Here is a 54,642-nt window from a genome sequence, read left to right as displayed (position 1 = left end):
AACCGCAACGCCCGGACATCGTCCGGGCGTTTTTGCATCTTCTCGAGACGCGGGCCCGCGGTGCCGAGGCGCTCTACATCCTCGGCGACCTGTTCGAAGCCTGGATCGGCGACGATGCCATGGGGCCTTTCGAAAAGGAGATCGCCACTGCCCTGCGTGCCTTGGCCGACAGCGGCACAGCCATCTATCTGATGCACGGCAATCGTGACTTTCTCATCGGCAAGGCTTTCTGCCGCCAGGCAGGATGCCGCCTGCTGCCGGATCGCCATATCGCCGACTTCCACGGCCAGCGCGTGCTGCTGATGCACGGCGATACCCTCTGCACCCGTGACGAGGGCTACCAGAAGCTGCGCCGCATCCTGCGCCATCCCCTCACCCTCTTCGTCCTGCGTCATCTGCCGCTCGCCACCCGCCAGAAGCTGGCGCGCAAGCTGCGCAACGAGAGTCGCCAGCAGACCCGCGCCAAGGCCATGGACATCACCGATGTCACCGAGGCCGAGGTCGAACGGGAAATGCAGGCGGTCCAGGTGACGACGCTGATCCACGGGCACACCCACAGACCCGCCACCCATGACGTGCAGGTGAACGGTAAACCGGCGCAGCGCATCGTGCTGGGTGACTGGGACAGCAGTGGCTGGGTGCTGGAAGCCAGCTCTTCTGGCCTGATCCAACGCAATTTCGAACTCGACGAACGGTAATCAGACGTCCAGACGAGTCTGAGTCTATCTATCTAACTTACTGTTAAGAAAAGTTTTTTTAGGTTTTCGAAAACCTTGCCCCAGAGCCTCTGCGACCGATCGTCACATGCCAATTACAGAAATCCGTTGGTTCGACCGATGATTGGGTATGTAAGGAGATATATCCATCTCTCGGAGACCGCCTATGCAACTCGACACCCTGTTTGCCCAACTGCACAACCTGCCCAGCGTTCCCGAAGTGGCGCAGATCCTGATCCAGCAGTTCGACGATCCCAATACCAGCATCGAAACCCTGTCGCGCACCGTCGCGCGTGACCCCGTCATCGCCGCCAAGGTGCTGCGCCTGGCCAACTCGGCGCGCTTTCGCGGTGCCCGTGAATCCACCAGTATCGACGACGCTGCCATGCGCCTGGGCTTCAACACCCTGCGCACCCTGGTGCTGGCCTCGGCCTTCGCCGGCGGCTTCCAGGCGGCCCCTGGCTTCGATCTGCAAGCCTTCTGGTACAACAGCTTCCTGGTCGCCAGCCTGTGCAAACCGCTGGCCAAGCAGGCCGGACTGGACCAGGAGACCGCCTTCACCTGCGGCATGCTGCACGACATCGGCGAACTGCTGATCCAGAGCGGCACTCCGGAACTGGCCCCGAGCCTGGCCGGACCGGGCACCGCCAGCAGCCACCGCGCCGCCGATGAAACCCTGCAACTGGGCTTCGGCTATCCGGAAGTGGGCGCTGAGCTCGCGCGCCGCTGGCAGCTACCGCAGGTGCTGCGCGATGCCATCGCCTTCCAGGCTCGCCCGCTGCAGGCACCCGAGGGCAACGGTTACGCCCTGATCGTGGCCCAGGCAGTCGCCGTGGCCGAGGTGCTGCACGAGAACGCCGGCGACAGCAAGATCATGGACCTGAGCGGTCCCCTGTTCGCCGACATCGATCTCGAACAACTGACCCTGGTACTGCCCAACGCCCGCGATACCGCTGCCACCTTCAGCCAGGCTGCCTGAAGCGGACCCTGGCCAAACGGCAGACAAGAAAAAACCCCTGGAGCCAAGCCCTCAGGGGTTTTCGTAATCTGGCGGTGAGGGAGGGATTCGAACCCTCGACTCGTTTAGCAGTCAGCAGAACCCAGTTATGACGGGCCTTACAGCCCGATACAGCAAGCGGTAGTGTACAAGTCCTGTGTACCTATGACCATTCGGGCTTGAGGTGGATTACGTCATGCGAGCGAGTCCAGTCACCAACGTCCATTTCGTGCCCGACATACACGACGCTGCTGGCAGACTTGAGATTGGTCAGGGCGTCTAGCAGGGAATCTCTTGGGTGCACGGCCAGCACAACGTCATGTCGTGCGTAAGGATCAAGCGTCTGCTGAGAGTGAAGAGATACCGCCACACCTTCCACAGAGACTGGCTGATTGGCCTGCAGTTTTCTTAGCATCTGTCCGCCCAGGACGGGCTCAAGGTAAGGACAGGTGTGCTTGTTGTTCACGTAAATCCAGAGTTGCTGATTACTCTGCTGAGCAAACCCTAACGCAGCGACGTAGGTTGCCTTTACTTCCTCTTCGTCCGCGTACTCCGGTACAAAAGCATAGACATCCATGGTGTTCCCTCACGTAGTTGGTGAGCTTTAACCCTAGCACCTGCCCAGCGTAACGGTGGCACTAGCGGACCTAAATCCGTTCTGGATTTGCGAGAGCACCCTTGAACGCATAAGGAGTACTGCAGCCCCCATGGCCGGGTGCCGGGGTGTGCCCAGGCGGCAGGAAAATCCCAGGTCCGGGTACTCGTATCAAACCGCTCGACCTCGACTTATCAAATCATTGACAAGCGTCAGCGTTGCGATAAATCATGCCGGCATCACGTCCTGCCGAGCATCCCCAGCATGAAAGTCGTCGCGTACTACCGAGTCTCCACCGAGCGCCAGGGAGAGTCCGGCCTTGGTCTGGATGCCCAGCGGGAGTACATCCGCATAGCTGCAGAGCAGAATGACTGGGAAGTGCTGGCGGCCTTTGAGGACCACGCCTCGGGCACCATCGCACCGGAGCAACGCCCGCAATGTGCGGCTGCCCTGGAGCACTGCAGGAAGCACGGAGCGACGCTCGTCGTGGCGAAGCTCGACCGCATCAGCCGGGACGTGGAGCACATCGCGGGACTCATCAAGCGCGTGCAGTTCAAGGTGGCGACCATGCCCTCTGCGGACAACTTCCAGCTCCACCTGTACGCCGCCCTGGCCCAGCAGGAACGGGAGTTCATCAGCCAGCGCACTAAGGCCGCCCTGGCGTCACTCAAGGCCCGCGCAGAGGCAGGGGATGCACAGGCACAGGCCAAGGTAGAACGTCGCACAGCGGGCCGGCTAGCGGCCAATGCGGCAGGCACAGGAGCGGCAGTGCAGGCAGTGAAGGCCAAGGCCGACGTGTACGCGACCAGCATGGCGAGCGCGATCAAGGCCGCGATGTTCGATGGCGTCCGCACGCTGCAGGGGCTGGCTGATCACCTCAACCGGCACGGGCACCAGACACCTAGGGGCGCCAGCTTTACCGCCACCGCAGCCAGTCGCCTGCTGCAACGCCTCGGCATCCCCTTCCCTTAGTAGAGGGGCCCTGGCGCAGGGGTGCGGAGAGCCCGCCAGCGTGGCGGTAGCGATTGCCCCGGCATGGGTATCCCTAGGCTTAGAACGTCGCTCAGGAGGGCACGCAGGGAGGCCAGCGGGCGCCTGTAGGGCAGGGGCATTCAAGGCCCGAAGACGCTCACGGCCTGTACGCCGCAAGTAGCGGCAGGGCGAGCCGGGTCCAGCAGCGAGCGCCCAGGTAGCAGCGGATCAGCAGGCCGGGCTGGAGCCCAGGGATGCCCGTAGCGCAACGATCACCGAGTCTAGGCTGACGTACTCAGGAAGCACGAACGTTGCACGGCAGGGCAGGCTGGCGCCTCCTGGCAAGCCGGGGCATCAGCAGCGCACATGCCCGAGCCCTGTCTTCATTTCCGCCCTTTTCCAACAGCCCAGCAACAGCGCGCAGGCTCAGCCGCTTCCGGTGATTGAGGGCGCATAGATAACAGAAACATTTCCGGGCCGGCAGTACGGCAGGCTTAGCCACATCCGGTAATCAAGGGCCTATCAGAGAGAGAAACATTCGGAGTGATCGTCCTAGGACAATCGCGGGGTGTGTCCGTAACCGAGGGGGTCTAGATACAGGAAGCACTTTGGTCCGTCCGAAAGCGTTCGAGCTTAAGACCGACGGGGCAGGCTAAGTCAGCTAGTTCGCCGATGATCGCCGCTTTTAGTAGGTGAGGGCCATTAGATAAGAGAAACGTTTTTGGCCGGGAGAATCTATCTAAGCCCGAATGCCCGAGCGAATCCATCCTCTCCAGTAACAAGAACAAGAATCCCACAGGATCAGAAGCAAACGATCAGCAGCACAGAAAGCTACTGACCAGATACCACAGCAACACAGCTACACAGCTACACACGACAGCAAGCAACACGAGAGCTACACAGCAGGACAGCAAGCAACGCAGCAGCGAAGCACAGCAGGACCAACGTAGCACGACAGCAACAGCCGACAGCGATGCAGCAGGACAACAGCAAAGCACGGCAGAACCTAGAAGGACTGGAGACTAATCCCAGCGATACAGCATGACAGCAGCAATCCCTTTAGCTCTCGACGAACTACGCGAGAGATTCTATGTAGATGAATCATCCCCTTCGGGCTTGCGTTACAGGACGAACAAGAACCAGACCAAAGCAGGAGCGCCAGCAGGCAGCGTAACGCAACGGGGTTACTGGCGGATCATTTGGAGCGGTAGGCAGTACGCAGTGCATCGCATCGTCTACGCATTGACGCATGGTGCAGACATCCCAGCAGGAATGCTGATTGACCACATCAACGGGGATTGCTCGGACAACAGCCCCAGCAATCTCAGGCTAGCGACCAACGCGCAGAACACTCACAACAGCAAGCCCCACCGCATCAAGCACTCAGGTTTACCCAAGGGCGTTTACCGCAACGGCAGCGGGTACCAAGCTCGCATCGTGCTGGGCGGGAAGCTCTTTACGAAGACCTATCGGACTATCGAAGGTGCCCAGGACTGGATAGAACAAGTCCGCCCGCAGTTGCATAAAGAGTTCGCCCGAGCGGCGTAGCCCAGCAAGCCAGCAGCAGTCCCTCCGCAGCACCAGCCGCATCCCCGCAGCGCCATCCCGCAACACCAGCACTACAGACCCGCCTACACGCACCCAACGCGAAGCCATCCAGCCTCGTGGACGCTTCCGGCTGCCCGTCATTTGGCGGCAGCCAACCCTAACAGGAGACAGACCATGACCAACCGCGCCAGCCACATTGACGCCAACCATCCCGACCGCTTCACGCCTGCCGACATCAGCAAGCACGAACATCGTTGCATGCTGGGGCGCCTAGCCAAGCACGACCGCGAACTAACGGCGATCCGCAAGCTCTTGCTGGGAGTCATCCAACAGCAGCCCCTGGCTATCGAGGCTCGCGAACTCCGCGCCAGCGGTCACACCTTCGGCAGCATCGCTGCACGCACTGGCCTTACCCGGAACGTCGTAGCCGACATCATCGGCCAGGACGGTGCCGCATGAATGCCCATGCTCCATTGCCCCAGGACTTGCCGCGTCAGTTCCGCGTGGACATCAGCAACGCAGCAGAGCGCCAGCAAGTTATCCAGAACGCCGAGCACTTGAGCCCCGAGGTAGTTGCCTTGTTCCATCGTCTAGAAGCACAGACCAACGACCTCATAAGCCAGGCCCCGCTCGCCAAGCGTGCAGCCCGCCAGGCTAAAGCCGTAACCGTGAAGGGGACCAGCACCCGAGGCCGTAAGCCTGCTGTGCTAGGGAACCCATTGTACGGGTACGTCACAATCCACGACCGTGGTGTGCCCTGGCTGGACGACATCGTAACGGGTGCAGCTCGGGCAGCGTACAGCGGGGACAAGAGCGCCAGCCCAGCTAGTCTCTTCCGCATCCTCGTATCCTGTGAAGTCATCAGCGCCAGGACGATCAGCGAAGAGATAGGCGTAGCCGAGAGACAGGCTCAGCGATACCTGCTCGCCCTGACCATGGCGATGCCGTACCTCGTTAAGTCCTGCCCCTGGCTGACCGAGCGAAAGCCTGCCCAGGCCACCCCGGACTTCGACGACATGCCCGTACCGGACCTCGTAGAACTGGCAGCCCTTCGGCACGCCATAGGCGAGGACGCTTTCCTAACCTGACCCAGGGCGACGTAGTCGTACCTCCTACTAATGGGACGGTAAATCCCGAGGCTCTATCCCGCAGGTCTTACCGTATGGCTGCTAGCGGGAGGGCCGGCAGGGATGCCCAGGAATCCAGACAGATCAGAAATGAGCGTTCAAGTCTCCTGCAACCTGCAGCCCGCCTAGTGCCTGGAATCCGCCTAGGTTATCTAAGGGGACATCTCGGCCTTCGACCAGGCAGCCACAGGCCACCGCGCCTCGTAGCAGAACGATCACCTAGAGGGAGTGCCCGTAGCAGGCCCCCACGTAGATCGCCGCAGCAGCAGCCCCGCAGGCCGTGTAGTCCCAGCCCCGAGGGCGGGAGGTACAGGACCAGCAGCCCAGGGAGGCCATAGCCAGGAGGCAGCCAGGAAGGCAGCAACCAGGGTACTCAAGGGGCGATACCGCGTGCCCTGTGCGAGCGCGCCCTTGAAGCCCTAGCGCCTCACCAGCGCCCCAGTAGGGCCATACAGCGGCAGGGCCGGGGCGGTAGCCGATCAGCGAGCCCCAGGGATCAGCAGCCCAGGCGCCGACGGATACCACTGGAGTTCCTCAAGCATCCGGCTCAGCGGCATCCCGCCGTACTCTCGGCTGACAGAGCCATCGCTGTGCCCGGTGATCGCGTCGTGTACGTCCTCGGGAATGCCTACCTGACGGCTCAGGGTCTTGAAGGTGTGCCGGAAGCCATGAAGCGGACTAGCTGGGCTGCCCAACGCCACTACATTCCGCAGGTACTTCGTCCACGCCTTGGCGATGTTGGTGCTGTAGAAGCCCCGATGGTTTGGCTGTAGCGATGGGAACAGTTGCCCACCTGCTGGTAAGGTGCCGTGGTAATCCATGAAGCCCAGCGCCAGCAGATCAGGATGCAGCGGGACACGTCGGCGACTGCTCTGGGTTTTTACAGTTCGTCCATCGTCGTCATCCGGCGTGTCGAGGATGGACAGGAACGTAATGCCGTCGTCCGTCTGCACGTCGCTGGCGCGGAGCTGACATAGCTCCTCTCGTCTGGCCCCGGTGTAGTAAAGCAGGACCGGCAGCCAGTACAGCGCCTGACCGAAGTCGCTCCGCACAGGCCGCCAACCCTCCTCCGTGAACAATGCACTTCGGAAAATCGTGCCCAGCTCGGCAGTGTTGTAGTCCTTGCGGCGACGGGAAGCCTTACTCTTGGCGGCAGTAACGCCCGCTGCTCTGGCGACACCCGAGGTATCCACAGGGTTTTCATGTATCCAGCCCATGCGGACGGCGAAGCCCAGCACCGCCCCGAGGACACGCAGTCGATTGCGGATCGTGGCAGGTGACAGCGTAGGCAGTCCCTCTGATTGCGCCCTGGCAATCAGCTCGTTGGCTGAGAGCTTGGACGCCCCTGGCATCTTGACTGGGAAGGTAGCCAGCTTTACCCGGTACTCCTGCACCGTGCTCCGCGTTATCGCCGTGACAGGTAGATCGCCGAACATCTGAACAAACCTCGTCACCGTCCCTTCGAAGTCCGCCAGCGATGTCCGAGTGCTGCGGTTGTCGCCATTAAGTAGACGGTCGCTCTTGTACGCTTCGAACACCTCGGTAAGCGTCTTGGGCTTCACCTCAGTTCGCAGGCGCTCCAAGCTCAAAGGCTCAAGCTCCAGAACATCGGGCTTCGAAGTCCAGTCTCCATCGTCCCGCAGCTTGGCGATGTCGGATAGCCGCAGCAGATGACTGTGAAACGCCTCGGCCAGCTCCGCATAGTTATCGGTGCCTTCGGCTGGCGCGGCAACGTTCACGGACCGCAGCGCCTGCAGCAGGTAAGGCCGCATCACCGAAAGCCAGTCCGTCTCGTTATCCTCGGCTACTGCCTGGCGGATCGTCAGGTACTCCCGATGCTCTTCCCAGCCATGCGGTGTCTCGACCACCGTAGCGTCACTGGCAGGCGGCAGCCAAGCTCGGAAGTTGCCGGATTGTTCCAGCTCCTCTAGCTCCTGGCGGAACCATCGTGCGGCAAGCTGCTGCATGTCGCGCTTTGTCAGAACCTGCACGCCAGCGAGCTTTGCACGGGCAAGGGAGAATGCCTCTTCGGAGCGCGTCCACTCAACAGCATGGCGGGCTTTAGCTTCTAGCTGATCGCGGGTCTTTAGAGAGCGCTTGTACTCTCGCCCCAGGACAGGGCGAAGCTCATCGGGGACACGGCGCCGAATGTAGTACACGCCGGTGGATGGATGCAGAAAAGGCTGAGCCATGAAAGCGCGAAACCGTGGGACTTTCGAGGCAGCGATTTTACGATGTCGGGAGGCCATGTGTACCGCCGTTGTGTACCAGAACGAACGGGTTACGGCTGGCTCCAGAAACGAAAAACCCCCGCAGCTCAGGGCTAACGGGGGTTCTCTTAATCTGGCGGTGAGGGAGGGATTCGAACCCTCGATAAGATTTCTCCTATACACACTTTCCAGGCGTGCTCCTTCAACCGCTCGGACACCTCACCAGATTTGCTCGGCGTCTGCGTCTGCATCACCGAGGCGCGCAACTATAGGCAAAGGTGATTTCGATGGCAAGCTTTTTCTTCAATCGATTCATACATTTGCACGAAGGAGCCAAGAGAGCCGCTGCCAGGCGGCGTTCACGGGATGACCGGGCAGTCGCTGACGAGGCCGTCACGACCGCCCATACCTCCGACAAACGGTAGCGTCGTACAGAATTTCGCAATCTACTGAAAGCTAAGGGGAATTTAGCCAGGGCGACATTTCTGATAACCGCTTGGTCGGCAGTCGCCACAAAACTGAAATTTATGTTCTATAGCTACTGGATAGTGCTCAAGCCTGCGGGTATCAGTAGCTGCATGCCGTTCTTGCGCAAGCGCTTCCCGTCCAAGACGTAAAGGCTTCAAACAGCTAACAATAAAGGCCCAGAGTCATGTTCAAGAATCCCGTCCCCAAGTGGCGCCAGGCAAGCTTCGTGCTCATCGTCACCACCGTCGTGCTGGTCATCCCCAACCTGTCCCGTTTTTTTGGCTAGAGCCAATAATCAGCAGGCGGTGCCGGCAAGGCGCCTACCAGGTCGCGCAGCCCCTCCCCCCAGCCTCGGCGCAGGCTCTGGAAGTAGTCGTCCTGCTCATCGATCCGGTGGCTCTTGACCTGGTCGAGGCGATCACGCGGATATACCACCAGGTCCAGCGGCAAGCCCACCGAGAGATTGCTGCGGATCGTCGAGTCGAAGGACAGCAAGGCGCAGCGCAGCGCCTCTTCGAGCGGCGTGTCGAAGCTCAGCGCCCGATCCAGGATGGGCTTGCCGTACTTGCTCTCGCCGATCTGGAAATAGGGCGTGTCCTCGGTGGCACTGATGAAGTTGCCATGGGGATAGATGTTGAACAGCTCAGGCTCGGTGTCCTTGATCTGGCCACCCAGCAGGAAGGAGCAGCTCAGGTCGAGGCCGTGGCCGCTGGGCGCATCCTGGGCATCGCGCTGGATGATCTCGCGCAGGGTCTGCCCCAGCAGGATGGCGGCATGATTGAGCGTGGGCACGTCGTGCAGGTTGGGGTGCTCGCTGTCCAGGCGCTGGCGCAGCAGGCTGATGACCGCCTGGGAGGTCGCCAGGTTGCCTGCCGACTGGATGGCGATGAGGCGTTCACCGGGTACGCGGAACAGATGCAGCTTGCGAAAGGTGGCGATGTTGTCGACCCCGGCATTGGTACGGGAATCAGCGACGAACACCAGGCCGTCGTGCAGCTTCATGGCGACGCAGTAGGTCATGCGAACCTCGGGTAGAAAAGACGGATTGCCGTAGCACTGACGGCGGCGAGATGCACCGCCAGACGACGAGGCCGCACAGTGGCGGCCTCGTTTCCTCGGGTGACTGTCGCAGATTATTGTTGCTGTTGCTGCACCTGCTGCAAGGGCTCCACCAGCACCTTGGCTTCCATTTGCTCCACGCCCCCGCCACGGCGCATGCCGCGCACTGGGCAGGCATCAAGGTAATCCAGGCCGATGGCCAGGCGCAGGTGCCGCTCCGGACGGGCCAGGCGGTTGGTGACGTCGTAGCTGTACCAGGCGCCATCGTGCCAAGCCTCGGCCCAGGCATGGCTGGACAGGTGTTCGCTGTCGTCGGTGCAGAGGTAGCCCGAGACATAGCGCGCCGGAATGCCCAGGCTGCGCGCGCAGGCCAGGAAGGCATGGGCATGGTCCTGGCACACCCCGGCGCCCTTGGCGAAGGCCTGGGCGGCGTTGCCGTCCACCTCGGTGGAACCGGGGATATAGGCCATCCGCTCGTGCAGTCGCTCCATGAGTTGGATGAGGGTGGCGCGATCGCGATGGCCATCGCAGACCTCGCGGGCGAAATCCGCCAGGGCCGCGTCGGCCTCGGTCAGGCGGGTCTGGCGCAGGAAGGGAAAGGGCGAAGCCTGGCAGGGCTCGGACTCGAAGTCCTCGTCGATCTCCACCTGGCCGCTGGCGGTGATGGTGATGGCGTCGTGCGGGGTATCCAGGGTCAGGACATGCAGGATGTTGCCGAAGGGATCGCGCTGGGCACGGGCCGGTCGCGGCAGCGCCAGCTCCCAGTCCAGGACCTTCTGGCGGGCGTCGCCCTGGGGTGTGAGGCGCAGGTACTGGATGCTGGCGCGGACCTGGTCGGCGTAGCGATAGAGCGTTTCGTGATGGATCGCGAGTCTCATACGGTCTCCAGGTATGCGGTATTGATGGCGCTGCCGAGCTGGCGGATATGGACGATGAAATCGCCGATCCAGGGATGCAGGCCTTCGCCCAGCACCTCGTCGATGCTGGTGTAGCGCAGTCGGGCCTCGAGGCCGGCTGCCAGGCGCTTGGCCTCGCGGCCGTTCTCGCCCGGCAGGCTGGCAAGCACCCGGTGCAGTTCGATCACGCAGGACAGCAGCGAGCGCGGCAGGTCTTCCTTCAGCAGCAGCAGCTCGGCGCCGTTGCGCACGTTGAGAGCATCGCGATAGAGCTCGGTGTAGGCCTCGAAGGCACTCAGGGCGCGCAACAGGGCGCTCCACTGATAGAAGCCACGGGCGGAGGAGTCGCTGATGGCTTCGGCTTCTTCCTCACCCAGCACCTGGTAGCGGGCATCGAGCATGCGCAGGGTGTTGTCGGCCCGCTCGACGAAGGTCCCCAGGCGGATGAAACGATAGGCATCGTTCCTCATGATGGTGCCGACGGTGGCACCGCGGAACAGGTGGGATCTTTCCTTGACCCATTCACAGAACCGGCTGATGCCGAAGCGGATCAGCCCGGTGACGGCGATCTCGCGCATCTCCAGCCAGGTGGCGTTGACGTTCTCCCACATGTCGGCGGTGATGCGTCCGCGCACCGCGTGGGCATTGCTGCGCGCCGCCTGCAGGCAGCAATAGATGCTGCCGGGGTTGCGCTCGTCGAGGGCGAAGAAGTGCAGCAGGCGCTCGGGATGCAAGGCGTCGTGCTTGTCACGGTAGTCATCCAGGGTGCCGGTGATGAGCAGCGGCATGGCCAGTTCGTCCAGGCCTCCGCCCTGCCCGCTCTGCGGCATCATGGACAGGGAATAGCTGACGTCCAGCATCCGCGCGAGATTCTCGGCGCGCTCCAGGTTGCGGGACATCCAATACAGATCGGCAGCGGTACGACTCAACATGGTGGGGTCGCCTTTCAAAAGTCCTTGCGGGGCCGCCGAAGCGGCCTGATGTTCACGGCGTCCGGTCCTAGTCCTGGACCACCCAGGTGTCCTTGGTGCCACCGCCTTGCGACGAATTCACCACCAGGGAGCCTTCGCGCAACGCGACCCGGGTGAGGCCGCCGGGCACCAGGCGCGTCTTGCGACCGGACAGCACGAAGGGCCGCAGATCGATATGGCGCGGCGCGATGCCGTTCTCGACGAAGGTCGGGCAGGTGGACAACGACAGGGTCGGCTGGGCGATATAGGCGCTGGGGTTGGCCTTGAGCCGCGCGCGGAAGACTTCGATCTCGGCGCTGGTGGCGGCAGGGCCGACCAGCATGCCGTAGCCGCCGGAACCATGGACTTCCTTGACCACCAGCTCGGGCAGGTTGGCCAGGACGTGGGACAGCTCCTGCGGCTTGCGGCATTGCCAGGTCGGCACGTTGTAGAGGATCGGCTCCTCGCTGAGGTAGAAACGGATCATCTCCGGGACATAGGGGTAGATGGACTTGTCGTCGGCCACCCCGGTGCCTATGGCGTTGGCCAGGATGACGTTGCCCGCGCGATAGGCGGCCAGCAGTCCGGGGACGCCAAGCATGGAGTCCGGATTGAAGGCCAGGGGATCGAGGAAGGCGTCGTCCAATCGGCGATAGATGACGTCGACCTTCTGGAAACCGGAGGTGGTGCGCATGAACACCTGTTCGTCGCGCACCAGCAGGTCAGCGCCTTCGACCAGTTCCACACCCATCTCCCGGGCCAGGAAGGCGTGCTCGAAGTAGGCGCTGTTGAAGCGTCCCGGGGTGAGCACCGCTACCGTGGGGTTGTTGACCGGGGTGGAGCTGCGCAGGGTGTCGAGCAGCAGGTTCGGATAGTGGTCGATGGGCGCGATGCGCTCGAGGGTGAACAGCTCGGGAAACAACCGCATCATCATCTTGCGGTTCTCGAGCATGTAGGACACCCCGCTCGGGGTACGTAGGTTGTCTTCCAGCACGTAGTAGGCGCCATCGCCGTCACGCACCAGGTCGACCCCGGCGATGTGGGCATAGATGCCGTTGGGCAGGTCCAGCCCCTGCATCGCCAACTGGTACTGGTCGTTGGCCAGCACCTGCTCGGCGGGGATGACCCCGGCCTTGATGATGCGCTGATCGTGGTAGAGATCGTGAAGAAACATGTTCAGCGCCTGGACGCGCTGGATGCAGCCACGTTCGATGATCTGCCATTCACTGGCGGGGATGGCCCGTGGCAAGGCGTCGAAAGGAATCAGGCGCTCCGTGCCTTGCTCGTCACCATAGAGGGTGAAGGTGATGCCGGCACGGTGGAACAGCAGGTCGGCTTCACGGCGGCGTTGAGCCAGGAGTTCAGGGGGGGTTTCACTCAGCCATTTGGCATAGCGACCATAATGCGGCCGACACTGCGCCTGGACGTCATACATCTCGTTATACAGTGGGCGGCTCATGCCGATCTCCTTATCACTTGCAAGTGCAGCGTCGCAAGCCGCGTGCCAGGGCGCAAGCCGTCAAACCCCAGTCTTTAAAAGGCAAATGGGCAGGCAATGCACCAAAATCAGGCGCGCGGAGCGGTTCGTGCACCTTAACCTTTCTGCGTTGTGTCTAAGACGGTGCGCGCAGGGGAAAGTGCGACGATAACTGTGAGGAGAAGGTGCAAAAAGAAACCGGCCATGCCCTCTGGCATGCCGGTTCTTGATAACACAGGTCAGGCGTGGGTTCGGGCGATCTCCTGGGTGACGCCCCAGCCGTCCAACTGGCCGCCGAGTGGAACCACTACCGCCTCCAGATCGCTCTCGAAATCATCGATGGTGGCGTGGGTCGCGAACATCACCTTACTGACCTGTAGATGCCAGCCACCGTCCTCGTGCGGCATCACCTGGGCGTTGAGGGACTCACCGTGGAACTGGTCCGCCGCCTGGCGAGCCCTGCGTTCGTCGGCGAAGATGGCGAAGAAGTCGATCGGATGGAAGCGGGCGAAATCGAAACCGCCCTCCTTCATCCGTTGCAGCAGGTTCAAGCTCACATCATCAGCAAACGACAAGGACATAGGACTTCCCTCCTCTGGTTCGGATGATTCGCTCGGACGGACGTCGCTACCGACCTCCGCCGAGTCGCGGCTGACTGCTCGAAGGGTACGGCGACCCTCGTGGCTTACGCCTTGCCGATGGCCTCCAGCACGTATCGAGGTAGAGCAAAGGCAGCGGCATGCAACTCCGGCGTGTAGTACCGGGTGTGAATGCCTCTTTCACTGTAGCGTTGCGCTAGGGTTTCGGCACGCTGTGTCCGTAACGAAATGTCCTTGCTCCCCCAAGCCAAGGTCATGACGCCCCCTATGTAGGTAGGCACCGCCGACAGGTAAAAGTGCCAGTCGGCGAACAGCCCGGCCATCCGGCTGGCGGTGGTCTTGACCTCGTCCAGTTGCAGGAAGGGGGTGCCGTTCTGGGCCACCATGACGCCGCCGTCGTTCAGGCAGCGATGGCAAGCCTGGTAGAAATTCTCGGAGAACAGCACCTCGGCCGGCCCGATGGGATCGGTGGAATCGGAGATGATGACGTCGTAGCGCTCGGTGGTGTTGGCGACGAAGTTCATGCCATCGTCGATCACCAGGTTCAGCCGCGGATCGTCGAAGGCGCCGGCGGAATGGCCAGGAAAGAATTGCTTGCACATTTCCACCACCGAGCCATCGATCTCGACCATGGTGATGTGCTCGACGCTCTGGTGCTTGGCCACCTCGCGCAGGATGCCGCCGTCACCGCCGCCGATGATCAGCACCCGCCGCGGCGCCGGATGGGCGAGCAGGGGTACGTGGGTGAGCATCTCGTGATAGATGAATTCATCGGCCTCGGTGGTCTGGATGACGCCATCCAGAGCCATTACCTTGCCGAGCAGGGCGTTCTCGAAGATCACCAGGTGCTGATGTTCGGTGCGCACCTCGTGGAGCAGGCGTTCGACGGTGAATCGCTGGCCGTAGCTGTCGTAGAGGGTTTCCAGGTAGTCGCTCATGTCGATCTCCGCAGGTGGCAGGCCGAGACGAACAATGCCCGACCAAAAGCCGGGCATTGTAAGAGCTGGATGTGACAGGCTCCAGTGCGGTGCTGGCTAACCCTTGTGGGTCGGTGCAGTCGCCGAACGATTGCCGCGCGGACCGGCGGCGGCCCAGGCAATCAGGCCGATCACCGGCAGCACCACGATCAGGATCGTCCAACCGATCTTGGCGTTGTTGGTGCTATCGCTGCGGATGACGTTGACGATGGCCCAGATGTCGAGCAGGAAGACGATGAAGCCGAGTACACCGCCGATGGTGGAATTGATCATGTCGCGACTCCCGTTACGAGGACACAGGTCTCGTCAATTGGGACTGGCGAGGGCGGCGCCGAGTTCGGCCGGCTCGCTGGGACGCGGCGCCGGCCGGGGCTCTCAGGCGAAACGGGCCAGATCGATCTCGGCGAAGGACGCCACGCACGGATGATCGCCCAGCTGGCCACCGGCGCGGACCAGGCCACAGGTCGGCAGACCGGCCTGGCGCGCGGCATCCAGCTCTTCCACCACGTCGGAGAGGAACAGCAATTCCGCCGGTGCATGGGTGGTGGCCGAGGCGATCCGTGCATAGGACTCGGCCTCGCGCTTGCCGCCGGTCAGGGTATCGAAGTAACCGGAGAACAGCGGCGTCAGATCGCCGTGTTCGGAGCAGCCGAAGATCAGCTTCTGCGCCTGCACCGAACCGGAGGAATAGACGTACAGCGGCAGCCCGGCGGCGTGCCATTGGCGCAGCGCCTGGACGGCGTCTGGGTAGACGTGCCCCTTGAGCGTCCCGGCGCGGTAGCCCTCCTCCCACACCTGACCCTGCAAAGCCTTGAGCGGGGTGGCCTTGCGGTCGGCCGCGATCCACTCGAGCAGGATGGCGATCACCCGCTCCACGTCGGCGTCCAACTCGCCGGCTTCGGCGCGCACGGCATCGAGCTGTTCGGCCACCGCCGGCTCTTTGGCATGGGCCCGCACGAAGGCCGGCAGGTGCTCGCGGGCATAGGGAAAGAGCACGTCGAAGACGAAGCTCACGGCGCTGGTAGTGCCCTCGATGTCGGTGAGGATGCCCTTGATGGTCACGCCTCGACCTCCAGCCGTGGGAAGCGCTGGGCAATGTCCACGCCGGTGAAGTGGGCGACCCAGCCTTCGGGGTTATCGAACAGGCGGATGGCGACGAAGGACGGCGACTCGCTCATGTCGAACCAGTGCGGCGTGCCGGCCGGCACCGAGATGAGATCGTCTTTCTCGCAGAGCACGGCATAGACGTGGTCGTCGATATGCAGGGTGAAGAGACCCTGGCCGGCGACGAAGAAGCGCACCTCGTCTTCGTTGTGGCGATGCTCTTCGAGGAACTTGGCGCGCAGCGCCTCCTTCTGCGGATGCTCGGGATGCATGCTGATGACGTCGACGGTCTGGTAGCCGCGCTCCTCGATCAGGCGGTCGATTTCCGGACGGTAGGCGGCGATCACTTCGTCCTGGCTGGCGCCGGGCGCTACCGGGGCGGTGGCCTGCCAGCGCTCGAAACGCACCCCGACGTCGGCCAGGGTAGCGGCTATGTGTTCGCCGTCGCTGATCACCTTCAGCGGCTGGTTGGGTTCGGCATCGTGGTAGACGGTCAGTCGGCTCATGGGCGCAGGCTCCGGGTCTTGAGTTCGCATTCGAAAAGGAATTCGAAGGCTTCCACGTGACGCAAGGCATCGGCCATGCGGGGGGCCCAAGTATAGAGGCCGTGGCCGCGGATCAGGTACCCCACGCAGTCGGGATGGACGTCGAGCCAGGTCTGCACCTTGTCGGCCAGGCGCGGGATGTCCTGGTCGTTGTCGAACACCGGCACCTCCACCCGCACCTCATGGGTGGTGACGCCGTGCAGCGCCTTTTGCAGCTCGTAGCCTTCCAGTAGCAGGCGATCGCCTTGGAGTTCGCGGGAGAGCACCGTGGAATTCACCGAGTGAGTGTGCAGCACGGCGCCGATCTCCGGCTGCCAGCGATAGAGCTGGGTGTGCAGCGCCGTCTCCGCAGAGGGCTTCTTCGGCTCCAGCGGGGTGCCGTCGAGATCGGTGGCGAGGATATCGTCCGGCTCGAGCTGGCCCTTGTGCTTGCCGGAGACGGTCAGCAGCAGGCGGCTGTCGGACAACCGCACCGAATAGTTGCTGCTGGTGGCTGGCGACCAGCCGCGGCCATAGAGGAAGCGACCGGCGTCGATGATTTCCCGGGCCAGTTGCTCACGCTGCTGGATCATGGAGGGTTCTCCTAACGGACAAGAGGATGAGGAAGGCGCCCACTAGAGCCGCCAGGCTGGCGCCGACGAAGGCCGCGAAGGCGCCGGACACCTGCCAGGCATAGCCAGCATACAGGGCACCCAGCGCACCGCCAGCCCCGGACAGCGCTGCATAGAGCGACTGGGCCTGGCCCTGGCGACGGCGGTCGAAATGCGCCTGGATGAACTGGATGGCGGCGGCGTGGAAACAGGCGAAGGTGGCCGCATGCAGCAACTGGGCGAACAGCAGTACCCCGAGTTGGTCGGCCAGGGCGCCCAACAGCAGCCAACGCCCGGCGGCGATCAAGAAGGCGGTGACCAGCAGGGTGGTCAAGGCGATCCGCGCCAGCAGCTGCGGCATCACCAGAAACACCAGCACCTCGGCGATCACGCCCAGGGACCAGAGCTGGCCGATGACGCCCCGGCTGTAGCCCAGCTCTTCCAGGTGCAGGGTGAAGACCGTGTAGTAAGGCCCATGGGACAGCTGCATCAGCGCCGCGGCGATGAAGAAGGCCAACACCGCCGGCTGGCGCAGGGTGGTCAGGAAGGGCTCGGCCGGGGCCTCGGGCCGCTGGCCGGGATCCACCTTCACCCCCGGTACCGCCAGGGAAGCCAGCAGGATGATGGCCATCACCAGCAGCAGATAGGCGGGATAGAGATCCAGGCTGACATATTCGAAGGCCCAACCAAGACCTGCCACCGCAGCGATGAAGCCGATGGAGCCCCAGAGGCGGATACGGGCGTAACGCTGCGGCTGGTCACGCAGGTGGGCCAGGGTGATGGCCTCGAATTGCGGCAGCACGGCGTGCCAGAAGAAGGCATGGGTCGCCATGATCAATGCTAGCCAGACGAAGCCCTGGCCGAGGTAGATGCCAGCGAAACACAGCAGGGTGCAGGCGGCGCCGAGGCGGACGATGCTCAGCCGGCGGCCGGTGCGATCGGCCAACCAGCCCCAGAGGTTGGGCGCCAGCACCCGCATCACCATGGGAATGGCCACCAGTTGCCCGATGGCCGTGCCGGAGAAGCCCAGGTGGTGGAAATACAGCCCCAGGTAGGGCGCCGTGGCGCCCAGCAACGCGAAGTAGGCGAAATAGAAGCCCGACAGGCGCCAATACGGAACCGGCATCGTCCGCCCGGTGCTTGGCGCCTGTTCGGGATCTCGCGAGCTAGAGCCAGACAAGGCGAACAGGCCTGAGGAAGCAACGTTTGCGAAGGTTAAGGAGCATTTCGACGGGGCTGGCCTTCCAGGGCATTTTCAACGCCGTTTGGCCGACGCGCAGCTGATCATGAACAGGTGCTCAGAGCTGGGGCAGGATGGGCGTGCCCACCCGCACCTCGGCATTCTGCGCACGGTGACGCAGCAGGTGATCCATCAGCACCAGGGCCATCATGGCTTCGGCGATGGGCGTGGCACGGATGCCCACGCAGGGATCGTGGCGCCCCTTGGTGATGACGTCGACCGGATTGCCGTGCACGTCGATGGAGCGACCCGGGGTGGTGATGCTGGAGGTGGGCTTGAGCGCCAGGTGGGCGATGATGGGCTGGCCGGAGGAAATGCCGCCCAGTACGCCACCGGCGTTGTTGGTCAGGAAACCCTCCGGGGTCAGCTCGTCACGGTGCTCGGTGCCGCGCTGGGCGACGCTGGCGAAGCCGGCGCCGATCTCCACGCCCTTCACCGCGTTGACGCTCATCAGCGCATAGGCCAGTTCGGCGTCGAGGCGGTCGAAAATGGGTTCGCCCAGGCCCGGCGGTACGCCATCGGCGACCACGGTGATGCGCGCGCCCACCGAATCCTGATCGCGGCGCAGCTGGTCCATGTAGGTCTCGAGCTCGGGAACCTTGCTCGGGTCCGGGCTGAAGAAAGCGTTTTCTTCCACGCTGTCCCAGGTCTTGAAGGGGATCTCGATGGGCCCCAGCTGGCTCATGTAGCCACGCACCCGGATGCCCTGGGTGGCCAGGTACTTCTTGGCGATGGCGCCGGCCGCCACGCGCATGGCGGTCTCCCGCGCCGAGCTGCGGCCGCCGCCACGGTAGTCGCGCAGGCCGTACTTGTGGTGGTAGGCGTAGTCGGCATGGGCCGGGCGGAACAGGTCCTTGATCGCCGAGTAGTCCTTGGACTTCTGGTCGGTGTTGCGGATCAGGAGGCCGATGGGCGTGCCGGTGGTGACGCCCTCGAAGACCCCGGAAAGAATCTCCACCTCGTCCGCTTCCTGGCGCTGGGTGGTGTGGCGACTGGTACCGGGTTTGCGCCGGTCCAGGTCGCGCTGCAGGTCGGCGGTATCCAAGGGCAGTCCGGGTGGGCAACCGTCGACGATGGCGACCAGCGCCGGGCCATGGCTTTCGCCGGCAGTGGTGACGGTGAACAGCGTGCCGAGGGTATTGCCGGACATGCGAGGGCTCCGCGCTACGGGTGAAAGGTATAGATTCAACTGGAAGTGGGCGATTTTACACGCGCCGTGGTCTTTTACACGGATTGTGTGCGGGATAGGCCCCACACCCAGGTCTCAGGTGCCCGTTTCGTCATGCGTCTGTTGCTTTCCCTGCTGCTGTGCCTCGCCCTTCCCTCTTTCGCCAAGGCGGTCGATCCCGTGTTCCATGGTCCGATCCAGCTCGACACCGGCACGGGCGTCCTCAAGGGCAGCCTGATCCTGCCCCGCAGCGAGCACCCGCAACCGGTGGTGCTCTTCGTCTCCGGCTCGGGGCCGACCGACCGCAACGGCAATGGCCCTGGCGCGCGCAATGCCGCCCTGCAACGGCTGGCCGAAGCCCTGGGCAATCGGCGGATCGCCAGCGTGCGCTTCGACAAGCGCGGCGTGGCCGCCAGCCGCCCTGCCGAACCGGACGAGAGCCGGCTGAGCGTGGAGCGTTACGTCGACGACCTGGTCGCCTGGATCCGGCTACTAAAGGCCGATCCGCGCTTTTCCAAGGTGATCCTGCTCGGCCACAGCGAAGGCGCCCTGATCGCCAGCCTCGCCGCCGATCGGGTGCCGGTCGCCGGCGTGGTGACCCTGGCCGGCAGCGGTCGCCCCATCGACGTGGTGCTGCGCGAGCAACTGGCTGGGAAGCTGTCACCAGCTGAGCTGGCTAGCGCCCAGTGGATCATCGACCAGTTGTTGCGCGGCACGCCGGTGCCCGAGGTACCGCGCGAGTTGCTGGTGCTGCTGCGCCCCAGCGTGCAGCCCTATCTGATCTCACTGTTCCGCCAGCATCCGGCCAAGGCCTTCGCCGGCATCCAGGCCCCGGCGCTGATCGTCCAGGGTACCCACGACGTCCAGGTGGACGTCACCGATGCCCAGACGCTGCACCGCGCCAAGCCCGACGCCGAACTGGCCATCATCCCCGGCATGAACCATGTCCTGCGCATCGCTCCAGCGAGTTTGCGGGCGCAGTTGCCCACCTACGATGACCCCAACCTGCCGCTGGCCCGCGAATTGGTACAGCGCGTCGCCGCCTTCGTCGAACGCTCAGGTTCCCCAGCCGCCAGCCGATAAGCCAGCAAAGGCGTCCAGGAGGCGCCCCGACTGGAGTCTGCTTGTGGAAGCCCCCGATCACGAAGCCCCGGCCACCGAGGCCGCCCCTAATGAGCCCCATCCCTGGGCCAGCCTGCCACCCGAGCGTTTCCAGCTGCTGCGGCTGATGCCCCAGCCGGTGGATCGCCGGGTCGGCGCACGCCCCCTGCGCTTCGTGCAACTCGGCCTGGTCGAGCGGCACAGCGAAGAGGAAAGCCTGTTGCGGCTGTCGGTGCAGATCCCCGGACAGCTGCTGCACCGTGAGGTGAACGTACTGGAGGTCTGGGTCGACCACCGCCTCGGTGAGATCCGCCTGGGGCCGGAGGGCGGCCTGCAGGTGGAGCCGGAAGAACGCGGCCTGGGTCGCTTCCTGCTGGCCCGCGCCGCAGCCTGGGCGCGCCTGCGCTGGAGCCACTACCGGATGCAGGACCTGCCACTGGCACGCCGCGATGCACTCGACGAAGACGGTCGTCACCGCCGCGATCACGTCCTCACCGCCCAGGGTTTCGTCGTCGAGACGGCCGCGGACAACGAACGTCAGCTGCTCTGCCGGGCCGCGCGGGTCGGCCAGTTGCGCGAAGACTGGAACGCCGACAAGGTGCAACTGCTGTCACTGCTCGACGGCGCCACCCTGCTGGAACAGTGCGACCGGGTGATCGACGAGCGCGATGCCAGCCTGCGGCAGCTGGAGGACCGCATCGCCCTCTATCGTCGCGATGACGTCTCGATGCGCTTCGCCATCGGCTGCCTGGCGGTGTTCTGTCTGTTCCAGGCCGCGCTGCTGATCTGGATGGCGCTGCGCTAGGCGCCTCCTCCGGATGGCCGGCGCCTTGCCACTACGCCTCTCGGCAGCGCCCAACCGCCATCCCTCAGCGGAGGCTTGCTCCCCCGCCGGACCCTGCTAACGTAGCGCCCCGTTCGCATCCATCCGCTCGGAGTGCCCGCTGTTCATGGTCTCGCCTCTTTCGCTTCGCCGGCGCGCGCCCCTGCGCCTCGCTACCCTCGGCCTGCTCACCGCCCTCGCCGGTTGCCAGTACCTTGCCGAGGAGCAGCCGACCCGCAGCCAGCTGCAACTCAAGGGCAGCCTGCCGCTGCGCGGGCTGGCGCAGACCGCCTCGGTGCGCCGCAACGCCGAAGGCCAGCCGCTGATCGAGACCACCACCTTCCACGACGCCCTGTTCGCCCTCGGCTACGTGCACGCCAGCGAGCGCCTGGCGCAGATGGTGGAGTTGCGCCTGCTGGCCCAGGGCCGACTGGCCGAGGCCTATGGCGCAAGCCGGCTGGATACCGACAGATTCATGCGGGCGGTGGATCTGCGCAAGGCGGCCCAGGTGGCCTATACCAATGCCTCACCCCGCCTGAAGACCTTCTTCGAGGTCTATGCGCGGGGCGTCAATGCCTATCTCTATCGCGCGGGCGAGCGGGTCGAGCTGGATGGCCACGACTATCGCGTCGACTACTGGAAGCCGGAAGACAGCGCCCTGCTCTACGAACTGCTGAACTTCGCCCAGGCAGTGGACCTGCGCAAGGAAACCGCCGCCCTGGCCCTGGCCACCCAGGTCAGCCCCGAGCGCCTGGCCTGGCTGCTGCCCACCTACCCGGACGAACCCCTGCCCGAAGAGGAGACGGCCAAACTACGTGGCCTGAATCTGCGCGGCCAGGTACCGGGCCTCGAGGCCCTGCTGGAGGTCCAGCGGCGTCTGGCGCAGCAGGCGCCCTTCGGCGGTCCTACCGGCACCACCTGGGCCGCCACCCCCAATCACACCCGCAGCGGTCGCAGCCTGCTGGGGGTGGACAAGATCAGCGCCTTCGACGGCCAGTCCCCCTTCACCCTGGTGACCATCAGGGCCCCGCGCTTCGAGGCCGTGGGCACCACCCTGCCCGGCCTGCCGCTGCTGCTCGATGGCTACAACGGTAACCTGGCCTGGGCCGGCACGACGCTGATGGGCGACAGCCAGGACCTCTATCTGGAGCGGCTGCAACGCCAGGGCGGGCGCCTGCAGGTACAGAGCGGCGGCCAATGGCAACCCGCCAGCCAGCGGGTGGAAACCTTCTTCGTGCGCGGCGAGAAACCCCGGCGCGAAACCCTCTATGCCAGTCCGCGCGGCCCCTTGCTGAATCTGGCCTTGGCCCCGGAAGCCGATGGCTATGGCCTGGCCCTGCGCAGCGGCCGCCTGGAAGCCGACAAGAGCCTGGATGCCCTCTTCGATCTCTCCCGGGCCAAGGACGTGGAGCGTGCCTTCGAGCTGGCGCGGGATATTCGCGCCAGTGATTGGAACCTGATGTTCGCCGATGCCCAGCACATCGGCTGGCAGGTGACCGGTCGCTACCCCAACCGCCGCAGCGGCCTGGGTGTCTTGCCCGCGCCCGGCTGGGACGAGCGCTACGCCTGGGATGGCTATGCCGATACCATGCTGCACCCCTACGACCAGGACCCGGCCCAGGGCTGGCTCGGCACCGCCAACCAGCGCGTGGTGCCGCGTGGCTACGGCATGCAGCTCTCCAGCAGTTGGTCGGGACCCGAGCGCCTGGAGCGTCTGGCGCAACTGATGGGGCGCTCGCCGCGCATGGATGCCGATGCTGCCATCGCCCTGCAGCAGGACCAAACCACCACCCTGGCCGCCAAGCTGAAGACGCAACTCGCCGCTCCCGGCTTCGCCGCACCGCTGCGCCAGGCCATCGCCGCCTTGCCCGCCGAGCAGCGCCGTGCCGCGGAAGAAGCCCTGAGTCGCCTGCTGGCCTTCGATGGCCGCCTGGCTGCCAGCTCCGCCGAGGCGGCGGTCTATGAGGCCTTCCTCCAGGTCCTGGCCGAGCAGACCTTCGCCAAGGCGCTCGGCGGTACCGAGAGCCCAGCCTGGCGTGCCTTCACCACCCTCAGCGATACCGGCTACAACCCCGTCGTCGACCACCTGCTGGCCCGCGACGACAGCCCCTACTGGGGCGATGCCGGCCTCCAGGCGAACAAACCCGCCGTCTTCGCCCGGGCACTGGCGGGGGCCATCGACCGTTGCGTGGCGCAACTCGGCAATGATCGAGCAAGCTGGCAGTGGGGACGGCTGCACCGGCTGGCTGGCTCCGCCAGCGGGGGCGATGTTTCCACCCTGGATCTGACCGCCAGCCACTGGGGCGGCGACTCGAAGGTCTGGCTGGCCCCGGCACTGCGCCTGGTGGTGGACTTCGGCCTGACCGAGCCGCTCCTGGCGAGCCAGGCCGGCACCCCGGGCAACGGCTGGGCCAGGGGCCAATACCAGAGTCTGCCGCTACAACCGCAGAACCTGGAGCGCGTCTATGGGCGCGACCGCTTGCTACTGATCCCGCAGAAGTAAGGGCCTCAAGGGCGAACCCACGACTTGGCGCGGGTTTTGCCCCGACTCCAGCAGACCCCACGCGACATCGAGCGCCGTTACCCCTGACCGGACCTCGGCCCGGCAGCTAGTCGCCTTGACCGTGGGGTAGCGCCTGCGCCCCTGTCACCATAGTGGTGCGTAGCATTTCAAAGACGCCCATCAAGGGTGCATGAAAGGTCGCGTGAGCACCTTCGTCCGTTGCTGGAGACACCATGCCTGCCTCGCCTTCCTTGTCCGCCGCGCACCTTTGGGTCGCCGGCTCCGACGCCCCGGAAAAACCCGAACTCAACCTGGGCTTTCTGCCGCTGAGCGATGCCGCTTCGCTGATCGTGGCGGCGACCCAAGGCTTCGGTGAACCCCATGGTCTGACGCTGAATCTGCACCGCCAGCCGTCCTGGTCGGCGCTGCGCGACAACCTGCTCGGGGGGCGGCTCGATGCCGCCCATTGCCTCTACGGCCTGGTCTATGGCATCCACCTCGGTCTCGGCGGCGCTCCGGCCACCGACATGGCTGTGCTCATGGGCCTCGCGCAGAACGGCCAGAGCATCAACCTGGCGCGCAGCCTGGCCCTGGAAGGCGTGCAGGACACCGCTTCCTTCGTCGCCCGGGTCCGCCAACCGGGCGCCCAGCCGCTGACCCTAGCGCATACCTTTCCCACCGGCACCCATATCTTCTGGCTCTACTACTGGCTGGCCGCCCAGGGCATCCATCCCCTGCACGACGTGCGCACCGTGCTGGTACCGCCGCCGCAGATGCCCGAGCACCTGGCCGCCGGCCGGGTGGACGGCTATTGCGTGGGCGAGCCCTGGGGCGCCGCCGCCGTGGCGCGTGGCCAGGGCTTCACCCTGACCACCACCCAGGCCATCTGGCCAGACCATCCGGAAAAGGTGCTGACCTGCACCCGCGACTTCGCCGAGCGCTATCCCAACACCGCCCGGGCGCTGATCCGCACCCTGCTCGACGCCAGCCGCTTCATCGAGGACAACCGGGAGAATCGCCTGAGCACCGCGCAACTGATCAGCGACCCCGCCTACGTGAACGCCGATCCGAGTCTGCTCACCAACCGCTTCCTCGGTCACTACGAAGACGGACTCGACCACCGCTGGGACGATGCCCATCCCCTGGCCTTCCATCGCCAGGGCGAAGTCAATCCGCCCTATCTCTCCGATGGCCTCTGGTTCCTCACCCAATTCCGCCGCTGGGGGCTGCTGCGCGAGGATCCCGACTACCTGGCCATCGCCCGCGCCGTACAATGCACCGAGCTATACAGCGAGGCTGCCGCGGGCCTGGGGCTGGAGCGACCGGCCACCCAGCGCAGCAGCACCCTGCTCGATGGCCGCACCTGGGACGGTAGCGATCCGGCCGGCTACGCCCGCAGCTTCGCCCTCCATGCCCTCACCGACCACTAGGGAGAACGACCTTGCGCATCCTGCTCATCGACGACACCCCCAAGCAGGTCGGCAGACTCAAGGCCGCCCTGATCGAGGCGGGCTTCGACGTCATCGAAGATTCGGGCCTGACCATCGACCTGCCCGCGCGCATCGAGGCGTTACGGCCAGACGTCATCCTGTTCGACACCCAGTCGCCCAGCCGCGACGTTATGGAGCAGGTCGGCCTGGTCAACCGTGACCTGCCCCGCCCCATCGTCATGTTCACCGACGAACACGACCCGGCGGTGATGCGCCGCGCCATCCAGTCCGGGGTGAGCGCCTACATCGTCGAGGGCATCCAGACCAGCCGCCTGCAGGCCATCATTGATGTCGCCCGCGCACGCTTCGAAACCGATCAGGCGCTGCGCGCCGAACTCCAGGCCCGCGAGCAACAACTGCTGGAGCGCAAGAAGGTCGACCAGGCCAAGGGCCTGTTGATGAAGATGCGCGGCTGCAGCGAAGACGAGGCCTACACCCTGATGCGGCGCCAGGCCATGAGCAAGCAACAGAAGCTGATCCAGGTGGCCGACCAGATCATCGCCATGAGCGAACTACTGGGCTGAAATATTTTGTAACAATCCCGCAACCCTGGCACTAGACACTGGCGATCTACCCACCCGAGAGGTCTGCCATGCGTCTAGCCCCTGCCGGTATCGCCTTCGCCTTTCTGCTGCTTACGCCTCTGGCCCAGGCGACCAGCGCGGAACCCCAGGCCTTTCTCACCCGCCTGGAACAGGCGGGCAAGCAACCTGCCTTCGCCCAGTTGGAGCGGCGCCAGCGCGAGTTGCTGGTGCAGCGCCTGCGTCAAGCCGCCCAGCCGTTCGACCAGAGCGGCATCGCGCACGTCCACCAGGGCGCGCCCCTGGCCGACGAAGCCTGGCTGAACGCCCAGGGCTACGACTTCGCCAAGGAAAAACTGCAACAGGCCGACCTTCAACTCCTCGAAGGCTTCCGCACCCTGCCGGCCAGCCTGTTGGCGGCCAGCACCGCCACCGTCGCCCGGATCAATCACCAGGCCTCGCCGGCGCTGCAGGATCGTGCCCTGCTCGACGCCGATGGCATCGCCTTCCTCTACTTCACCGCCGATGCCCTGGGGCCGCGCCTGGGCCAGGCCTTCCTCGACGCCTACGAGCGTGGCGAACTGGGCAAGGCCGCCGCCCTGATCAAGGCCTCGGAGGTGAGTACCGCACCCGCCAAGAAGTACTTCGATTACCCGCGCCCCTTCCTGCGCCCGGAAAAACCGGTGACCCTGGTGATGGATCGCGTGGTGGTGGGTGACGGCCAAGCCTATACCGCCGCGGCCGGCGCCTTCCCCAGCGGCCATAGCACCGTGGGCTATACCGACACCCTGCTGCTGGCCGCCATGCTGCCCGAACGCGCCCCGGCCCTGCTCGCCCGCGGTGCCGGCTACGGTTACTCCAGGCAGGTACTCGGCGTGCACTATCCGCTGGACGTGATCGGCGGGCGCATGATCGCTCGCTACAACGTCGCCCACTACCTCGCCGACCCGGCCTACCGCCGCCTGTTCGACGAGGCCCGCGAGCAGTTGCGCAGCGCCCTGACCAAGGCCTGCGGCGTAGCGCTGGCCCAGTGCGCGGCGGGCACCGCCGCCGAACAGGACCCCTGGAACAGCCCCGCGGCCTTCGCCTTCAACCACTACACCCTGACCTACGGCCTGCCGGCTGCCGGCTCCGCCACCCAGCCGGTCCAGGTCCCCGAGAAGGCTCCTGTGCTGGCCCAGGCCTTGGCCCCGACGCTCGACGCCACCACCGCGCGGAAACGCCTGGCCGAGCCCCACGGCGTTGCCGAACTGGGCCTGGATCCGCCGCCTGCGCAGTGGCAACGGCTGGATCTGCTGGATGCCATTCATCAGCGCTGAGCGACCAGTGATCTGAACCTCAGGTGCTACCGGCAGGGATGCCGGTTCGGGCGCGTGGAAGGCGTGGAAAAAGAATGCCAAAATTGGTCTTCCACGGACTCGCTCAACCAAAAGGACTTATGCCCATGAGCTCACTGCAATCCGAAATGCTGGTCGAACAAAAGGTCGCCAACGCGCGCAAATCCACCGGCGCCACCTATGCCATCTGGTTCTTCCTCGGCATGCTCGGCGGTCATCGCTTCTACCTCGGTCGCACCGGATCCGGCGTAGCCATGCTGGTGCTCTGGCTGATCGGTTGGTTCACCCTCTTCATCCCCTGGATCGTGACCGGCATCTGGTGCCTGGTCGATGCCTTCCTGATCCCTGGCATGATCCAGGAGCACCAGGACAAGGCCCGTCAGCAGGCACGCCTGGAAGTGGCCGTGCTGCAAGGCGACAACTCGCTCTGATGATTCCCGGGGCGCTCTGCAAGAGCCGAGTGCTTCACGCAATTTTTCCTCGACAAGCATAGCGGCTTACGATTGCGGTAAGCCGCCGCTCACCTACCCTGTCCCGGATCGCCCGAAAGGGTGTGGGCGCTGGCGTACGTCACTCGACCGCTGCCAGTCCCAGGCGCCGCCCGGCGCGCCTCTATCCGTCGCTTCCTGCGCCTGCAAACTCACTGCCGAACTCAAAAGAACCGCTCGCCGTCGTGACGACTGCACGATTGCCCGGTGAAAATCGCTGGGCCGAGCGACGCAGCGCCCCGCCCTGGGGCGAGTGAGCGAAGCCGGTGCAACGAAGGCCAAGGCCCGCCACCCGCAGCCTGGGCCAATGCGGCCTGCCACGCTCTGGCAAAGCTATTGCTTGGGGATGATCAGCCCGGCCAACCGCTCTGGCGTGGCCGCCCACGGATACCGCGCCTGTTGGAGTCGTCATGGCCGCATCATCCCTCGCTAGTGCTTCACGCTCATCGGTCACACGCCACTCCACGCCGTTGCCAGGTCCATCCTCAAGTCTTGGACTGGGACTGGTGGGTGGCGTCCTGCTGGCAATCCTGGCCACCCTGCTGGCCGCCAATGGTCAGGCCTTCGCGGCAGTCGGCATCCTCGGTCTATTGTTGCTGTTGGCCTGGCGTTGCCAACTGGCACTGAACCAGCGCCACCGGCAGCACCTGTTTTGGCATGCCGAACTCGCCCGGCTGCTGGAGACACCGGCCGACGTCGATCCCGCCAGCCTGCTGGTCGCCGCCGCCGAACGACTGGAGCGCAGCGAACGCATTCGCAGCGAAACGGCCTATACCGGCCAGGCCCTGGCGCAGTTGAGCGCGCAGTCCCGCCAGCAGGGCGATGCCCAGGAGCGCGGCATCGCCATGATCGCCGCGGCAGCCGAGGAAATCGAACGCACCCTGGCCAGCATCAGCTCCCTGGCCGACGCCGCGGGCGAGGCCTTCGCCGACAGCCACGGGCAGAGCCTCGCTGGCCATGCCAGCGCCTGCCAACTGGGCGAAGGCATGGCCTCCATCCGGCATAGCCTGGATGCCACCTCGACCACGGTGAACACCCTGCTCAGCGGTACCCAACACGTGGAGCAGGCCGTGGTAGCCATTCAGCAGCTGGCGCGACAAACCCAGCTACTGGCGCTGAACGCCTCGATCGAGGCAGCGCGAGCCGGCGAACAGGGCCGGGGATTCGCCGTGGTCGCCGAGGAAGTACGCCATCTCGCCCAGGCTACCGATCAGGCGACCCGCAGTATCACCGAGGTTACCGGCACCATCGTGACCGCGATCCGCCAGGTCGCCAGCCAAGTCGGCGAACACGACGGCCTGCTCGGCCACGAGCAGAGCCGTTGCGGGCGTCTGGCCGGCGAGCTGGACGCCATCGCTCAACGCAGTCAGAGCAATCTTGAGCAACTCGGCCAGATGCGCCAGGCCCTGGCCGAACACGGCCAGGCCAATCACGCCTTGAGCGAACAATTGCAGCAGTTGCACCTCGGCGCCCAGGCCTATGCCGAACAGCGCGAAGCCCTGCACGAGCTCACCGACTATCTGCGCAGGCTGACCGGAGGAGTGACGCCATGACCCTGTTAGCCACCCTGCTCATCGCCGCCACGCTGTCCGCTATCCTGGTGGTCGGTTGGAATCGCCTGGAGCGCCGCCGAACCCAGGACTCCAGCCAGGAACTCATCCTGGGCCTGCAGGTGGGACTCGACCTGCTGCAGGGCATCCAGCAACACCGTGGACTCGGCGGCCAGGACAGCCATGAGGCGCAGCAGCGCCGCACGGCCCTGCAGCAGCGACTGGAGCCGCTGTGGCAGCAATGGGCCGATGAAGCGCAATACCGCTGCTGGCAGGAGGTGCGTCAGGCGCCCGCCAACCTGGAGGCCCACTGCCAGTTGATCGAAGCCCTGCTGCAACGCTGGCGACTGTTGGAGTTACGCCTGCGGTCGCTGCATCCCACCCGACCATCCCTGGTGGAACGCTGCCAAGCCATCGAGAACCTGGGGCTGATCCGTGGCCTTGGCGTACGGGCGGCACGCCATCCGCGTTGCCCCCTGGAATTACAGGTGCGCCTGAAATACCTCTGCGAGCAACTGCATAATGGCCCGGTCGAACCCGCACTGGTCCAGACCCTGGAAAGACTGCGCAACGAACTGCTGGAGGCGCCGCTCATCAGGCTTACCCCGGAGGCCTGCTACGCCCTGCTCACACCGCTGATCGATGCCCGCCTGGAAGCCCTGCGCCCCCTGGTGCGTCTCGACGTGACAAAGGGCTCGACAAGCGCAGCGACCTGCGGCTAATGTCCGCTGCAGGTCACCTCCTGTGACCCACGTCGCTCGGACGGTTCCGGGCGCTTACGTACTTCGAGGAACGCATGACTGATTCCAGTCCCGTGCGCCGCTTTGCGCGCATCGATCGCCTGCCCCCCTACGTCTTCAACATCACCGCCGAACTCAAGATGGCCGCTCGCCGGCGTGGCGAGGACATCATCGACCTGTCCATGGGCAACCCCGACGGAGCGACCCCGCCGCACATCGTCGAGAAGCTCTGCCAGGTCGCGCAGCGCGAAGACACCCACGGTTACTCCAGCTCCAAGGGCATTCCCCGGCTGCGCCGTGCCATCTCCCACTGGTATCGCGACCGCTACCAGGTGGAGATCGATGCCGACAGCGAAGCCATCGTCACCATCGGCTCCAAGGAAGGCCTCGCGCACCTGATGCTGGCCACCCTGGATGCCGGCGATACCGTGCTGGTGCCCAATCCGAGCTATCCCATCCATATCTACGGTGCGGTGATCGCCGGTGCCCAGGTGCGTTCGGTGCCCCTGGTGCAGGGCATGGACTTCTTCGCCGAGCTGGAGCGGGCCATCCGCGAGAGCATTCCCAAGCCGAAGATGATGATCCTCGGCTTCCCCTCCAACCCCACCGCCCAGTGCGTGGAGCTGGATTTCTTCGAGCGCGTGGTGGAACTGGCCAAGCGCTACAACGTGCTGGTGGTGCACGACCTGGCCTATGCCGACATCGTCTTCGACGGCTGGCAGGCGCCCTCCATCATGCAGGTGCCCGGCGCCAAGGACATCGCGGTGGAGTTCTTCACCCTGTCCAAGAGCTACAACATGGCCGGCTGGCGGATCGGCTTCATGGTCGGCAACCCCGAGCTGGTCGCCGCCCTGGCGCGGATCAAGAGCTATCACGACTACGGTACCTTCACTCCGCTGCAGGTGGCCGCCATCGCCGCCCTCGAAGGTGACCAGCAGTGCGTGCGCGACATCGCCCTGCAGTACCAGCAGCGCCGTGACGTCCTGGTGCGCGGCCTGCACGAAGCCGGTTGGATGGTGGAGAATCCCAAGGCGTCCATGTACGTCTGGGCCAAGATTCCCGAGCCCTATGCGCACCTGGGTTCGCTGGAATTCGCCAAGAAGCTCTTGGCCGAGGCCAAGGTCTGCGTCTCGCCCGGCCTGGGCTTCGGCGACTATGGCGATGACCATGTGCGTTTCGCCCTGATCGAGAACCAGGACCGCATCCGCCAGGCGGTGCGCGGCATCAAGCAGATGTTCCGCGCCGATGGCCTGCTGCCCCGCACCGCGGCGCGCAAGTCCGGCGTCGAGCCCGCCTGAGGTGAGGAAGGGCGCCACCGTGCCGCCGACCGGCGGCGCGGCTGGCGCTTGCCACGACCCGATGCGCAGGCTATAAGCAGACTAATCGTCTCCAGGGCACCGCCATGCTGAAAGGCCTGTTCAACCTGCTCAAATCGCCCTCCGCGGACGAGCTCAAGCTGGCCGCGAGCATCAACAATTCCTACAAGTCCATGCGCGTGGTCGGTCGCGGCACGGTGCGCATCGATCCGGCGGAAGTCTTCGACTCCCCCGAATTCAAGGAAGACCTTGACCGCGCCCGGCGGCTCATCAACAGCTGATGTTCCTGCTGCTGCTCCTGCCGATCCTGGTCAGTGGCTTTCTCGTCTGTCACAAGCACCCGCTGTACTTCTATCGCCTGCATCGCTACGAAGGCCAATACCTCTATCTGCAGAGCGCTCGCTTTGGACTGTTCTGCACCCTGTTGGCCGTGATCCTGTACCTGGGCATCGCCCAGCTCCTGCAGACTCGCGCCTGGTCGCTGGGCGGCCTGACGTTCTCGCTCGATTACTTCGCCGGCCTGGCCGAGTTGCTACGGCGGACCGGGACACTGGACGATCCGCTGCAAGCCGCCTGGATCCTGCTGGTGACGGTGACCGCGCTGCTCATTCCCAGCGCCTGGGCCGCACTGGCGCGCTTCACCATCCAGCGCAAGTACGGCCTGACCGAAGAGAATTACCGCACCTTCATCCTTGCCGGCATCCTCAAGGACAGCCCGCTGGACGATCTGCTGATGACCGCCTCCATCAACAAGGAAACGCTGATGCTGACCCTGGAGGAGCGCAAGGTGTACGTCGGCCGCATCACCACCCTGGGTGAGCCGAGCGAGACGGAAGGCGCCGACCAGGACGTCTGCATCAAGCCGATCATGAGCGGCTACCGCGACAAGGACAAACTCTGGGTGACCTTCACCACCCATTACGCGGACAAGGGCAAGGACATCTACCTGACCTTGAAACAGAGCCAGATCGTCTCGGCGACGCGCTTCGATTTCGACGCCTATGAAGCGTTTCGCTCAAGCGTAAGCCGCGGCTGACGTGACTTCCAGGGACCTTCAAAGGGAACGTATGACTTTTTAGGCAGGTCCCATTTGCAGGGCGGCCACCCTCAGGGGCCCCCTTCTCATTCTGCCTAGAAATTCAGGAGCACCCTCATGACGCCCATGCTGAAGAAAGCTTCCAGTCTGTCCCTCGCCATCCTGCTGGCCGCCGGTGCCGGTCTGGCCCAGGCCGCCGACAAGCTCTCCCCCGCCCAATTCGTCGACGACGCCTCGGCCAAGGGCATCGCCGAGATCGAGGCGGGTAAGCTGGCGCTGGACAAGAGCCAGTCGCAGGACATCAAGAGTTTCGCCCAGCAGATGATCGACGACCACACCAAGGCCAACGAGCAATTGAAGAGCCTGGCCCAGCAGAAGAAGCTGGAAGTCTCCAGCGACGCCGAGCTGATGGACAAGGCCAAGGCCATGATCCTGCAGGTGCGTGACGACTCCTTCGACCGCTCCTATGCCAACAACCAGGTCATGGCCCACGAGCAGACCATCGCCATCTTCCGTACCGAAGCCCAGACCGGCGATGACGCCGAATTGAAGGCCTTCGCCCAGAAGACCCTGCCGACCCTGGAGCACCACCTGCAGGAAGCCAAGGCGCTGCAGAGCAAGTACGCGAAGTAGCAGCAAGCCTATGATCGCGGCCATGGGCCGTTCCTACAGCGAGTGATGCTTTTGTAGGAGCAGCCGTATCGGCGGACCGCCATGGCCGCGATAAGCAGGAGCAGCGCCGTAGCGTGGAAAACGGCGTAGCCTTTTCCACTGGGAACCTGCGGAGACGCGCGCCCTCACCCCAACCCTCTCCCAAAGGGAGAGGGAGCTATCCGAGCAGGCGTTAGTTTCCATAAGCGTCGGCATGCTTCTGCTCAATCACCGCGCCTCAGGCTTGGTAACAACCGCCCGTTCCTATAGGCCTATGAAGCGCCAATAGAGGGCAACTCTCGGCAACAGCGCCCGATCATTGTGCAGCAGCTGGCTCAGATTAGCCGCCGCGATGCCCTCAAGGACGGTCAATAGCGGGCTTGGCCGACTTGGCGTCGCTCTTGCAATGCCTTGGGCAGCGGTGGCCAACGGCGGTCACCCCAACCGACAAAGGCGTCAGTTCATCTCCCGGCAACGGGCATGGTGACTGGCGCTTTTTTATGTCCGTGACGTGCCCGAGGTGCCCCATGAGTCCCAGTTTCTGGAAAGCCGGCCATGCGCCGACCCTGTTCGCCGCCTTTCTCTATTTCGACCTGAGCTTCATGGTCTGGTACGTGCTCGGCCCGATGGCGGTGCAGATCGCCACCGACCTGCAGTTGACTACCCAGCAGCGCAGCATGATGGTCGCCACCCCCATCCTGGCCGGCGCGGTGCTGCGCCTGATCCTCGGCTTCGTCGCCGATCGGCTGTCGCCCAAGACCGCGGGCATCATCGGCCAGGTGGTGGTGATCCTGGCCCTGCTGGTCGCCTGGAAGTTCGGGGTGCACAGCTACGAGCAGACCCTGCTGCTGGGTCTGTTCCTCGGTTTCGCCGGTGCCTCCTTCGCCGTAGCCCTGCCGCTGGCCTCCCAGTGGTATCCGCCCCAGCATCAGGGCAAGGCCCTGGGCATCGCCGGCGCCGGCAACTCGGGCACAGTATTCGCCGCCCTCTTCGCCCCGGCGCTGGCCAAGGCCTTCGGCTGGACCAACGTGTTCGGCTTTGCGCTGATCCCGTTGGTGCTGACCTTGGCGGTCTTCCTGCTCTGCGCCCGCAACGCGCCGGAGCGTCCTGCGCCCAAGAAGCTGGCGGACTATGCCCGGGCCCTGGGCGACCGTGACAGCTGGTGGTTCATGTTCTTCTATAGCGTGACCTTCGGCGGCTTCCTGGGCCTGGCCAGTACCCTGCCCGGCTACTTCCACGACCAGTACGGCCTGGACCCGGTGACCGCTGGTTACTACACCGCCGCCTGCGTGTTCGGTGGCAGCCTGATGCGCCCCCTGGGCGGTGCCCTGGCCGACCGTATCGGCGGTATCCGTGCCCTGCTCGGCATGTACACCGTGGCCGCCATCTGCATTGCCGCCGTGGGCTTCCACCTGCCCAGCGCGATGGCCGCCCTGGCGCTGTTCGTGGTCGCCATGCTCAGCCTGGGCGCCGGCAACGGCTCGGTGTTCCAGTTGGTGCCGCAGCGCTTCCGCAAGGAAATCGGCGTCATGACCGGCCTGATCGGCATGGCCGGCGGCATCGGTGGCTTCGCCCTCACCGCCGGCCTGGGCGCGGTCAAGCAAGCCACCGGTGACTATCAGCTCGGTCTCTGGCTGTTCGCCGCCCTGGGCATCCTCGCCTGGTTCGGCCTGCTGAGCGTCAAGCGCCGCTGGCGCACCACCTGGGGCTCGGCTGCCGTTACCGCGGCCCGGGTCTGAGACCAACCCGGCGGATGTCCTCCGCCGGGTTTCTTCGTTCAGGGGGCGGGCCGCACATAGCTGGTCAGCACATGATCCCGCCAGACGCCATCGATCTGCAGATAACGCCGGGCCAGGCCTTCGCGCTCGAAGCCCAGGCTCGTCAGCAGATGGGCGCTACGGGCATTCTCCGGCAGGTGGTTGGCCATGATGCGATTCAGGCCCAGCTCCTGGATGACGAAATCCCTTCCCAGCCGTACAGCGTTGCGCATCAGCCCGAGCCCCCGCCAAGTCTCGTCCAGGCCATAGCCCAGGTAGCAGGCCTGGAAACCACCGCGCACGATCTGGCTGAAATTGACCGTCCCTATTACCAGCGGGCCCGCCTTGAGGATCAGGCGCAGCTCCGTCAGCCCCGGTCCACCGGCGCGATAGGCCGCCACCTGCCCCTGCCACTGGGCGAGGGTGAAGAAGGCGTCGGAACGCCGCGGCATCGACAGTGCCAGGTGCTGGCGGTTGCGTCGGTAGTAATCGGCGACCGCGGCAGGATCGGCCAGGGTCAGGTCAATCAGCTCGACCGCCTCGGTCACGGCGAAGCGCGGGGGGTACTGCAGGGGTACACTCAGGCTGCTCATCGCGGGGTGTCCGGCGGAAGTTCGTAGACCCAGGTCGCGCAACGTCCGCCCTCGGGACTCTCACGATCATTTTGCAATATCCGCACCCGCCGGAAACCGACCCGTTCGGCCAGCCGCTGGCTGGCACCATTGGCGGCCGAGGTGGTGAGATAGAGCCCAGCCTTGCCGCGCTGCTCGACGAAATGCCGCAAGGCGCTGCTCATGAAGCCCTGCCCGGCATGCAGGCTGTGCATCCAGTAGCCGATCTCGTAGCGCCGCCCGCCGTCCAGCGGCGTGAGCCCCAGGCAGCCGAGCAACTCGTCACCCCGCACCAGGAAATAGCGCTTCTCGCCCAGCGCCAGGGTGAAGGCGCCACGCGCGGCGAGCAGGCTGTCGCGCGCCTGGGCCACCGTGGTGTGCTCCCGCGCCCAACCGAGGAAGCGCCGATGCTCGGCATAGCTCCAGTTCAGCGCTTCGGCGAAGGCCGCCGCCAGGCGCGGTTGCGGCCATACCAGCTCGAAATCGGCCAGGGCGATGCGCGGCGGAAAATTCATGGCGCCGTCCCGAAGTCCAGTCGCGGCACGGCGGCCAGCAGGCGCTGGGTCATGGCATGGCGCGGGGCACGCAGCACCTGCTCCGCACTCCCCTGCTCGACGATGCGCCCGCCCTCCATCACCGCGATGCGGTCGGCCAGGTATTCGACCACGCCGAAGTTATGGGTGATGAACAGATAGGCCAGGCCCATCTCGGCCTGCAGTTCGCGCAGCAGATCGAGGATCTGCGCCTGCACCGAGACGTCCAGCGCCGAGGTGGGTTCGTCGCAGACCAGCACCTGCGGCTCGACGATCAGCGCCCGGGCGATGGCGATGCGCTGACGCTGGCCGCCGGAGAATTCATGGGGGAAGCGCTGCAGGGTGTCGCCGGGCAGGCCGACCCGCTCGACCAGGGCGGCGGCCCGGCGTTGGCGCTCGTCCAGCGCTAGCTCCGGGCGCAGGGCCAGCAATCCCTGCTCCAGGGTGGCACCGATGCGCATGCGCGGGTCCAGGGAGGCGAAGGGGTCCTGGAAGACGATCTGGATCTGCCGACGCAGCCGTTGCAGGGTGCGGCGATCGGCGCTGAGCAGGTCCTCGCCGCCCAGTCGCGCGCTGCCGCTGATGCGCGGCCCATCGAGCAGCCGCAGCAGCGCCTTGCCGGTGGTGGTCTTGCCACAGCCGGATTCACCCAACAGCGCCAGGGTCTCGCCGGCGTGCAGGTCGAAGGTCACGCCGTCCACCGCCTTGACCCAATCCCGCGTCCGGCCCCAGGCGCCGCGGCGGATCGGGTAATGCACCGCCAGCTCGCGTACCTCCAGCAGGCGCTCGCCCGGCCGGCGCTCGGGCAAGGCACGCGGGGTACCGGCCAGGGTCTGGTCGCGCTTGGCGAAGGTGGGAATGGCGGCGAACAGCTCGCGGGCATAGGGATGCCGGGGGGCCTGGAAGAATTCCGCCGCCGGGGCGCTCTCGACGATTTCGCCATGGCGCATCAGGGCGACGTGGTGGGCCACCTGGCGTACCACCGCCAGGTCGTGGGTGATCAGCAGGATGGCCATGCCCAGTTCGCGCTGGATGTCGGCCAACAGGCTCAGGATCTGCGCCTGGACGGTGACGTCCAGCGCCGTGGTGGGCTCGTCGGCGATCAGCAGATCCGGCTCGGCGGCCAGCGCCAGGGCGATCATGATGCGTTGCTTCTGGCCACCGGAGAATTGGAAGGGATAGTCGTCGATCCGCCGTTCCGGCTCGGGGATACCGACCCGGCGCAACCACTCCACCACCTTGGCGCGGGCCGCGGCGCCGCGTAGCGGGGTGTGGGCCCTCAGGGTCTCCGCGATCTGCTCGCCGATGCGCATCACCGGATTCAGGCTGGTGGCGGGCTCCTGGAAGATGGTGCCGATGCGCCCGCCGCGCAATTCGCGCAGACGCCGCTCCGGCAGCCGATGCAGGTCGGTGCCGGCGAGCAGGGCCACGCCGCGGGCGATGCCCAGCGAAGGGGGCAGCAGCCGCAAGAGCGAGAGCGCGGTGACGCTCTTGCCGCTGCCGGACTCTCCCACCAGGGCGAAGGTCTCGCCACGCTCCAGGGTCAGGGCCAGGCCCTTGACCGCCTGGCGGGTGCCCTCCTCGCCCTCGACCAGAATCTCCAGGTCGCGGATGTCCAGGACGGTGCTCATGGCTGCACCTCACCCTGGCCGGGGCGGCGTCTGAGCCAGGCGGACCTCAGCCGGCGACTGCGTGGATCGAAGGCATCGCGCACGGCATCGGCGAAGAGGTTGGCGGCCAGCACCAGGGCCAGCATGAAGGTGAAGGCGCTCAGCAGATTCCACCAGATCATCGGGCTGCGCGACATCTCGGTACGGGCGTCGTTGATCATGGAGCCGAAGGAATTCATGGTCGGGTCCACGCCGATGCCCAGGTAGGACAGCACCGCCTCGTAGAGCACCAGGCTGGAGAATTCCAGGGTCAGGGTGATGAGCACCAGATAGAAGACATTGGGCAGCAGGTGCCGGCGCAGGATGGTGAAGTGGGAAACGCCGAAGGCCCGCGCCGCCTGCACGTATTCCAGCTCGCGCAACTTGAGCGCCTCGGCGCGCAATAGGCGACACAGCCCGGCCCAGCCGGTGAGGCCGAGGATCAGGCAGAGCATGAACAGCCGCAGGTCGGCCCGCGCCGCGCCGGTGTCGAACAACTCCGGGTGGCGGTCGATGAACACCTGCATCATCAGCACGCAGGCCGCCACCAGCAGCACCCCGGGAATGGAGGTCAGGGTGGTGTAGAGATAGGTGATGATGTCATCCACCCGCCCCTTGAAGTAGCCGGCGGCCAGGCCGAAGCCGATGGCCGGCGGCAGCATGGCCAGGGTGGTCAGGCTGCCGATGACGAAGGCGGTGCGGATGCTCTTGAGCGACTGGTAGAGGACATCGTTGCCAGTGCTGTCGGTGCCCAGCACGTGGTAACCACTGGCCAGGCCGATCACGCTGCCGGCCACCAGACAAACGCCCAACCAGGTCAGCAGGATGGCGCGCCAGGGCGTGGCGGTATGGCCACGGACGATGAGTCCGCAGCGCGCGGCGAAACCGCCTGGTTCGCGCACCCTTGCCGCCGCCAGGGCAGCGGTGGCCAGGGCCGACGCCAGGCCACCGAGCAAGCCGAGGGCCAGCCGCCCGAGCACGTCGCCGCGCCATTGCGTGGCGGGATCGCTCAGCGTCGTACCGGCGTGCTTGAGCCGCGGAAAGTCGCGCAGCGGCTTGCCATCGGGCGACGAGCCCAGGGTTTCCTTGGTGAATTGGTGGGTGGCGAGCGGCGCGGAATAGGTCTTTTCACGCTGGGTGAGCGGGGTATCGGCGAGCAGGCCATCGAGGGCCGAGAGCACCGTGGGCGCATAGATCGGCGCCTGGGCCCCGGGCGCGGCCGGCAGCTGCGGTCGGTAATGCACGGAATCCAGCAGGGCGATGGCGACGAAGCTGGCCAGCACCACGGCGGCGCTCATCGCCGGAGCATCCTGCAGCACCCGGCGCCAGCTGGCGCGCAAGGCGGGCTGACGGCGAGCACGCCAGGCATAGAACAGGGTACCGGCCACCAGCAGGTAGAGAGCGAGATCGGTCCAGAGCAAGACGAATTTCGGCATGGCGGCTACTCGAAGCGAACGCGCGGATCGGCGAGGGTGTAGGACAGGTCCGCCAGGATCAGCCCGACGATGTAGAGCACCGAGCCCAGGAACACCATGGTACGGACCACGGCGAAGTCCTGGCCGTTGATGGCGTCGATGGTGTAGCTGCCGAGCCCAGGGATGCCGAAGAAGGATTCGGCGATCAGGCTGCCCATGATCAGCAGCGGGATGGCCGAGACCACCCCGGTGAGGATCGGCAGCGCCGCGTTGCGCAAGACATGGCGCAGCAGCACCTGGCGCTCGGCCAGGCCCTTGGCACGGGCGGTACGCACATAGTCCTTGCCGATCTCCTCGAGGAACAGCGCGCGATAGAAGCGTGCCTGGCTACCGAGGCCGGAAATCACCGCCACCAGCACCGGCAATGCCAGGAAGCGCAGCACATTCCAGCCCTCCTCGTAGCCCGAATAGGGCACCAGGCGCAGGATCTTCGCGAACAGCCACTGGCCGGCGATGATGTAGAACAGCGAGGAGATCGACAGCAGCAGCACGCAGAGCACCACGCCCCAGAAGTCCAGCCGGGTGGCGCGGAAGAACACCAGCAGCAGGGCGAAGCCGACGCTGGCCACCAGGCCGAGGACGAAGGTCGGCAACGCCAGTGCCAGGCTCGGTCCGGCGCGCTCGACGATCTCCCGGCCGATGTCATGGCCGCTGTCGGAGGTGCCGAAGTCGAACCTCAGCAGACTGACCGACCGATCGAAGAAGAGCGTATCGGTAAACCGCTCCACTCCTTCACGGGTGGTATTAATGAGCAAGGGTTTGTCGTAGCCGTGCTCGGCCTTCCAATCCGCGATGGCTTCGGCGGTGACGTACTTGCCGCCGATGGCCAGGCGCGCCATGTCGTCCGGGGTGTTGACGGTGAAGAACAGCACGAAGGTCAGCAGATTCACGCCGATCAGGATCAGCACGCCATAGGCCAGGCGCCGCAGCAGATAGCCGATCATGGCCGTTCCTCCCGAGCCCTATCGCCAAAGGCGGTCTGGCGCTCTCGGCGCTTGAGGATGCGCCAGGCCGGCCAGACCAGCAGCAGCGCCAGGCCCAAGAGCAGCCATAGCGGCCAGAGCACCGGCTGATTCCACTCCAGCACCTTACGCTCGCGCAGGGTCGGGTCCAGGCGCAGGTAGCGCAGTTGATCGCGGACCATCTGGGTCGGCTTGGCGTTGTACACCCACTGCTGGTAGGCGCCCGCCGACAGCGGATTCCAGCCGAACAGCCAGGGCGCGTCCTGTTGCACGAGGGCGACCATGCGCCGGATCAGGGCGAGTTTCTCCGGGCCGTCGTCGAGACTCTTCATCTGCTCGAACAGCCGATCGAATTCGGGATTGCTGTAGTTGCTGGCATTCTCGCCGCCATGCTTGGCCTTGCCCTGGGGCCCGTAGAAGAGGAAGAGGAAGTTCTCGGCATCGGGATAGTCGGCGTTCCAGCCCCAGAAGAAGATCTGCGCCGCGCCCTTGCGCATCTTGTCCTGGAATCTGTTGTAGTCGGAGCCACGCAACTCCAGCTGGATGCCCAGCTTGGCGGTCTGCTGGCGCATCCAGTCGAACATGGCGCTGTCGCCGCTGGTCTGGGCATCGTATTGCAGGATCAACGGCCGCCCGCTCTGGGCATCGCGACCGTCGGGATAGCCGGCTTCGGCCAGCAGCCGCTTGGCCTCTTCGATGGGGCGCCGCTGGGGCTTGCCATCGACCAGGCGATAGACCACGGGATCCAGCCCCGCGGGGGGCGGCTCGTAGCCGAACACCCCGGGTGGCAGCGGCCCCTGGGCGACCAGGCCATTACCGTTGAGGAAGACGGTGATGTAGCTCTCCCAGTCGAAGGCGATGGACAGCGCCTGGCGCAACTTGCGATTGCGCTCCTGCTGCTCGGGCGTGGCGCCCTGCCCCACCACCGGGTCCAGCCAATTGAAGCCCAGGTACCAGTTGGAGGCTTCCACCGCGGTTGGCAACTTGAGACCGCGCTCGCGATAGAGTTCGGCGGAGTCGGCCGAATCCCCGGCCTTGGTGCGCAGGGCCACGCCATATTCGCCTCGCTCGATCTGCGGGGTGTCGTAGTAGCCCTGGATGAATTTGCCCATCAGCGGCACGGCTTCCTTCTCCAGGCTGAACACCGCCCGGTCGATCAGGGGCATCGGCTTGCCGCAGTCGTCCAGCCGGCCCTGCTCGCGATCAGTGGGCTCGCCCTCACAAGGATAGGGATCGGCATGGTAGTTGGGATTGCGGGCCAGCACGTGACGCCGATTGGGGATGGATTCCACCAACTGGTAGGGCCCAGTACCCACCGGCCAGCTGTTGAAGGACAGGTCGTGGGCGGCCATGCCCGGCTGGTTGTAGAAACGATCCGCCTCCCAGGGGATGGGCGCGGCGAAGGTCATGGCCAGCCAGTAGTTAAATTGTGGGTACTTGCCCTTCACCCGCAGGCGCAGGGTGTGGTCGTCCAGCGCTTGCACCCCAGGCAGGTCACCCTGGCGCAGGTCCAGCCACGGCAATGGCGCGCCCTTGGGCAGACTGGCGCGCAGGGCCTTGTCCTGGGCGCGCAGCCGGTCGCCGAAGGCCTGCATGCCGACCAGGTGCTCGGCGAAGATGCCATAGCTGGGCGAGACCAGCCGTGGACTGGCCAGGCGACGCAGGCCATAGGCGTAGTCGGCGGCGGTCAGGGCGCGGGTGCCGGTCTCGGGAAAGTCGGGAATCTGGTAGCGGTCGGCCAGGTCTTCGGATTTGATCGGAAAGTAGCGGTAGTTGCCCTGGGCATCGCGGGCGAAGGCCGGATGGGGGGCGTAGCGGGCATCGCGCCGGATGGGAATGTCGTAGACGCTCTCGGCGATCTGCGCCGCGGGCGCATCGTCCGGTAGACGCTGACCCTGGGCGTCCAGGTAATAGGGCATTACCACCCGTTCGGCGCCCCGCGGGATCAGTTCGTAGGGCCGCTTGAAATAGTGATAGCCATAGAGCGGTTCGTAGATGTTGTAGGTGAAATTGGTTTCGTCGCCGGAGTAGGAACTGGCGGGATCGAGGTATTTCGGCGAGCGGGTGGTGAAGGCGGTATAGAGGGTATTCTGGCCCTCGGCCCCGGCGCGGTAGGGGCTGTTGATCGGCGTGTCGCTTGGCGAGCAGCCCAAGAGCGAAGAGAAGGCCACCAGCAAGGCGGCTCGTCTGAAGAATTTGGGCATCTCGTTCCTGCGCAAGAGGGGCCTGATGGCATTTCCGCCACAACGGCTAAGCTTGAGCTATTTTCCCGCGAGGTGCAGCACCCCATGCAATCCCGGAAAGATTTCGACAAGATCGCTCATTGGTCCAGCCTGCAGGCTCCCGACAGCCCCGGCTATCCGGACAGTGACGAGCGCTTCTCCTTGGGCGCCGCCTTCGGCCGCCACTTCGGCTTCGCCCGCCTGGGCATCCACCATGAGCTGCTGCCTCCCGGCCGACGCACCTCGCGCCCCCATGCCGAATCCACCGAGGACGAGTTCATCTACGTGATCACGGGCCATCCCACCGCCTGGATCGACGGCCACGCCCATCGTCTCAAACCTGGCGACGGCGTCGGTTTCAAGGCCGGCGACGGCGTCACCCATACCTTCATCAACGAGACCGCGGAGCCGGTGGAATTGCTGGTGGTGGGTGATACGAGCCGCGCGGACAATCGGCTGCACTATCCGCTGCATCCGGAATTCACCGCCAGCCTGGGCGACAAGCAGTGGCGGGACTATCCAGCGCGAGAGCTGGGGCCGCATCCGGGAGTGGCGACGTCACCGTCAGAGGACGCTGGATGCCCCTGAAGCCGCTGCAGCTCCCCGCCTCCATTCGCGCCAATGCCGGACTCCTCACCCAGCTGCAATTGGCACCCGATACCTGCCTGAACTATCAGGAGCGCTGGGTGGGGATTCGCACGCCAGCCTGTCCCGACTACTACTTCGGTAACTACCTGCTGCTGGATCAGCGTCCCATAGCCGATCAAATAGCCGCCTGGTCAGCTGATTTCGAGGACCTACTTGGCAGCCCAGAGCCTTTGGCCCACCGAGCGTTCGTCTGGCCAGAACATCAAGCAGATGGCCCGCCGGCGGATCTGCCTGGCAGCTACGACTATCTGCACCTGGTCTCGATGCGCCTGCCAGCCGATGCCGTACCGCAAGCTCCCGCGCTGCCTGAAGGATTGACGATCCGTCGCTTCGAACAGGCCACCGATTGGCAACAGTGGAATGAACTACAAGCCGAAGTTACCCCAGGCAGCGAACACCCCGAGGCCCACCGGCGCTATCTGGACTACCAGGCCCGGCGCTATCGCTCGCTGTGTGACAGCGGTCTGGGCGATTGGTGGGGTGTCTTCGCTGGCGAGGAGCTCCTGGCCTATCTCGGCCTCTATCGCCTCGGTCATCTGGGTCGCTTCCAGGCCGTCACCACTCGCTCGGACTGGCGCCGCCGCGGCCTCTGCCAGGCCCTGCTCGGCACGGTACTCCAGCAACAGCGCCAGGCGGTGGAGGCCTTCGTGATCGTCGCCGCAGATGAACATCACGCTCAGCGGCTCTATGCCAAAGCAGGTTTCGTCGTGGAGGGTGGGATAGGTACCTTGCTGCGGACGGGTGCGGGTGGTTAGGCAGGTAGCTCTTTCGCTCCAGATGACAGCGAGAATCGCTGCCATAACGGTGATAGAGCGTAGGTTGGGTTGAGACGGCTCCATCGTCGAAGCCCAACATTGCCGGCCCCCGGGGCGATGTTGGGCTTCGCTGCGCTCAACCCAACCTACGACGGCCCGTAGGAGCGGCCGCATCGGCGGACCGCACTGAGCAACGAGTAGAGACTTCACGTGGAAAACGCTGCGCGGTTTTCCACCCTACACAGGCTCTCCGTTACTCCCCCTCTCCCTCTGGGAGAGGGCCGGGGTGAGGGTCGCCCCCACGAAAAAGCCCCGGCATGGCCAGGGCTTCTTGGAAGCAAGACACCAGGCCCCCGCTATCGCCTTGCCTGGGCAGCACTCACTGCCGCACGCAGTGCCAGCAGGTAGCTGTCCACGCCAAAGCCGGCAATTTGCCCCAGCACGATCTCGGCGAAGACCGAGTGATGGCGGAAGCTTTCCCGCGCATGGATGTTGGACATGTGCAGTTCCACCACCGGTACGGTAAGGATCGCCAGGGCATCGCGGATGCCGTAGCTGTAGTGGGTCCAGGCGCCGGCATTGATCAGCACCCCGTCCACCCCTTCCTCGAAGCCGCGATGGATGCGCTCGACCATGTCCCCTTCGTGATTGGTCTGGAAGCTTTCCACCGCGACGCCGAGTTCCGCACCCAGGGCGGCCAGCTTGGCGTCGATCTCGGCGAGGGTCACGGTGCCGTACTGCACGGGATCGCGCTTGCCGAACATGTTGTGGTTGATACCGTGCAACATCAGGATCTTCATGGGTCCGCTCACTGCAGAGGAATGGTCAGTTGGTCGATGACCGGCCGGGTCTCGGGGCGCACGCCGCGCCACCAGGCGAAGGCTTCGGCGGCCTGCTCCACCAGCATGCCCACGCCGTCCGCCAATTGCGCCACGCCCCGCTCCTGCGCCAGGCGCAGGAAGGGCGTCAGCCCCTTGCCATAGGCCAGCTCGTAAGCCAGCCCGGCCTGATCGAACACACCCGCCGGCACCGGCGGCAATTCGCCGACTAGGCTGGCCGAGGTGGCGTTGATCACCAGGTCGAAGCGCTCCTCTTCCAGCGCCTCGTAGCGGCTCACGCGTAGCAGCGGATGGCCAATTTCCTGGGCGACTCCGGCGGCCTTCTGCTCATCGCGATTGACCATCACCAGCTCCGCCGGTCCGGCCGCGAGGAAGGGCAAGAGCGCACCGCGCACGGCACCACCGGCGCCCAGTAGCAACACCCGCTTTCCGGCCAGAGGCTGGCCGAGGTTGACCTCGATGTCGCGCAGCAGACCGATACCGTCGAAATTCTCCGCCAGGATGCGCTCACCCTCGAATTTCAGCGCATTGGCCGCCTTGGCCAGGCGCGCTCTTTCGCTGGGCTCGGTGGCTAGCTGGAAGGCCTGCAGCTTGAAGGGTGCCGTGATGTTCATGCCCCGCCCACCCTGGGCGCGAAAGCGCTGCACGTCGCCGGCGAAATCCTCCAGCGAGCCTTCGATGGCACCATATTCCAGGTCCTGGCCGCTGGTCGCGGCGAACAGGCCATGGATCAGGGGCGACTTGGTGTGGTTGATCGGACGGCCGATCACCGCGTACTGGTCGGTCATGCCGGCATCTCCTGGGTGAAGAGCACGCCGTCGGCCTGCAGCCGGGCGATCTCTTCCTCGCTATAGCCGAGGCTCTGGGCCACGGCGGCGTTGTGCTGGCCGAGATCCGGCGCCACCTGGTGGATGGTGGTGTCGCACTCGGAAAAGCGGAATGGCAGATTGGGCAGGCGCAGGGTGCCGTAGCGTGGATGCTGCTGCTCCTGGATCATGCCGCGGGCCTTGATCTGCGGATCGTCGATCACCTCATCGATGCGCTGCACCTTGGCGCAGGGCACGTCGATCTCGTCGAGCAGCGATAGCAGCCGCGCGACCGGATTGGCCGCCACCCAGGCCTTGACGATGGGCAGGATGGCTTCGCGATGGGCATTGCGGCCGGTGGAAGTATGGAAGCGGACGTCGCCGCCGAAGCCTGGTTGCCCTGCGTCCTGCTCGACCAACGCGGCGAAGCGCTTCCAGGCCTCGTCCACCTGGGCGGCGATCACCAGATCGCCGTCCTGGGCGCGGAACACGCCATAGAGCGTCGAGGTGGGCATGTCGTGACCGGTCTGCTGCGGCAGGATCTCGCCGCCGGACAGGGTGTAGCACTGCACGGCGTATTCGTGCATGGACACCAGGGTGTCGTAGAGCGCCATGTCGATGTGCTGGCCGCGGCCGCTGGTGACCCGGCCGAGCAGCGCCGCGTTGATGGCGGCCACCGCATGGGCGCCGGTGTACATGTCGCCCAGGGAAATCCGCAGCAGCGGCGGCGCCTCGCCGGGCGTGCCGACCATCTGCATGATGCCGCTCTTGGCCTCGGCGATCAGGCCGAAGCCGGCGCGGTGGGCATCGGGCCCGGTATGGCCGTAGGCGGAAATCGAGCAATAGACCAACCGCGGATTGCGCGCGGACAACTCTTGGTAACCCAGGCCGAGCTTGTCCAAGGCGCCGGGACGGTAGTTCTCGATGAAGACGTCGGCACTGTCGCACAGCTGCTGCATGAAGGCCTTGCCGCGTGGGTCCTTCATGTTGACGCTGACACCCTGCTTGCCCATGTTGAGTTGCAAGAAGTAGCCGCTCTGGCCATTGTCCAGGACGAAGGCGTGCTGGCGGCCGGCATCGCCGCTACCGGGGCGCTCGACCTTGATCACCTCGGCGCCCAGGGCCGCCAGGCAGCGCCCCACGTAGGGGCCAGCGAGGAAGTGGCTGTAGTCGATGACCCTCAGGCCTTGCAGCGGAAGAGGCTGGCTCATAGGGCACCCTCCCGCCGCGGCACCATCAGCCGGTGCTCGCCGCGCTGGACGACCTCGCCCTTCTGGTTGATCAGCTCCGAGGGCAGCACCACGATGCCCCAGCCCGGCTTGCTCTTGCTCGGTCGCATGGACCCGACGCGCAGCTTCACGTGCAACTCGTCGCCGACGCGGATCGGCAGGAGGAAATCCCAGGTCCAGCCCAGCGACATCCCTGGCAGGAAGCGATAGTCGCACTGGGTTTTGAGTCCATCGGCGATGGACAGCCCCATCAGGCCATGGGCGACCAGGCCACCGAAGTGGCTGGCGTTGGCATAGGCCTCGTCGACGTGGACCGGCGTGTGGTCGCCGGTGAGGTCGGCATAGGCCAAGATGCGTTCCTTGGTGACCTTGTAGCTGGGGGTGATCGCCTCATCGCCTTCGCGGGCGTCCTCGAAGTATTTTTCTTGTACGGTCATGGTCGCTGTCACTCGGTTTGCCGGGCATTGACGGCCAGGGCGTCGTGCACGGCGCTGGCGGGCACGGCCTGGATGAATTCCAGCGCCAGGCCATCGGGCAGGCGCAGCCAGTTGTATCCCTGGGGCATTTCCTCCACCCCCTCGAAACGGCGCGCGGCGGCCAGGGCGGCGTCGAGGTCCTCGCACATCAGCCCCAGGTGGCCCAAACGGCCCTCGGGGCCGGCGAAGTCCGGCTTGCTCATGAACTGCATGCCGCCCAGCGTCCAGTACTGGGTGGGCTCCTCGAGCGTGCCATGCACCTCGCGCAGGGTCATGCCGAACACCTCGTGAAAGAAACGGATGTGCCAGTGGATGTCCTTCACCCAGATGGCCACGTGTTCCAGATAGGCCTTGGGAATGCTCATGGTGTGGCGTCCTCTTGTTGTCTATCGGCCAGGGCGCGCTCGATGCCCTTGATGCAGGCGACCAGCGTGGCATTGACCGGGGTCGGTACGCGGTAGTGCTGGCCGAGCCGCACCACCGCGCCATTGATGAAGTCGATTTCGGTGATCGAGCCCTTTTGCAGACTCTGCAGCATGGAGGTCTTGAACGAGGGCGGCAGCCCTTCACGCGCCAGTTGCCAGGCGGCTTCCGGCTCCTTGAGCCCCAGCTCGACCCCGGCGGCGCGGGCCACCGCGATGGCCTCGGCCACCGCCTGCAAGGCGGTATCACGCAAGAGCGGTTCGCTGTAGAGCTGGCCGTAGGTGAGCTGGGTGATGCCGGTGAGCGCCCCGGTGGCGACGTTCACCTGCAACTTGTCCCACAGGGTGCCGAGGATGTTGTCGCTGACCGTGGTGGCGAGCCCCGCGCCGGCGAAGGCGTCGGCGACCGCCTGCACCCGCGGCGTGAGCTGGCCGTCGAGTTCGCCGATGATGGTCTGCTTGCCCGCCACCCCACTGCGGATCCGCCCCGGTCCGAGCAGCACCCCACCGACGTAGGTCTTGCCGGCGATCACCCGCTCGCGGCCGACGATCTCGGCCAGCAGCTCTTCGTGGCCGAGGCCGTTCTGCAGCGACAGCACCAGGGTCTGAGTACCGACCAGCGCCAGCGCCTGGGTCATGGCCTCCACGGTGGCGAAGGACTTGACCAGCACCACCACCAGGTCGACCACGCCGACAGCGCTGGCATCGTCCGTGGCCTGCACCTGGACGACCCGGTTGCCCTCGGCGGCCTCGATCGCTAGGCCCGCGTGGCGGATCGCCTGGATATGGGCATTGGGTCGGTTGAGCAGCCAGGTGTCGTGCCCGGCCTCGCTCAGCCAGGCACCAAAGGTGCTGCCGAGCGCGCCAGCACCCAGGACGCAGATTTTCATAGGGGATAGGGCTCCTTGTTTTGCCGCTACCCTAGGCTCGCGCGCCCTATTGAGCTATACAAAGAGATCAATCCGGCCATCAGGAATTCTGATAATGCTCCCGACGGAGGGCCTTCCCGAGCCCAAGCTGTTGATGCTGTTCGAGGTGCTCTACAGCACCGGCAGCGTGACCCGGGCCGCCGAGCAACTCGGCCAGAGCCAGCCCACCATCAGCCTCTGGCTGGGCAAGTTGCGCCAACAGCTGCGCGATCCGCTGTTCGTGCGCACCCCCGGCGGCATGAAGCCCACGCCCCAGGCCGAGGCGCTGATCACCCCCTGCCGCGAGGTGCTGGAATCCCTGCGCCGCCTGGTCGCCTGGGAGGTGGCCTTCGATCCCGCCACCGCCCAGCGGCTATTCCGCCTGTGCCTGAGCGATGCCAGCCATATCACCCTGCTGCCGCGCATCCTGGCACACCTGCGCGAGGTGGCGCCCGGCGTGCGGCTGGAGATCGCCCGGATCGACGGCAACACCGAGCAGGCGCTGGAGATCGGCGAAGCGGACCTGGCAGTCGGCTTCATCCCCTGGCTGGGCGGTGGCATCTATCAGCAGGTGCTGTTTCCCCAGGACTGGGTCTGCCTGGTCAGTGCCGAGCATCCGCGCCTGCAGAACGGCCTCACGGCGGCGGCCTACGCCCAGGAAGGTCATGTGCTGGTCAGCGCGGGGACCGGTCAGAAGCTGCTGGAAGCGGGACTGGTCCGCGCCGAGGTGCAGCGCCGGATCGTCCTGGAGCTACCCGGCTTTCTCGGCGTGGGCGCGGTGGTCGGCAACTCCGACCTCATCGTCACCCTGCCACGCCACATCGGCACCACCCTGGCCACGACCTATGGCTTGAAGCTCCACGAGTGTCCGGTGCCCATCGAGGCCTTCGCGGTCAAGCAGCACTGGCATGCCCGCTATCACCAGGACGCCGGCAACCGCTGGTTGCGTGGCGTCTTCGTCGAGCTGTTCGGGCGGAGCCGCTGATCTTTTAGGGCTTTCTCCCAGCTGAAACGAAGAAGCCCCAGCACGGGGCTGGGGCTTCTCTGGGCAGGACGCCTGGACGATCAGTTGTCCAGGGCCGGGCGCTGGCCGGCAATGGCGATGCGCTTGGGCTTGGCTTCTTCCGGGATCACCCGTACCAGCTCGATGCTCAGCAGGCCATGCTTGAGATCGGCGCCCTTCACCTCGATATGGTCGGCAAGGCGGAAGGACAGCTTGAAGGCACGTTGGGCGATGCCCTGGTGCAGGAAGGTCACGCTCTCGGCGCTGTTTTCGCGCCGACCACCCTTTACGGTGAGCACGCCACGCTCGACTTCGATTTCCAGGTCATCTTCCTGGAGACCGGCGGCGGCGATCACGATGCGATACTGGTCGTCACCGTGCTTCTCGACGTTGTAGGGCGGATAGGAGCTGCCAGCGTCGTTGCGCAGGGCGGATTCGAACAGGTCGTTGAACCGGTCGAAGCCGACGGAATGACGGAACAGCGGGGCCAGGGACAGTACGTTGCTCATGGTGAATCTCCTGATAGGTTCAGCAAGTTTCGGTATTGCCTGCGGGACCCGACTTCGGCATCCCGCACGAACCTAGATAGGAACCCCCCACAAAATTTCAAGGGCGAATCCCGACGAACGGTAGTGCCCCTATTTCTTCTTCGGCTTGCGCTTTTTCTGCTTTCCCTTGGCCAGCGGCAGCGCCTGCTCGAAGGCCGAGCGCACCTCTTGCAGGCGGCGCTCCTTGAGGTCGTGGATGCGCTTGCCGCGCTCGGTGGTGAAGTCGATGAGGTTGTTGCTGTCGTCGCTCATGGGGCTATCCAACGAAAGGTGAGATTCAGCCGCAGCCCGCTAGCCTTGCGAGTCTTGGCGATCTGATGCTGCCAATGATGCTGGGTCGCGCCGGCCATGACCAGCAGGCTGCCGTGACCCAGCTCCAGGGAATGGCCGATGCGGCTGGTGCCCTTGCGGCGAAAGTCGAAGCGCCGGGCGGCGCCCAGGTTGAGCGAGGCGATCAGCGGATTGCGGCCGAGACTGGCCTCGTCGTCGCTGTGCCAACCCATGGAGTCCTGGCCGTCGCGATAGCGATTGAGCAGCACGCCGTTGAAGGCCTGGCCGCTGGCCGCCTCGACTTGGGCACGGATGAGCTGCAAAAGGGGCGTCCAGGGCAAGGCGGCGTGATCCAGGCCGGCATAGCCGTAGACCACCCCGGGATCGGCATACCAGGCGACCTGCCGCGGCACCGGGTGCCAGCGATTGAACACCCGCACCTGTGGCTGGCTCCAGGGCGTTTCGGCTTCCAGTTGTCCTAGCCAGGCGTCGGCGGTTTCCGGCGGCAGCCACTGCGGGTGGAAGCGCAGCTCGGCATCGGCCAGGTTCGGGACCTCGACCATAGCTAGACCCGCAGATCCACCTGGGCGCCCACCTGCTCGGGCTCTTCCAGCACCTGGGCGCGCTCGACGCCGAGTCCCTGGCGCAGGGCTTCGCGCTGGCGCCGCCGTCGGCGCGCCTCACGATCCAGGGTGGCTTCGTCTTCCAGGGGGGCATGGGCCGTCTCGGCCGCGGGCTCCACCGGCGCTATCGGGGCGACCGCAGGCCTTACCGGCGCCGGGTCCAGTTGGTTCGGCGGGGTCACGCCAGGGGGCGGAACGATGGGGATCATGACGGGGACCTCGAATTCGCGGACTGCGGCAAAGAGCGCGTTAGGCTTCTGACTCCGCTTTCGCTAAAATAGCCGGCTTTTTGATAGCTGGGGAGAAGCTTCCACATGGCGTCACATCAACCGGGACAACGCTGGATCAGTGACAGCGAGGCCGAACTGGGCCTGGGAACCATCCTGGCCCTGGACGGCCGCCTGCTCACGGTGCTCTATCCAGCCACCGGTGAGACACGCCAGTATGCCCAGCGCAATGCGCCCCTGACCCGGGTACGCTTCGCGCCGGGCGACGAGGTGACCCATTTCGAGGGCTGGAAGCTGACCGTGCGCGAGGTCTCCGAAGAGGATGGCCTGCTGACCTACCACGGCTTCACCGCCGAGCGCGAGGCGCGCAGCGTGCCCGAGGCCCAGCTGTCGAACTTCATCCAGTTCCGCCTGGCCAGCGACCGCCTGTTCGCCGGGCAGATCGATCCCCTGCCCTGGTTCGGTCTGCGCTATCACACCCACGAGCACCGCAACCGCCTGCTGCAATCCAGCCTCTGGGGCCTCGGCGGCGCCCGCGCCCAGCCGATCCCGCACCAGTTGCACATCGCCCGCAGCGTGGCCGACCGGGTCGCGCCGCGCGTGCTGCTGGCCGACGAAGTGGGCCTGGGCAAGACCATCGAAGCCGGCCTGGTGATCCACCGCCAACTGCTCAGCGGGCGCGCCAGCCGGGTGCTGATCCTGGTCCCGGAAAATCTCCAGCACCAGTGGCTGGTGGAGATGCGCCGCCGCTTCAACCTGGAAGTGGCGCTGTTCGACGCCGAGCGCTTCATGGCCAGCGAAGAGGGCAATCCCTTCGAGGACGCCCAGCTCGCCCTGGTCTCCCTGGACTGGCTGGTGCGCGACGAAAAGGCCCAGGATGCCGCCTTCGCCGCCGGCTGGGACCTGCTGGTGGTCGACGAAGCCCACCACCTGGTCTGGCACCCCGAGGGCGCCAGCCGCGAATACAGTCTGGTCGAGCAACTGGGCGAGGTCATCCCCGGCGTGCTGCTGCTGACCGCGACCCCCGAGCAACTGGGCCAGGACAGCCACTTCGCCCGCCTGCGCCTGCTCGATCCCAGCCGCTTCCACGACTTCGCCGCCTTCCAGCAGGAGTCCCAGCACTACCGCCCGGTGGCCGAAGCCGTGCAGGAACTGCTCGACGCCGGCGCCCTGAGCCCGGCCGCCCAGGACGCCATCGGTGGCTTCCTCGGCCAGGAAGGCGAGACCCTGCTGAGCGCGGCGGCTGCCGGTGATGCCGACGCCCGCGCCCGCCTGGTGCGCGAGCTGCTGGATCGCCATGGCACCGGCCGGGTGCTGTTCCGCAATACCCGCGCCGCGGTCAAGGGCTTCCCCGAGCGCGAGCTGCATGCCCATGCCCTGCCCTTCCCGGATGCCTACTTGGACGAGGGCGTCATGCCCGGCCAGTCGCTGCAGCCGGAAACCGAATTCGCCCCGGAAGACGACAACGACCGCTGGTGGCGCCACGACGGCCGCGTCGAGTGGCTGATCGACACCCTCAAGGCGCTCAAGCCGCACAAGGTGCTGGTCATCTGCGCGCGCATGGAAACCGCCCTGGACCTGGAAGACGCCCTGCGGCTGAAATCCGGCATCCCGGCCACGGTGTTCCACGAGGGCATGAGCATCCTCGAACGTGACCGCGCCGCCGCCTACTTCGCCGACGAGGAATTCGGCGCCCAGGTGCTGATCTGCTCCGAGATCGGCAGTGAAGGCCGCAATTTCCAGTTCGCCCATCACCTGGTGCTGTTCGATCTGCCGGCCCACCCGGACCTGCTGGAGCAGCGCATCGGCCGTCTCGACCGGATCGGCCAGCGCCACACCATCCAGCTGCACGTGCCCTACCTCGAAGGCAGCCGCCAGGAGCGGCAATTCCAGTGGTACCACCAGGCGCTGAACGCCTTCCTGGCCACCTCGCCGACCGGCAGCGCCCTGCAGGCGCGCTTCGCCAGCGAGCTGGCGGAGCAACTGGCCGGTGGCGACGAAGCCGCCTGGCAGGCCCTGCTGGAACAGGGTGCCCAAGCGCGTGCCGCCCTGGAAGCCGAGCTGCACAATGGCCGTGACCGCCTGCTGGAACTCAATTCCTCGGGTGCCGGCGCAGGCGAACAACTGGTCGAGGACATCCTCGAACAGGACGACCAGTTCGCCCTGCCGATGTACATGGAAGAGCTGTTCAACGCCTTCGGTATCGACAGCGAAGACCACTCCGACAACGCCCTGATCCTCAAGCCCAGCGAGAAGATGCTCGACGCCGGTTTCCCCCTCGGCGACGACGAAGGCGTGACCATCACCTACGACCGCAACGTGGCCCTGGCCCGCGAAGACATGCAATTCCTGACCTGGGAGCACCCCATGGCCCAGGGCGGCATGGATTTGGTGCTGTCCGGTTCCATGGGCAACACCGCCGTGGCACTGATCAAGAACAAGGCGCTCAAGCCGGGCACCGTGCTGCTGGAGCTGATCTACGTCAGCGAGGCGGTGGCTCCGCGCGCCCTGCAACTGGGTCGCTATCTGCCGCCGCTGGCGATCCGCTGCCTGCTGGACGCCAACGGCAACGACCTGGCCGCCCGGGTGGCCTTCGAGACGCTGAACGACCAGTTGGAAAGCGTGCCGCGCACCAGCGCCAACAAGTTCGTCCAGGCCCAGCGCGACTCCCTGGCCAAGCTGATCGGCGGCGGTGAAGGCAAGGCCCTGCCCCGCCACGAGGAACGCGTCGCGGCCGCCCGTCATGCCTACCTGTCGGGCATGGACGAGGAAATCGCCCGCCTGGAAGCCCTGCGCGCGGTCAACTCCAGCGTCCGCCAGGACGAGATCGACCGCCTGCGCCAGCAGCGCGAAGAAGGCCTGACCTACCTGGACAAGGCCTCGTTGCGCCTGGAAGCGATTCGGGTGTTGGTGGCGGGGTAAGGCCTGTCGCTACCGTTGCGCTTCGCTAGCGCTCACCCCAACCTACGAGGCGTTACCCGTAGGTTGGGGTGAGACAGCTCCATCGTCGAAGCCCAACACGCCGTACCTGGCGGATCATCCTATGTTGGGCTTCGCTCCGCTCAACCCAACCTACAGAACTCCTGCCTGAGCGTTATGCCGTAGGTTGGGCTGAGACGGCTCTATCGCCGAAGCCCAACATGCGGAGTCGCGACCGGATCGCGTTGGGCTTCGCTGCGCTCAACCCAACCTACGCGGCTATCACACTGCCGGGGTCACGCTGCCGTCCATCACGATGTCCTGCATGGTGAAATGGCTGGCCGGAACTGTAGCGTGGAAAACGGCGCAGCCTTTTCCACTGGGGCTTTGTGGCAAGGGACGCCCTCACCCCAACCCTCTCCCGAGGGGGGAGGGAGCTATTCGAGCAGGCGTTCAGCTTCTTCTGCCCCGGCAAGCTCGGGATCGGTCGCCGCGCCGCGCCGTAGGTTGGGTTGAGACAGCTCTATCGTCGAAGCCCAACAGCCGGAGTCGAACCCGCCGCGTTGGGCTTCGCTGGCGCTCAACCCAACCTACGCGGCTATCACACTGCTGGGGTCACGCTGCCGTCCATCACGATGTCCTGCATGGTGAACTGGCTGGCCGTAACTGTAGCGTGGAAAACGGCGTAGCCTTTTCCACTTGGCTCCCTAGCGAGGGGCGCCCTCACCCCAACCCTCTCCCGAGGGGGGAGGGAGCTATTCGAGCAGGCGTTCAGCTTCTTCTGCCCCGGCAAGCTCGGGATCGGTCGCAAGGCAAGCCGTAGATACCATCTCTCCCACCAATCACAACAGGTCTTCTAAAGGGCCTGTCGTGGTTGATATGGTCGCTGCGTCTTGAGCACGCCATAGGCGATCTGCAGCAGCTTACGCATGGCCGCGCCTAGGGCACTCATCCGGGGTTTACCGC

54 protein-coding genes, 1 tRNA gene and 2 pseudogenes (1 of these 57 only partly in view) are annotated in these 54,642 nt (G+C 65.4%); 24 read left to right on the top strand and 33 right to left on the bottom strand.

Annotation, left to right across the window (positions count from 1 at the left end):
• Together lpxH and FAZ11_RS00270 are read left to right on the top strand one after the other, a co-directional pair.
• Positions 1-698, top strand: the 3' portion of a protein-coding gene (lpxH, locus tag FAZ11_RS00275) for a UDP-2,3-diacylglucosamine diphosphatase (protein WP_058773719.1). It extends 34 nt beyond the left edge of the window; 698 of the gene's 732 nt are visible here — the last part of the coding sequence; its start codon lies off the left edge, out of view; the stop codon is at positions 696-698.
• Positions 699-882: 184 nt separating this feature from the next.
• A complete protein-coding gene (locus FAZ11_RS00270) occupies positions 883-1,695 on the top strand; it encodes an HDOD domain-containing protein (protein WP_137279309.1) in 813 nt (270 codons plus the stop codon).
• 69 nt (positions 1,696-1,764) lie between these two features.
• Here the strand turns inward: FAZ11_RS00270 and FAZ11_RS24640 are convergent.
• Positions 1,765-1,850, bottom strand: a pseudogene (locus FAZ11_RS24640).
• A 26-nt stretch (positions 1,851-1,876) separates the two neighbouring features.
• Positions 1,877-2,290: a hypothetical protein gene (locus FAZ11_RS00265; RefSeq protein WP_137279308.1), complete on the bottom strand. Its 414-nt coding sequence runs from the start codon at positions 2,288-2,290 to the stop codon at positions 1,877-1,879.
• 282 nt (positions 2,291-2,572) lie between these two features.
• Between FAZ11_RS00265 and FAZ11_RS00260 the strand changes: the two genes are divergently transcribed.
• The 4 genes from FAZ11_RS00260 (at position 2,573) to FAZ11_RS00245 (ending at position 5,916) form a co-directional block, all read left to right on the top strand.
• Positions 2,573-3,280 carry a recombinase family protein gene (locus FAZ11_RS00260; RefSeq protein WP_137279307.1) on the top strand — a complete coding sequence of 236 codons (708 nt, stop codon included), beginning with the start codon at positions 2,573-2,575 and terminating at the stop codon, positions 3,278-3,280.
• A gap of 1,041 nt (positions 3,281-4,321) precedes the next feature.
• Positions 4,322-4,828 (top strand): HNH endonuclease, encoded by a 507-nt coding sequence (locus tag FAZ11_RS00255; RefSeq protein ID WP_137279306.1) that lies wholly within the window; start codon positions 4,322-4,324, stop codon positions 4,826-4,828.
• 174 nt (positions 4,829-5,002) lie between these two features.
• A complete protein-coding gene (locus tag FAZ11_RS00250; RefSeq protein WP_137279305.1) occupies positions 5,003-5,287 on the top strand; it encodes a hypothetical protein in 285 nt (94 codons plus the stop codon).
• Entirely contained in the window at positions 5,284-5,916 is a 633-nt protein-coding gene (locus tag FAZ11_RS00245) for a hypothetical protein (RefSeq protein WP_137279304.1), read from the top strand. The genes FAZ11_RS00250 and FAZ11_RS00245 overlap by 4 nt, the downstream gene beginning before the upstream one ends.
• 518 nt (positions 5,917-6,434) lie before the next feature.
• On the opposite strand, the gene FAZ11_RS00240 is transcribed toward FAZ11_RS00245, so the two are convergent.
• The 14 genes from FAZ11_RS00240 to aroC form a co-directional block, all read right to left on the bottom strand.
• Complete coding sequence (locus FAZ11_RS00240; protein WP_240043592.1) at positions 6,435-8,147, bottom strand: site-specific integrase; 1,713 nt, start codon at positions 8,145-8,147, stop codon at positions 6,435-6,437.
• A 152-nt stretch (positions 8,148-8,299) separates the two neighbouring features.
• Positions 8,300-8,389 (bottom strand) — tRNA-Ser (locus tag FAZ11_RS00235).
• A gap of 526 nt (positions 8,390-8,915) precedes the next feature.
• Complete coding sequence (locus tag FAZ11_RS00230) at positions 8,916-9,653, bottom strand: proteasome-type protease (protein WP_058773720.1); 738 nt, start codon at positions 9,651-9,653, stop codon at positions 8,916-8,918.
• Between the two features lie 113 nt (positions 9,654-9,766).
• Entirely contained in the window at positions 9,767-10,570 is an 804-nt protein-coding gene (locus FAZ11_RS00225; protein WP_058766793.1) for a transglutaminase family protein, read from the bottom strand.
• Positions 10,567-11,520 carry an alpha-E domain-containing protein gene (locus FAZ11_RS00220; protein ID WP_058761156.1) on the bottom strand — a complete coding sequence of 318 codons (954 nt, stop codon included), beginning with the start codon at positions 11,518-11,520 and terminating at the stop codon, positions 10,567-10,569. The genes FAZ11_RS00225 and FAZ11_RS00220 overlap by 4 nt, the downstream gene beginning before the upstream one ends.
• A gap of 67 nt (positions 11,521-11,587) precedes the next feature.
• On the bottom strand, positions 11,588-12,997 hold the full coding sequence (locus FAZ11_RS00215; RefSeq protein WP_058782657.1) for a circularly permuted type 2 ATP-grasp protein: 1,410 nt from the start codon (positions 12,995-12,997) through the stop codon (positions 11,588-11,590).
• 257 nt (positions 12,998-13,254) lie between these two features.
• Positions 13,255-13,596 carry a ribonuclease E inhibitor RraB gene (locus tag FAZ11_RS00210; protein WP_058761158.1) on the bottom strand — a complete coding sequence of 114 codons (342 nt, stop codon included), beginning with the start codon at positions 13,594-13,596 and terminating at the stop codon, positions 13,255-13,257.
• A gap of 104 nt (positions 13,597-13,700) precedes the next feature.
• Complete coding sequence (gene speE, locus FAZ11_RS00205; protein WP_058773721.1) at positions 13,701-14,552, bottom strand: polyamine aminopropyltransferase; 852 nt, start codon at positions 14,550-14,552, stop codon at positions 13,701-13,703.
• 96 nt (positions 14,553-14,648) lie between these two features.
• A complete protein-coding gene (locus FAZ11_RS00200; RefSeq protein ID WP_058761160.1) occupies positions 14,649-14,864 on the bottom strand; it encodes a PLD nuclease N-terminal domain-containing protein in 216 nt (71 codons plus the stop codon).
• Positions 14,865-14,966: 102 nt separating this feature from the next.
• On the bottom strand, positions 14,967-15,653 hold the full coding sequence (mtnC, locus tag FAZ11_RS00195; protein ID WP_058782656.1) for an acireductone synthase: 687 nt from the start codon (positions 15,651-15,653) through the stop codon (positions 14,967-14,969).
• Positions 15,650-16,201, bottom strand: coding sequence for a 1,2-dihydroxy-3-keto-5-methylthiopentene dioxygenase (locus FAZ11_RS00190; RefSeq protein WP_058761162.1), 552 nt, complete (start codon positions 16,199-16,201; stop codon positions 15,650-15,652). The genes mtnC and FAZ11_RS00190 overlap by 4 nt, the downstream gene beginning before the upstream one ends.
• On the bottom strand, positions 16,198-16,812 hold the full coding sequence (locus tag FAZ11_RS00185) for a methylthioribulose 1-phosphate dehydratase (protein ID WP_058761163.1): 615 nt from the start codon (positions 16,810-16,812) through the stop codon (positions 16,198-16,200). Before FAZ11_RS00185 ends, FAZ11_RS00190 begins: the two co-directional genes overlap by 4 nt.
• The gene (locus FAZ11_RS00180) at positions 16,796-17,956 is read right to left on the bottom strand and encodes an MFS transporter (protein WP_058782655.1); all 1,161 of its coding nucleotides are present in this window, start codon (positions 17,954-17,956) and stop codon (positions 16,796-16,798) included. Before FAZ11_RS00180 ends, FAZ11_RS00185 begins: the two co-directional genes overlap by 17 nt.
• Positions 17,957-18,128: 172 nt before the next feature.
• Positions 18,129-19,220 (bottom strand): chorismate synthase, encoded by a 1,092-nt coding sequence (aroC, locus tag FAZ11_RS00175; protein WP_058782654.1) that lies wholly within the window; start codon positions 19,218-19,220, stop codon positions 18,129-18,131.
• A 132-nt stretch (positions 19,221-19,352) separates the two neighbouring features.
• On the opposite strand from aroC, the gene FAZ11_RS00170 reads away from it, so the two are divergent.
• The 14 genes from FAZ11_RS00170 to FAZ11_RS00105 all read left to right on the top strand — a co-directional run bounded on the left by FAZ11_RS00170 (position 19,353) and on the right by FAZ11_RS00105 (position 34,533).
• Complete coding sequence (locus FAZ11_RS00170; RefSeq protein WP_058782653.1) at positions 19,353-20,321, top strand: alpha/beta hydrolase; 969 nt, start codon at positions 19,353-19,355, stop codon at positions 20,319-20,321.
• A gap of 43 nt (positions 20,322-20,364) precedes the next feature.
• Positions 20,365-21,144, top strand: a complete 780-nt coding sequence (locus FAZ11_RS00165; RefSeq protein WP_081320051.1) for a hypothetical protein — start codon at positions 20,365-20,367, stop codon at positions 21,142-21,144.
• 145 nt (positions 21,145-21,289) lie between these two features.
• Complete coding sequence (locus FAZ11_RS00160) at positions 21,290-23,665, top strand: penicillin acylase family protein (RefSeq protein WP_137279303.1); 2,376 nt, start codon at positions 21,290-21,292, stop codon at positions 23,663-23,665.
• 233 nt (positions 23,666-23,898) lie between these two features.
• Positions 23,899-25,095 (top strand): CmpA/NrtA family ABC transporter substrate-binding protein, encoded by a 1,197-nt coding sequence (locus tag FAZ11_RS00155; protein ID WP_137279302.1) that lies wholly within the window; start codon positions 23,899-23,901, stop codon positions 25,093-25,095.
• Positions 25,096-25,106: 11 nt separating this feature from the next.
• Positions 25,107-25,679: an ANTAR domain-containing response regulator gene (locus FAZ11_RS00150; RefSeq protein WP_058768958.1), complete on the top strand. Its 573-nt coding sequence runs from the start codon at positions 25,107-25,109 to the stop codon at positions 25,677-25,679.
• Between the two features lie 68 nt (positions 25,680-25,747).
• Positions 25,748-26,995: an acid phosphatase gene (locus FAZ11_RS00145; protein WP_058782650.1), complete on the top strand. Its 1,248-nt coding sequence runs from the start codon at positions 25,748-25,750 to the stop codon at positions 26,993-26,995.
• Between the two features lie 125 nt (positions 26,996-27,120).
• Complete coding sequence (locus FAZ11_RS00140) at positions 27,121-27,444, top strand: TM2 domain-containing protein (RefSeq protein WP_240043591.1); 324 nt, start codon at positions 27,121-27,123, stop codon at positions 27,442-27,444.
• Positions 27,445-27,911: 467 nt separating this feature from the next.
• On the top strand, positions 27,912-29,054 hold the full coding sequence (locus FAZ11_RS00135; protein ID WP_137279301.1) for a methyl-accepting chemotaxis protein: 1,143 nt from the start codon (positions 27,912-27,914) through the stop codon (positions 29,052-29,054).
• On the top strand, positions 29,051-29,773 hold the full coding sequence (locus tag FAZ11_RS00130) for a hypothetical protein (protein WP_058761173.1): 723 nt from the start codon (positions 29,051-29,053) through the stop codon (positions 29,771-29,773). The genes FAZ11_RS00135 and FAZ11_RS00130 overlap by 4 nt, the downstream gene beginning before the upstream one ends.
• Before the next feature lie 74 nt (positions 29,774-29,847).
• Complete coding sequence (alaC, locus tag FAZ11_RS00125) at positions 29,848-31,089, top strand: alanine transaminase (protein WP_058761174.1); 1,242 nt, start codon at positions 29,848-29,850, stop codon at positions 31,087-31,089.
• A gap of 104 nt (positions 31,090-31,193) precedes the next feature.
• The gene (locus FAZ11_RS00120) at positions 31,194-31,388 is read left to right on the top strand and encodes a hypothetical protein (protein WP_058761175.1); all 195 of its coding nucleotides are present in this window, start codon (positions 31,194-31,196) and stop codon (positions 31,386-31,388) included.
• Positions 31,388-32,143, top strand: a complete 756-nt coding sequence (locus FAZ11_RS00115; protein WP_137279300.1) for a hypothetical protein — start codon at positions 31,388-31,390, stop codon at positions 32,141-32,143. The genes FAZ11_RS00120 and FAZ11_RS00115 overlap by 1 nt, the downstream gene beginning before the upstream one ends.
• Positions 32,144-32,260: 117 nt before the next feature.
• Entirely contained in the window at positions 32,261-32,776 is a 516-nt protein-coding gene (locus tag FAZ11_RS00110) for a DUF4142 domain-containing protein (protein WP_058773732.1), read from the top strand.
• A 545-nt stretch (positions 32,777-33,321) separates the two neighbouring features.
• Positions 33,322-34,533, top strand: coding sequence for a NarK family nitrate/nitrite MFS transporter (locus FAZ11_RS00105; protein ID WP_058768951.1), 1,212 nt, complete (start codon positions 33,322-33,324; stop codon positions 34,531-34,533).
• Between the two features lie 38 nt (positions 34,534-34,571).
• Here FAZ11_RS00105 and FAZ11_RS00100 read toward each other — a convergent pair whose 3' ends face one another.
• From FAZ11_RS00100 to FAZ11_RS00075, 6 genes are read right to left on the bottom strand one after another with little or no spacing between them, the layout of a single operon-like run.
• Positions 34,572-35,144 carry a GNAT family N-acetyltransferase gene (locus FAZ11_RS00100; protein WP_081320053.1) on the bottom strand — a complete coding sequence of 191 codons (573 nt, stop codon included), beginning with the start codon at positions 35,142-35,144 and terminating at the stop codon, positions 34,572-34,574.
• Positions 35,141-35,677 carry a GNAT family N-acetyltransferase gene (locus FAZ11_RS00095; RefSeq protein ID WP_058773733.1) on the bottom strand — a complete coding sequence of 179 codons (537 nt, stop codon included), beginning with the start codon at positions 35,675-35,677 and terminating at the stop codon, positions 35,141-35,143. The genes FAZ11_RS00100 and FAZ11_RS00095 overlap by 4 nt, the downstream gene beginning before the upstream one ends.
• Complete coding sequence (locus FAZ11_RS00090) at positions 35,674-37,326, bottom strand: ABC transporter ATP-binding protein (protein WP_058773734.1); 1,653 nt, start codon at positions 37,324-37,326, stop codon at positions 35,674-35,676. The genes FAZ11_RS00095 and FAZ11_RS00090 overlap by 4 nt, the downstream gene beginning before the upstream one ends.
• Positions 37,323-38,780, bottom strand: coding sequence for an ABC transporter permease (locus tag FAZ11_RS00085; RefSeq protein ID WP_058773735.1), 1,458 nt, complete (start codon positions 38,778-38,780; stop codon positions 37,323-37,325). The genes FAZ11_RS00090 and FAZ11_RS00085 overlap by 4 nt, the downstream gene beginning before the upstream one ends.
• A gap of 5 nt (positions 38,781-38,785) precedes the next feature.
• Complete coding sequence (locus FAZ11_RS00080) at positions 38,786-39,763, bottom strand: ABC transporter permease (RefSeq protein ID WP_058761182.1); 978 nt, start codon at positions 39,761-39,763, stop codon at positions 38,786-38,788.
• Complete coding sequence (locus FAZ11_RS00075) at positions 39,760-41,985, bottom strand: ABC transporter substrate-binding protein (RefSeq protein ID WP_058773736.1); 2,226 nt, start codon at positions 41,983-41,985, stop codon at positions 39,760-39,762. Before FAZ11_RS00075 ends, FAZ11_RS00080 begins: the two co-directional genes overlap by 4 nt.
• Before the next feature lie 84 nt (positions 41,986-42,069).
• Here FAZ11_RS00075 and FAZ11_RS00070 point away from each other — a divergent pair, with 84 nt between their 5' ends.
• Together FAZ11_RS00070 and FAZ11_RS00065 are read left to right on the top strand one after the other, a co-directional pair.
• Positions 42,070-42,591 (top strand): cupin domain-containing protein, encoded by a 522-nt coding sequence (locus tag FAZ11_RS00070; RefSeq protein ID WP_058773737.1) that lies wholly within the window; start codon positions 42,070-42,072, stop codon positions 42,589-42,591.
• Positions 42,582-43,406, top strand: coding sequence for a GNAT family N-acetyltransferase (locus tag FAZ11_RS00065; protein WP_058773738.1), 825 nt, complete (start codon positions 42,582-42,584; stop codon positions 43,404-43,406). The genes FAZ11_RS00070 and FAZ11_RS00065 overlap by 10 nt, the downstream gene beginning before the upstream one ends.
• Positions 43,407-43,762: 356 nt before the next feature.
• Here FAZ11_RS00065 and aroQ read toward each other — a convergent pair whose 3' ends face one another.
• From aroQ to FAZ11_RS00035, 6 genes are read right to left on the bottom strand one after another with little or no spacing between them, the layout of a single operon-like run.
• On the bottom strand, positions 43,763-44,206 hold the full coding sequence (gene aroQ / locus FAZ11_RS00060; protein WP_058773739.1) for a type II 3-dehydroquinate dehydratase: 444 nt from the start codon (positions 44,204-44,206) through the stop codon (positions 43,763-43,765).
• An 8-nt stretch (positions 44,207-44,214) separates the two neighbouring features.
• Positions 44,215-45,033, bottom strand: coding sequence for a shikimate dehydrogenase (gene aroE, locus FAZ11_RS00055; protein WP_058773740.1), 819 nt, complete (start codon positions 45,031-45,033; stop codon positions 44,215-44,217).
• Entirely contained in the window at positions 45,030-46,262 is a 1,233-nt protein-coding gene (locus FAZ11_RS00050) for a CaiB/BaiF CoA transferase family protein (RefSeq protein WP_058773741.1), read from the bottom strand. The genes aroE and FAZ11_RS00050 overlap by 4 nt, the downstream gene beginning before the upstream one ends.
• Positions 46,259-46,717, bottom strand: a complete 459-nt coding sequence (locus FAZ11_RS00045) for a MaoC family dehydratase (RefSeq protein WP_058773742.1) — start codon at positions 46,715-46,717, stop codon at positions 46,259-46,261. The genes FAZ11_RS00050 and FAZ11_RS00045 overlap by 4 nt, the downstream gene beginning before the upstream one ends.
• 8 nt (positions 46,718-46,725) lie before the next feature.
• Entirely contained in the window at positions 46,726-47,121 is a 396-nt protein-coding gene (locus tag FAZ11_RS00040) for a VOC family protein (protein WP_058773743.1), read from the bottom strand.
• Entirely contained in the window at positions 47,118-48,068 is a 951-nt protein-coding gene (locus FAZ11_RS00035; RefSeq protein ID WP_058773744.1) for a ketopantoate reductase family protein, read from the bottom strand. The genes FAZ11_RS00040 and FAZ11_RS00035 overlap by 4 nt, the downstream gene beginning before the upstream one ends.
• Before the next feature lie 94 nt (positions 48,069-48,162).
• Between FAZ11_RS00035 and FAZ11_RS00030 the strand changes: the two genes are divergently transcribed.
• Positions 48,163-49,071, top strand: a complete 909-nt coding sequence (locus FAZ11_RS00030; protein ID WP_058773745.1) for a LysR family transcriptional regulator — start codon at positions 48,163-48,165, stop codon at positions 49,069-49,071.
• An 80-nt stretch (positions 49,072-49,151) separates the two neighbouring features.
• Here the strand turns inward: FAZ11_RS00030 and FAZ11_RS00025 are convergent, their stop codons facing one another.
• The 4 genes from FAZ11_RS00025 to FAZ11_RS00015 form a co-directional block, all read right to left on the bottom strand.
• A complete protein-coding gene (locus FAZ11_RS00025) occupies positions 49,152-49,598 on the bottom strand; it encodes an Hsp20 family protein (protein ID WP_007160292.1) in 447 nt (148 codons plus the stop codon).
• A 129-nt stretch (positions 49,599-49,727) separates the two neighbouring features.
• The gene (locus FAZ11_RS24730; protein WP_167497001.1) at positions 49,728-49,889 is read right to left on the bottom strand and encodes a hypothetical protein; all 162 of its coding nucleotides are present in this window, start codon (positions 49,887-49,889) and stop codon (positions 49,728-49,730) included.
• Positions 49,886-50,470, bottom strand: a complete 585-nt coding sequence (locus FAZ11_RS00020; protein ID WP_058773746.1) for an alpha-ketoglutarate-dependent dioxygenase AlkB family protein — start codon at positions 50,468-50,470, stop codon at positions 49,886-49,888. Before FAZ11_RS00020 ends, FAZ11_RS24730 begins: the two co-directional genes overlap by 4 nt.
• Before the next feature lie 2 nt (positions 50,471-50,472).
• Positions 50,473-50,739: a hypothetical protein gene (locus tag FAZ11_RS00015; RefSeq protein WP_058761193.1), complete on the bottom strand. Its 267-nt coding sequence runs from the start codon at positions 50,737-50,739 to the stop codon at positions 50,473-50,475.
• A gap of 105 nt (positions 50,740-50,844) precedes the next feature.
• On the opposite strand from FAZ11_RS00015, the gene rapA reads away from it, so the two are divergent.
• Entirely contained in the window at positions 50,845-53,679 is a 2,835-nt protein-coding gene (gene rapA, locus FAZ11_RS00010) for an RNA polymerase-associated protein RapA (protein ID WP_058773747.1), read from the top strand.
• Positions 53,680-54,532: 853 nt separating this feature from the next.
• Here rapA and FAZ11_RS25690 read toward each other — a convergent pair.
• Positions 54,533-54,642: pseudogene (locus FAZ11_RS25690) on the bottom strand (IS110 family RNA-guided transposase); the annotation flags it as partial.

Source organism: Pseudomonas rhizoryzae (genome assembly GCF_005250615.1).
Classification (GTDB): Bacteria; Pseudomonadota; Gammaproteobacteria; order Pseudomonadales; family Pseudomonadaceae; genus Chryseomonas; species Chryseomonas rhizoryzae.
The sequence above is the reverse complement of the archived record's forward strand: the minus strand, read 5'-3'. Positions and strand labels throughout refer to the sequence as shown.

What these genes read in the sequence shown, in the direction of transcription:
- FAZ11_RS00270 (WP_137279309.1), top strand. Translation starts at nt 883, where the DNA reads ATGCAACTCGACACCCTGTTTGCCCAACTGCACAACCTGCCCAGCGTT.
- FAZ11_RS00265 (WP_137279308.1), bottom strand. Translation starts at nt 2,290, where the DNA reads ATGGATGTCTATGCTTTTGTACCGGAGTACGCGGACGAAGAGGAAGTA.
- FAZ11_RS00260 (WP_137279307.1), top strand. Translation starts at nt 2,573, where the DNA reads ATGAAAGTCGTCGCGTACTACCGAGTCTCCACCGAGCGCCAGGGAGAG.
- FAZ11_RS00255 (WP_137279306.1), top strand. Translation starts at nt 4,322, where the DNA reads ATGACAGCAGCAATCCCTTTAGCTCTCGACGAACTACGCGAGAGATTC.
- FAZ11_RS00250 (WP_137279305.1), top strand. Translation starts at nt 5,003, where the DNA reads ATGACCAACCGCGCCAGCCACATTGACGCCAACCATCCCGACCGCTTC.
- FAZ11_RS00245 (WP_137279304.1), top strand. Translation starts at nt 5,284, where the DNA reads ATGAATGCCCATGCTCCATTGCCCCAGGACTTGCCGCGTCAGTTCCGC.
- FAZ11_RS00240 (WP_240043592.1), bottom strand. Translation starts at nt 8,147, where the DNA reads ATGGCTCAGCCTTTTCTGCATCCATCCACCGGCGTGTACTACATTCGG.
- FAZ11_RS00230 (WP_058773720.1), bottom strand. Translation starts at nt 9,653, where the DNA reads ATGACCTACTGCGTCGCCATGAAGCTGCACGACGGCCTGGTGTTCGTC.
- FAZ11_RS00225 (WP_058766793.1), bottom strand. Translation starts at nt 10,570, where the DNA reads ATGAGACTCGCGATCCATCACGAAACGCTCTATCGCTACGCCGACCAG.
- FAZ11_RS00220 (WP_058761156.1), bottom strand. Translation starts at nt 11,520, where the DNA reads ATGTTGAGTCGTACCGCTGCCGATCTGTATTGGATGTCCCGCAACCTG.
- FAZ11_RS00215 (WP_058782657.1), bottom strand. Translation starts at nt 12,997, where the DNA reads ATGAGCCGCCCACTGTATAACGAGATGTATGACGTCCAGGCGCAGTGT.
- FAZ11_RS00210 (WP_058761158.1), bottom strand. Translation starts at nt 13,596, where the DNA reads ATGTCCTTGTCGTTTGCTGATGATGTGAGCTTGAACCTGCTGCAACGG.
- speE (WP_058773721.1), bottom strand. Translation starts at nt 14,552, where the DNA reads ATGAGCGACTACCTGGAAACCCTCTACGACAGCTACGGCCAGCGATTC.
- FAZ11_RS00200 (WP_058761160.1), bottom strand. Translation starts at nt 14,864, where the DNA reads ATGATCAATTCCACCATCGGCGGTGTACTCGGCTTCATCGTCTTCCTG.
- FAZ11_RS00190 (WP_058761162.1), bottom strand. Translation starts at nt 16,201, where the DNA reads ATGAGCCGACTGACCGTCTACCACGATGCCGAACCCAACCAGCCGCTG.
- FAZ11_RS00185 (WP_058761163.1), bottom strand. Translation starts at nt 16,812, where the DNA reads ATGATCCAGCAGCGTGAGCAACTGGCCCGGGAAATCATCGACGCCGGT.
- FAZ11_RS00180 (WP_058782655.1), bottom strand. Translation starts at nt 17,956, where the DNA reads ATGCCGGTTCCGTATTGGCGCCTGTCGGGCTTCTATTTCGCCTACTTC.
- aroC (WP_058782654.1), bottom strand. Translation starts at nt 19,220, where the DNA reads ATGTCCGGCAATACCCTCGGCACGCTGTTCACCGTCACCACTGCCGGC.
- FAZ11_RS00170 (WP_058782653.1), top strand. Translation starts at nt 19,353, where the DNA reads ATGCGTCTGTTGCTTTCCCTGCTGCTGTGCCTCGCCCTTCCCTCTTTC.
- FAZ11_RS00160 (WP_137279303.1), top strand. Translation starts at nt 21,290, where the DNA reads ATGGTCTCGCCTCTTTCGCTTCGCCGGCGCGCGCCCCTGCGCCTCGCT.
- FAZ11_RS00155 (WP_137279302.1), top strand. Translation starts at nt 23,899, where the DNA reads ATGCCTGCCTCGCCTTCCTTGTCCGCCGCGCACCTTTGGGTCGCCGGC.
- FAZ11_RS00145 (WP_058782650.1), top strand. Translation starts at nt 25,748, where the DNA reads ATGCGTCTAGCCCCTGCCGGTATCGCCTTCGCCTTTCTGCTGCTTACG.
- FAZ11_RS00140 (WP_240043591.1), top strand. Translation starts at nt 27,121, where the DNA reads ATGAGCTCACTGCAATCCGAAATGCTGGTCGAACAAAAGGTCGCCAAC.
- FAZ11_RS00135 (WP_137279301.1), top strand. Translation starts at nt 27,912, where the DNA reads ATGGCCGCATCATCCCTCGCTAGTGCTTCACGCTCATCGGTCACACGC.
- FAZ11_RS00130 (WP_058761173.1), top strand. Translation starts at nt 29,051, where the DNA reads ATGACCCTGTTAGCCACCCTGCTCATCGCCGCCACGCTGTCCGCTATC.
- alaC (WP_058761174.1), top strand. Translation starts at nt 29,848, where the DNA reads ATGACTGATTCCAGTCCCGTGCGCCGCTTTGCGCGCATCGATCGCCTG.
- FAZ11_RS00120 (WP_058761175.1), top strand. Translation starts at nt 31,194, where the DNA reads ATGCTGAAAGGCCTGTTCAACCTGCTCAAATCGCCCTCCGCGGACGAG.
- FAZ11_RS00115 (WP_137279300.1), top strand. Translation starts at nt 31,388, where the DNA reads ATGTTCCTGCTGCTGCTCCTGCCGATCCTGGTCAGTGGCTTTCTCGTC.
- FAZ11_RS00110 (WP_058773732.1), top strand. Translation starts at nt 32,261, where the DNA reads ATGACGCCCATGCTGAAGAAAGCTTCCAGTCTGTCCCTCGCCATCCTG.
- FAZ11_RS00105 (WP_058768951.1), top strand. Translation starts at nt 33,322, where the DNA reads ATGAGTCCCAGTTTCTGGAAAGCCGGCCATGCGCCGACCCTGTTCGCC.
- FAZ11_RS00100 (WP_081320053.1), bottom strand. Translation starts at nt 35,144, where the DNA reads ATGAGCAGCCTGAGTGTACCCCTGCAGTACCCCCCGCGCTTCGCCGTG.
- FAZ11_RS00095 (WP_058773733.1), bottom strand. Translation starts at nt 35,677, where the DNA reads ATGAATTTTCCGCCGCGCATCGCCCTGGCCGATTTCGAGCTGGTATGG.
- FAZ11_RS00090 (WP_058773734.1), bottom strand. Translation starts at nt 37,326, where the DNA reads ATGAGCACCGTCCTGGACATCCGCGACCTGGAGATTCTGGTCGAGGGC.
- FAZ11_RS00085 (WP_058773735.1), bottom strand. Translation starts at nt 38,780, where the DNA reads ATGCCGAAATTCGTCTTGCTCTGGACCGATCTCGCTCTCTACCTGCTG.
- FAZ11_RS00080 (WP_058761182.1), bottom strand. Translation starts at nt 39,763, where the DNA reads ATGATCGGCTATCTGCTGCGGCGCCTGGCCTATGGCGTGCTGATCCTG.
- FAZ11_RS00075 (WP_058773736.1), bottom strand. Translation starts at nt 41,985, where the DNA reads ATGCCCAAATTCTTCAGACGAGCCGCCTTGCTGGTGGCCTTCTCTTCG.
- FAZ11_RS00070 (WP_058773737.1), top strand. Translation starts at nt 42,070, where the DNA reads ATGCAATCCCGGAAAGATTTCGACAAGATCGCTCATTGGTCCAGCCTG.
- FAZ11_RS00065 (WP_058773738.1), top strand. Translation starts at nt 42,582, where the DNA reads ATGCCCCTGAAGCCGCTGCAGCTCCCCGCCTCCATTCGCGCCAATGCC.
- aroQ (WP_058773739.1), bottom strand. Translation starts at nt 44,206, where the DNA reads ATGAAGATCCTGATGTTGCACGGTATCAACCACAACATGTTCGGCAAG.
- aroE (WP_058773740.1), bottom strand. Translation starts at nt 45,033, where the DNA reads ATGACCGACCAGTACGCGGTGATCGGCCGTCCGATCAACCACACCAAG.
- FAZ11_RS00050 (WP_058773741.1), bottom strand. Translation starts at nt 46,262, where the DNA reads ATGAGCCAGCCTCTTCCGCTGCAAGGCCTGAGGGTCATCGACTACAGC.
- FAZ11_RS00045 (WP_058773742.1), bottom strand. Translation starts at nt 46,717, where the DNA reads ATGACCGTACAAGAAAAATACTTCGAGGACGCCCGCGAAGGCGATGAG.
- FAZ11_RS00040 (WP_058773743.1), bottom strand. Translation starts at nt 47,121, where the DNA reads ATGAGCATTCCCAAGGCCTATCTGGAACACGTGGCCATCTGGGTGAAG.
- FAZ11_RS00035 (WP_058773744.1), bottom strand. Translation starts at nt 48,068, where the DNA reads ATGAAAATCTGCGTCCTGGGTGCTGGCGCGCTCGGCAGCACCTTTGGT.
- FAZ11_RS00030 (WP_058773745.1), top strand. Translation starts at nt 48,163, where the DNA reads ATGCTCCCGACGGAGGGCCTTCCCGAGCCCAAGCTGTTGATGCTGTTC.
- FAZ11_RS00025 (WP_007160292.1), bottom strand. Translation starts at nt 49,598, where the DNA reads ATGAGCAACGTACTGTCCCTGGCCCCGCTGTTCCGTCATTCCGTCGGC.
- FAZ11_RS24730 (WP_167497001.1), bottom strand. Translation starts at nt 49,889, where the DNA reads ATGAGCGACGACAGCAACAACCTCATCGACTTCACCACCGAGCGCGGC.
- FAZ11_RS00020 (WP_058773746.1), bottom strand. Translation starts at nt 50,470, where the DNA reads ATGGTCGAGGTCCCGAACCTGGCCGATGCCGAGCTGCGCTTCCACCCG.
- FAZ11_RS00015 (WP_058761193.1), bottom strand. Translation starts at nt 50,739, where the DNA reads ATGATCCCCATCGTTCCGCCCCCTGGCGTGACCCCGCCGAACCAACTG.
- rapA (WP_058773747.1), top strand. Translation starts at nt 50,845, where the DNA reads ATGGCGTCACATCAACCGGGACAACGCTGGATCAGTGACAGCGAGGCC.